The 56928-nt window shown below is 65.1% G+C and carries 53 protein-coding genes and 1 tRNA gene (2 of these 54 cut by a window edge); 24 read left to right on the top strand and 30 right to left on the bottom strand.

Annotated elements, in window-relative coordinates:
- Positions 1–758, top strand: the 3' portion of a protein-coding gene (locus FHS02_RS19615) for an MFS transporter (RefSeq protein WP_229422333.1). Its footprint begins 514 nt before the window's first position; 758 of the gene's 1272 nt are visible here — the last part of the coding sequence; its start codon lies beyond the left edge, outside the window; it ends in the stop codon at positions 756–758.
- A 51-nt stretch (positions 759–809) separates the two neighbouring features.
- Positions 810–1247 carry a universal stress protein gene (locus tag FHS02_RS19610; protein ID WP_137316006.1) on the top strand — a complete coding sequence of 146 codons (438 nt, stop codon included), beginning with the start codon at positions 810–812 and terminating at the stop codon, positions 1245–1247.
- An 18-nt stretch (positions 1248–1265) separates the two neighbouring features.
- On the opposite strand, the gene mltA is transcribed toward FHS02_RS19610, so the two are convergent.
- Together mltA and apaG are read right to left on the bottom strand one after the other, a co-directional pair.
- Positions 1266–2516 carry a murein transglycosylase A gene (gene mltA, locus FHS02_RS19605; RefSeq protein WP_137316005.1) on the bottom strand — a complete coding sequence of 417 codons (1251 nt, stop codon included), beginning with the start codon at positions 2514–2516 and terminating at the stop codon, positions 1266–1268.
- 253 nt (positions 2517–2769) lie between these two features.
- Positions 2770–3144 carry a Co2+/Mg2+ efflux facilitator ApaG/CorD gene (gene apaG / locus FHS02_RS19600; protein ID WP_131147812.1) on the bottom strand — a complete coding sequence of 125 codons (375 nt, stop codon included), beginning with the start codon at positions 3142–3144 and terminating at the stop codon, positions 2770–2772.
- A 194-nt stretch (positions 3145–3338) separates the two neighbouring features.
- Between apaG and rpe the strand changes: the two genes are divergently transcribed.
- The 7 genes from rpe (at position 3339) to trpC (ending at position 9573) form a co-directional block, all read left to right on the top strand.
- Positions 3339–4004 (top strand): ribulose-phosphate 3-epimerase, encoded by a 666-nt coding sequence (gene rpe / locus FHS02_RS19595; RefSeq protein ID WP_137316004.1) that lies wholly within the window; start codon positions 3339–3341, stop codon positions 4002–4004.
- A 2-nt stretch (positions 4005–4006) separates the two neighbouring features.
- On the top strand, positions 4007–4741 hold the full coding sequence (locus tag FHS02_RS19590; protein ID WP_371861432.1) for a phosphoglycolate phosphatase: 735 nt from the start codon (positions 4007–4009) through the stop codon (positions 4739–4741).
- A gap of 237 nt (positions 4742–4978) precedes the next feature.
- Positions 4979–6475: an anthranilate synthase component I gene (trpE, locus tag FHS02_RS19585; RefSeq protein ID WP_137316002.1), complete on the top strand. Its 1497-nt coding sequence runs from the start codon at positions 4979–4981 to the stop codon at positions 6473–6475.
- 1 nt (position 6476) lies between these two features.
- Positions 6477–7061 (top strand): anthranilate synthase component II, encoded by a 585-nt coding sequence (locus FHS02_RS19580; protein ID WP_137316001.1) that lies wholly within the window; start codon positions 6477–6479, stop codon positions 7059–7061.
- Between the two features lie 2 nt (positions 7062–7063).
- Positions 7064–8101, top strand: a complete 1038-nt coding sequence (gene trpD, locus FHS02_RS19575; protein ID WP_137316000.1) for an anthranilate phosphoribosyltransferase — start codon at positions 7064–7066, stop codon at positions 8099–8101.
- Positions 8102–8108: 7 nt separating this feature from the next.
- Entirely contained in the window at positions 8109–8753 is a 645-nt protein-coding gene (locus FHS02_RS19570; protein WP_137315999.1) for a LysE family translocator, read from the top strand.
- A gap of 19 nt (positions 8754–8772) precedes the next feature.
- A complete protein-coding gene (gene trpC, locus FHS02_RS19565; protein WP_137315998.1) occupies positions 8773–9573 on the top strand; it encodes an indole-3-glycerol phosphate synthase TrpC in 801 nt (266 codons plus the stop codon).
- Between the two features lie 130 nt (positions 9574–9703).
- Here trpC and FHS02_RS19560 read toward each other — a convergent pair whose 3' ends face one another.
- The 8 genes from FHS02_RS19560 to dkgB form a co-directional block, all read right to left on the bottom strand.
- Positions 9704–10870, bottom strand: a complete 1167-nt coding sequence (locus tag FHS02_RS19560; RefSeq protein WP_137315997.1) for a GGDEF domain-containing protein — start codon at positions 10868–10870, stop codon at positions 9704–9706.
- Position 10871: 1 nt separating this feature from the next.
- Entirely contained in the window at positions 10872–12728 is a 1857-nt protein-coding gene (locus tag FHS02_RS19555) for a M61 family metallopeptidase (RefSeq protein ID WP_137315996.1), read from the bottom strand.
- Positions 12725–13339 carry a nucleotidyltransferase family protein gene (locus FHS02_RS19550; RefSeq protein ID WP_137315995.1) on the bottom strand — a complete coding sequence of 205 codons (615 nt, stop codon included), beginning with the start codon at positions 13337–13339 and terminating at the stop codon, positions 12725–12727. Before FHS02_RS19550 ends, FHS02_RS19555 begins: the two co-directional genes overlap by 4 nt.
- A gap of 5 nt (positions 13340–13344) precedes the next feature.
- Positions 13345–15576 (bottom strand): xanthine dehydrogenase family protein molybdopterin-binding subunit, encoded by a 2232-nt coding sequence (locus FHS02_RS19545; protein ID WP_137315994.1) that lies wholly within the window; start codon positions 15574–15576, stop codon positions 13345–13347.
- A gap of 9 nt (positions 15577–15585) precedes the next feature.
- A complete protein-coding gene (locus tag FHS02_RS19540; RefSeq protein ID WP_137315993.1) occupies positions 15586–16044 on the bottom strand; it encodes a (2Fe-2S)-binding protein in 459 nt (152 codons plus the stop codon).
- Positions 16045–16161: 117 nt separating this feature from the next.
- A complete protein-coding gene (locus FHS02_RS19535; RefSeq protein WP_137315992.1) occupies positions 16162–16884 on the bottom strand; it encodes a DsbC family protein in 723 nt (240 codons plus the stop codon).
- A gap of 53 nt (positions 16885–16937) precedes the next feature.
- A complete protein-coding gene (locus FHS02_RS19530; RefSeq protein WP_137315991.1) occupies positions 16938–18152 on the bottom strand; it encodes an FAD-dependent monooxygenase in 1215 nt (404 codons plus the stop codon).
- A 72-nt stretch (positions 18153–18224) separates the two neighbouring features.
- On the bottom strand, positions 18225–19034 hold the full coding sequence (gene dkgB, locus FHS02_RS19525) for a 2,5-didehydrogluconate reductase DkgB (protein WP_137315990.1): 810 nt from the start codon (positions 19032–19034) through the stop codon (positions 18225–18227).
- A gap of 170 nt (positions 19035–19204) precedes the next feature.
- Between dkgB and FHS02_RS19520 the strand changes: the two genes are divergently transcribed.
- Positions 19205–19280, top strand: a tRNA-Phe gene (locus FHS02_RS19520).
- Positions 19281–19502: 222 nt separating this feature from the next.
- On the opposite strand, the gene FHS02_RS19515 is transcribed toward FHS02_RS19520, so the two are convergent.
- The 6 genes from FHS02_RS19515 to FHS02_RS19490 all read right to left on the bottom strand — a co-directional run bounded on the left by FHS02_RS19515 (position 19503) and on the right by FHS02_RS19490 (position 25615).
- Entirely contained in the window at positions 19503–19904 is a 402-nt protein-coding gene (locus FHS02_RS19515; protein WP_221403900.1) for a hypothetical protein, read from the bottom strand.
- Positions 19905–19990: 86 nt separating this feature from the next.
- On the bottom strand, positions 19991–20716 hold the full coding sequence (locus tag FHS02_RS19510) for an ABC transporter ATP-binding protein (RefSeq protein ID WP_217496855.1): 726 nt from the start codon (positions 20714–20716) through the stop codon (positions 19991–19993).
- The gene (locus FHS02_RS19505) at positions 20709–21911 is read right to left on the bottom strand and encodes an ABC transporter permease (protein WP_137315988.1); all 1203 of its coding nucleotides are present in this window, start codon (positions 21909–21911) and stop codon (positions 20709–20711) included. The genes FHS02_RS19510 and FHS02_RS19505 overlap by 8 nt, the downstream gene beginning before the upstream one ends.
- 4 nt (positions 21912–21915) lie before the next feature.
- Positions 21916–23127, bottom strand: coding sequence for an efflux RND transporter periplasmic adaptor subunit (locus FHS02_RS19500; protein ID WP_137315987.1), 1212 nt, complete (start codon positions 23125–23127; stop codon positions 21916–21918).
- 157 nt (positions 23128–23284) lie between these two features.
- Positions 23285–25087, bottom strand: a complete 1803-nt coding sequence (locus tag FHS02_RS19495; protein WP_137315986.1) for a TolB family protein — start codon at positions 25085–25087, stop codon at positions 23285–23287.
- A gap of 87 nt (positions 25088–25174) precedes the next feature.
- Positions 25175–25615 (bottom strand): hypothetical protein, encoded by a 441-nt coding sequence (locus FHS02_RS19490; protein ID WP_137315985.1) that lies wholly within the window; start codon positions 25613–25615, stop codon positions 25175–25177.
- 227 nt (positions 25616–25842) lie between these two features.
- On the opposite strand from FHS02_RS19490, the gene FHS02_RS19485 reads away from it, so the two are divergent.
- The 4 genes from FHS02_RS19485 to FHS02_RS19470 all read left to right on the top strand — a co-directional run bounded on the left by FHS02_RS19485 (position 25843) and on the right by FHS02_RS19470 (position 27661).
- Positions 25843–26208, top strand: a complete 366-nt coding sequence (locus tag FHS02_RS19485) for an MmcQ/YjbR family DNA-binding protein (protein ID WP_137315984.1) — start codon at positions 25843–25845, stop codon at positions 26206–26208.
- Between the two features lie 76 nt (positions 26209–26284).
- Positions 26285–26980 carry an SDR family NAD(P)-dependent oxidoreductase gene (locus tag FHS02_RS19480; RefSeq protein ID WP_217496995.1) on the top strand — a complete coding sequence of 232 codons (696 nt, stop codon included), beginning with the start codon at positions 26285–26287 and terminating at the stop codon, positions 26978–26980.
- The gene (locus tag FHS02_RS31970; RefSeq protein ID WP_307722170.1) at positions 26958–27191 is read left to right on the top strand and encodes a T6SS effector amidase Tae4 family protein; all 234 of its coding nucleotides are present in this window, start codon (positions 26958–26960) and stop codon (positions 27189–27191) included. Before FHS02_RS19480 ends, FHS02_RS31970 begins: the two co-directional genes overlap by 23 nt.
- Positions 27188–27661 carry a type VI secretion system amidase immunity protein Tai4 gene (locus tag FHS02_RS19470; protein WP_137315982.1) on the top strand — a complete coding sequence of 158 codons (474 nt, stop codon included), beginning with the start codon at positions 27188–27190 and terminating at the stop codon, positions 27659–27661. The genes FHS02_RS31970 and FHS02_RS19470 overlap by 4 nt, the downstream gene beginning before the upstream one ends.
- Before the next feature lie 42 nt (positions 27662–27703).
- On the opposite strand, the gene FHS02_RS19465 is transcribed toward FHS02_RS19470, so the two are convergent.
- The 3 genes from FHS02_RS19465 to FHS02_RS19455 form a co-directional block, all read right to left on the bottom strand.
- Complete coding sequence (locus FHS02_RS19465) at positions 27704–28597, bottom strand: hypothetical protein (RefSeq protein WP_137315981.1); 894 nt, start codon at positions 28595–28597, stop codon at positions 27704–27706.
- A 73-nt stretch (positions 28598–28670) separates the two neighbouring features.
- A complete protein-coding gene (locus tag FHS02_RS19460) occupies positions 28671–29258 on the bottom strand; it encodes a TerD family protein (RefSeq protein WP_137315980.1) in 588 nt (195 codons plus the stop codon).
- Positions 29259–29329: 71 nt separating this feature from the next.
- Positions 29330–30463: a toxic anion resistance protein gene (locus tag FHS02_RS19455; protein ID WP_137315979.1), complete on the bottom strand. Its 1134-nt coding sequence runs from the start codon at positions 30461–30463 to the stop codon at positions 29330–29332.
- Positions 30464–30842: 379 nt separating this feature from the next.
- Here FHS02_RS19455 and gdhA point away from each other — a divergent pair, with 379 nt between their 5' ends.
- Positions 30843–32186, top strand: coding sequence for an NADP-specific glutamate dehydrogenase (gene gdhA / locus FHS02_RS19450; RefSeq protein WP_137315978.1), 1344 nt, complete (start codon positions 30843–30845; stop codon positions 32184–32186).
- 69 nt (positions 32187–32255) lie between these two features.
- Here the strand turns inward: gdhA and FHS02_RS19445 are convergent, their stop codons facing one another.
- Positions 32256–33626 (bottom strand): MFS transporter, encoded by a 1371-nt coding sequence (locus FHS02_RS19445; RefSeq protein WP_137315977.1) that lies wholly within the window; start codon positions 33624–33626, stop codon positions 32256–32258.
- An 88-nt stretch (positions 33627–33714) separates the two neighbouring features.
- Entirely contained in the window at positions 33715–34248 is a 534-nt protein-coding gene (locus FHS02_RS19440; RefSeq protein WP_137315976.1) for a 2,4'-dihydroxyacetophenone dioxygenase family protein, read from the bottom strand.
- Between the two features lie 137 nt (positions 34249–34385).
- Here FHS02_RS19440 and FHS02_RS19435 point away from each other — a divergent pair, with 137 nt between their 5' ends.
- Positions 34386–35333, top strand: coding sequence for a LysR family transcriptional regulator (locus FHS02_RS19435; protein ID WP_175424907.1), 948 nt, complete (start codon positions 34386–34388; stop codon positions 35331–35333).
- 16 nt (positions 35334–35349) lie between these two features.
- On the opposite strand, the gene FHS02_RS19430 is transcribed toward FHS02_RS19435, so the two are convergent.
- Complete coding sequence (locus FHS02_RS19430; protein ID WP_137315974.1) at positions 35350–35781, bottom strand: hypothetical protein; 432 nt, start codon at positions 35779–35781, stop codon at positions 35350–35352.
- 293 nt (positions 35782–36074) lie between these two features.
- Between FHS02_RS19430 and FHS02_RS19425 the strand changes: the two genes are divergently transcribed.
- Both FHS02_RS19425 and modA read left to right on the top strand, forming a co-directional pair.
- A complete protein-coding gene (locus tag FHS02_RS19425; RefSeq protein WP_137315973.1) occupies positions 36075–36584 on the top strand; it encodes a host attachment protein in 510 nt (169 codons plus the stop codon).
- A 267-nt stretch (positions 36585–36851) separates the two neighbouring features.
- The gene (gene modA, locus FHS02_RS19420) at positions 36852–37586 is read left to right on the top strand and encodes a molybdate ABC transporter substrate-binding protein (protein ID WP_137315972.1); all 735 of its coding nucleotides are present in this window, start codon (positions 36852–36854) and stop codon (positions 37584–37586) included.
- Between the two features lie 7 nt (positions 37587–37593).
- Here the strand turns inward: modA and FHS02_RS19415 are convergent, their stop codons facing one another.
- A complete protein-coding gene (locus FHS02_RS19415) occupies positions 37594–39588 on the bottom strand; it encodes an LTA synthase family protein (protein WP_229422332.1) in 1995 nt (664 codons plus the stop codon).
- Positions 39589–39805: 217 nt separating this feature from the next.
- On the opposite strand from FHS02_RS19415, the gene FHS02_RS19410 reads away from it, so the two are divergent.
- A complete protein-coding gene (locus tag FHS02_RS19410; protein WP_137315971.1) occupies positions 39806–43246 on the top strand; it encodes a hybrid sensor histidine kinase/response regulator in 3441 nt (1146 codons plus the stop codon).
- Complete coding sequence (locus tag FHS02_RS19405; protein WP_137315970.1) at positions 43227–44150, top strand: response regulator transcription factor; 924 nt, start codon at positions 43227–43229, stop codon at positions 44148–44150. Before FHS02_RS19410 ends, FHS02_RS19405 begins: the two co-directional genes overlap by 20 nt.
- Before the next feature lie 300 nt (positions 44151–44450).
- On the opposite strand, the gene urtE is transcribed toward FHS02_RS19405, so the two are convergent.
- From urtE to FHS02_RS19370, 7 genes are all read right to left on the bottom strand, one after another.
- Positions 44451–45149, bottom strand: coding sequence for an urea ABC transporter ATP-binding subunit UrtE (urtE, locus tag FHS02_RS19400; RefSeq protein WP_137315969.1), 699 nt, complete (start codon positions 45147–45149; stop codon positions 44451–44453).
- A gap of 19 nt (positions 45150–45168) precedes the next feature.
- A complete protein-coding gene (urtD, locus tag FHS02_RS19395) occupies positions 45169–45948 on the bottom strand; it encodes an urea ABC transporter ATP-binding protein UrtD (RefSeq protein ID WP_137315968.1) in 780 nt (259 codons plus the stop codon).
- Entirely contained in the window at positions 45945–47090 is a 1146-nt protein-coding gene (gene urtC / locus FHS02_RS19390; protein WP_137315967.1) for an urea ABC transporter permease subunit UrtC, read from the bottom strand. Before urtC ends, urtD begins: the two co-directional genes overlap by 4 nt.
- A complete protein-coding gene (gene urtB / locus FHS02_RS19385) occupies positions 47087–48697 on the bottom strand; it encodes an urea ABC transporter permease subunit UrtB (protein WP_137315966.1) in 1611 nt (536 codons plus the stop codon). Before urtB ends, urtC begins: the two co-directional genes overlap by 4 nt.
- Positions 48698–48904: 207 nt before the next feature.
- Entirely contained in the window at positions 48905–50152 is a 1248-nt protein-coding gene (urtA, locus tag FHS02_RS19380) for an urea ABC transporter substrate-binding protein (protein WP_137315965.1), read from the bottom strand.
- Positions 50153–50180: 28 nt separating this feature from the next.
- Positions 50181–51299 carry a porin gene (locus FHS02_RS19375; protein WP_137315964.1) on the bottom strand — a complete coding sequence of 373 codons (1119 nt, stop codon included), beginning with the start codon at positions 51297–51299 and terminating at the stop codon, positions 50181–50183.
- A 122-nt stretch (positions 51300–51421) separates the two neighbouring features.
- Positions 51422–52372, bottom strand: coding sequence for a MerR family transcriptional regulator (locus FHS02_RS19370; protein WP_137315963.1), 951 nt, complete (start codon positions 52370–52372; stop codon positions 51422–51424).
- 143 nt (positions 52373–52515) lie between these two features.
- On the opposite strand from FHS02_RS19370, the gene FHS02_RS19365 reads away from it, so the two are divergent.
- From FHS02_RS19365 to FHS02_RS19350, 4 genes are all read left to right on the top strand, one after another.
- A complete protein-coding gene (locus FHS02_RS19365) occupies positions 52516–52971 on the top strand; it encodes a fasciclin domain-containing protein (RefSeq protein ID WP_137315962.1) in 456 nt (151 codons plus the stop codon).
- A gap of 168 nt (positions 52972–53139) precedes the next feature.
- A complete protein-coding gene (locus FHS02_RS19360; RefSeq protein ID WP_371861488.1) occupies positions 53140–54114 on the top strand; it encodes an IS1595 family transposase in 975 nt (324 codons plus the stop codon).
- 169 nt (positions 54115–54283) lie between these two features.
- A complete protein-coding gene (locus FHS02_RS19355) occupies positions 54284–56782 on the top strand; it encodes a TonB-dependent receptor (RefSeq protein ID WP_217496854.1) in 2499 nt (832 codons plus the stop codon).
- A gap of 5 nt (positions 56783–56787) precedes the next feature.
- Positions 56788–56928, top strand: partial view of a YdcF family protein gene (locus FHS02_RS19350; protein WP_217496853.1) — the start only. Its footprint extends 1023 nt past the window's final position; the window shows 141 of its 1164 coding nt (coding positions 1–141); the start codon lies at positions 56788–56790; its stop codon lies beyond the right edge, outside the window.

Genomic DNA, 56928 nt, shown 5'->3' with positions numbered 1-56928 from the left:
CCGGCATCCTGATCCAGTGGCTGACGGCGCCGGTGGCAATCATCGCCAACGCGGCCACCTTCTTCATCTCGGTATGGAATGTCGGCCGCGTGAAGATGCGGGAAGCGATACCGCCGCGCAGCGAGCGCCACCCGCTGCACGATGTGCGCGCCGGCTTCGCTTTCATCTGGCGCCAGCCGCTGCTGCGCGCGCTGGCCTGGGTGGCCGGCGCCTGGCACATCCTGTTCTACGGCTATTCCGCGCTGCTCGTGCTGTTCGCCACCCGCGAGCTGGGCATGAACCCCGGCACGCTCGGCATGGCGCAGATGCTGGGCGGGATGGGCGTCTTCGTCAGTTCCCTGCTGCTGAGGCCGCTGAACCGGCGCTATGGCGCGGGCATCACGATCATGATCGGCACGGCAGCGATGGCGCTCGGCTTCGTGCTGATGCCACTGATCCCCCGCGACCTGTTCGGCGATGCCCGCTACAGCGCGGCAGCCTATGCGGCCCTGGTCTTCTTCTTCGACCTGGGCGCGATGCTGTTCTTCATTCCTTACCAGGCACTGCGCCAGAGCGTGACCCCGGATGAGATGCTGGGCCGGATGATCTCGACGATGCGCTTCCTCACGGTGGCGGTCGCACCGCTGGGCGCCCTGGTTGCCGGCTACGCGGGCGACCACCTCGGCGTGCGCCCGGCGCTGTACTGCATCGCCGTGGGTGGCGTGCTGCTGGCCGCCGGAGCGATAGCATCGCGCCCGCTCCGAAGCGTGCGCCCCTGACACGGCGGTGCCCCTACACTTAAGCATTGCCAACTTTGCAAGGGGACTGTCATGTTCAAGAACATCCTGTTACCCACCGATGGATCCGAGCTGGCGGTAAAAGCCACCGAGCTCGCGATCCGCTTCGCCCAGGTGCATGGGGCACGCATCATTTCCATCTGCGTTGCCCAGCCGTTCCCGTTCGTGCCGGCGTCCGAAAACGCGGTCGTGCCGGATGCGGCCGTGTTTGAAACCCAGATCGCCGCCACGGCCAAGGCGAACATCAACAAAGTGGAAACGGCGTGCGCCACCGCGGGCGTGCCGTTCGAGGGCGTCGTCGTCGATTCCCATACGCCCTACAAGGAAATCGTCGCCGCTGCGGAAAAATACAACTGCGACATCATCCTGATGGCTTCGCACGGCCGCACCGGCCTGAACAAGCTGTTCCTCGGCAGCGAAACCCAGAAGGTGCTGGCGCACACCGAGCTGCCGGTACTGGTCCTGCGGTAAAGACAGTCTTCGGGCGAATCAGCGGGTCGGGCGTGGCAACAGCACCCACACCTGGCCGCGCTGCTTCATCCGGCCCGCATTCTCGGCCGCCTCGGTGCCGAAGCCAAAGAAGAAGTCGACCCGGATCGCACCACGGATCGCGCCGCCCGTATCCTGCGCCATCACAAGCCGTTGCAACGGAATCTCGCTGGCGGCCTGCGTGGTGGACAGGTACAACGGCACGCCGGACGGGATCTGCGTGGTATCCACCGCCACCGAACGCTGCGGCGTCAGCGGCACACCCAGCGATCCCTTCGGGCCCACGTTCGGGTCCGGCAGCTTTTCCTCCCTGAAGAACACGTAGCTGGGATTTACGTTCAACAGCTCCTGCCGGCGCGTCGGATGCCCGGCGATCCACGCCTTGATACCCTGCGCCGAGGCCTGTTCGGACGTCAGTTCGCCCTGTTCGATCAGCCATTTGCCGATCGATTTATATGGATGGCCGTTCTGGTCCGCATAAGCCACGCGCACCGTCTCGCCGCTGTCGAGCTGCACCCGGCCGGAACCCTGCACCTCGAGGAAGAACGCTTCCACCGGGTCGTCGACCCAGAGCAGTTCCTTGCCGCTGAAATCGGCACGGGCGATTTCCTGCCGGCTGGCATACGGCACCACCTTCCTGCCCTGCAGGCGGCCGCGCAGCCGCTTGCCCTTCAGTTCCGGGTAGACGCCGGTAAGGTCGATCGTCAGCATGTCGTCCGGGACTTTATAGAGCGGCGTCTGGTACGGGCCGCCCTGCTTGCGGGCGCCACGCAGCAGCGGCTCGTAGTAGCCGGTGACCAGGCCGCTGTCCGATCCGTCCGGCGCGATCACGCGGTGCGGCACCAGGAAAGTCTCGAAGAACAGTCGCACGGCGCGTTCGTCGCTGGCGTTGACGGTGCGTGCGATCGAGCACGCTTCTTTCCAGTCCGCGCGCTTGCCGATCACGCCGCACGACGACTGGAAGGCGGGCCAGGCGGCGCGAAGGTCGTCGCGCGACCAGCCCGGCAGGTCGGCAAACGTGCCGGGCACGAAGGCTGTTTTCGATGGCGGCAACGGCGGCTGGGCCGGCTCCGGTTGCGGCGCGGGCTGCGGCGCCGGCTGTGGAATTGGCTGTGGAATTGGCTGAGGCAGCGGTGCGGGTTGCTGCTGCGGCGGAGGTGGCGTTACGCAAGCTGAGAGCAGGACTGCCGATACGGCGACGCAGCTCAGCGCCTTGGCATTACGGGGTAGACTACGGGGTGCAAAAAACATGGAGGCGATATGTGGATTCTGATGGTCGAGGCATTGGTCGCGCTGTTCCTGCTGGTGTTCATCGTCTGGTGGACGATGCCTGGCAAGAAGAATACGCCGCCGGCCAGGCGGCCGGACCAGCCTGAATGATGCGATTGTAGATCAGTGAAGCCGGTTCGATGCGGCCGGTTCAATGCAGCGGGTTCAATGCAGCGGGTTCAATGCAGCGGGTTCAATGCAGCGGGTTCAATGCAGCCGGGTCAATGCAGCCGGGTCAATGCAGCGTATGCGGCAGCGACAGCACGAACTCCGGAATCTTCACTTCGAACTGGTGGCCGTCCTCGGCCACGCAGAAGTACTCGCCCACCATCGAGCCCTGCGGCGTCTGCAGCGCCGTGCCGCTGGTGTATTCGAACTGCTCGCCCGGCTGCAGCAGAGGCTGATGCCCCACCACGCCCAGCCCGCGCACTTCCTGCTTGTGGTTGTTGGCATCGGTGATGATCCAGTGGCGCGAGATCAGCTGCGCGGCGACCGTTCCGGTGTTCTTGATCGTGATCGAGTAGGTAAACACGAAGTTGGTGCGCTCGGGATCGGACTGCTCGGGCAGGAACTGCGTCCTGACGGACACAGCGAATTCATATTGGGCCATCGGGTTTCCTTGATTGCGCCGCATTCGCGGCGCTTTCCGTAAATGGTGAAAAAAATTCAAATGTAGCGTTTCGCTAATATAGTTTCACATTGCACCGCAAATCCCGCACACATGCAAGGTGCACTCCGCAGAATACGGGACGGCAGCGTAAAATAGCGGCTGATTTTTGCCTACTTCTACTAGCCACGCCTGCCATGACCACTTTCCGCATCGCCCCCAGCATCCTGTCCGCCGACTTCGCCCGCCTGGGCGAGGAAGTGAAAAACGTCGTCGCCGCCGGTGCCGACATCATCCACTTCGACGTGATGGACAATCACTATGTGCCGAACCTCACGATCGGCCCGCTGGTCTGCCAGGCGATCCGCCCGCACGTGCAGGTGCCGATCGACGTGCACCTGATGGTCAAGCCCGTCGACCGCATCATTCCCGACTTCGCCAAGGCCGGCGCGAACATCATCACCTTCCACCCGGAAGCTTCCGAGCACATCGACCGCTCGCTGCAGCTGATCCGCGACCATGGCTGCAAGGCCGGCCTGGTGTTCAACCCGGCCACCCCGCTGTCCTACCTGGAGCACGTGATGGACAAGGTCGACATGATCCTGATCATGTCCGTCAACCCGGGTTTCGGCGGCCAGTCGTTCATCCCGCAGGCACTGAAGAAGATCGCCGAAGCGCGCCGCCTGATCGACGAATCGGGCCGCGACATCCTGCTGGAAGTCGATGGCGGCATCAAGATCGACAACATCGCCGCCGCCGCGAAAGCCGGTGCGGACACGTTCGTGGCCGGCTCGGCGATCTTCGGCCAGCCCGACTACAAGGCGGTCATCGACGCGATGCGCACCCAGCTGGCGACGGTATGACCATGACGGCGGCAGCTCACCCCCTGGCCGGCGTGCGCGCCGCCATCATCGACCTGGACGGCACGATGCTCGACACCGTGCCGGACTTCCACGTGGCCATCAACCGCATGCGCGAGGAGCTGGGCCTGGAGGCCATTACGGCCGAGCAGATCAAGAACATGGTCGGCAAGGGCTCCGAGAACCTGATCCGCAGCGTGCTGTCGCTCGACCATGACGACGCCACCGTCGAGCAGCATTTCGCCGCGGCGATGGATGCCTACCAGCGGCACTACCTGGCGATCAACGGCCACCACAGTACCCTGTATCCGGACGTGGCCGCCGGCCTGACGGAGCTGAAGGATGCCGGCATCCGCCTGGCCTGCGTGACCAACAAGCCGCTGGCGTTCGCCTTGCCGCTGCTGAAGCTGAAGGAACTCGACGGCTACTTCGAGGTGATCTACGGCGGCGACTCGTTCGACAGGAAAAAGCCCGATCCGCTGCCGCTGATGAAAGCCTGCGAATATTTCGGCCTGCCGCCGCACCAGGTGGTGGCGATCGGCGACTCGTCGAACGATGCGCAGGCGGCCCGCGCGGCCGGTTGCCCGGTGCTGACGGTGCCGTATGGCTACAACCACGGGGAGTCTATACACGACACGGATTCCGATGGTATAGTGGAAACGCTGCTGCATGCTGCACAGTTAATCAACGCGCACAACCAGCCGAATCAATCTCAGCCGAATCAATCGGCTGCAACTTAAAACCGAACGCTCGTCAAACGATGTTTCTCAACAAAAGACACAACGTTACTCACCAGGGATCGATCGAGGCCTGGCTGTGGCGACGCTGGCAATCCTGGGCAAACTAAGCCACGTTGATTGCTGCCGTCGGAGACTTCGCGCGACTATCCATCCTTTCGCTCTCTCCCGGCAGGTTTTTTGAACCTCACCGCCACCATCATGCCCAAAATGGGTTCGCGTGGCGGGTTGGAGAGAACCATGACCGAACTCGAATTCAAATCGCTGGCCACGCAAGGCTACAACCGTATCCCCCTGATCGCGGAAGCGTTCGCCGACCTGGAAACGCCGCTGTCGCTGTACCTGAAGCTGGCGCAGAGCCAGAACAACGGCAAGAACACCTTCCTGCTGGAGTCCGTGGTCGGCGGCGAGCGCTTCGGCCGCTACTCGTTCATCGGCCTGCCGGCGAAGACGCTGCTGCGCACCGTCGGCAACCGCACCGAGATCGTCAAGGGCGGGGAAGTCGTCGAGACCCATGACGGCAATCCCCTCGAATTCATCGAGCAGTACCAGGCCCGCTTCAAGGTCGCGCTGCGCCCGGGCATGCCCCGCTTCGTCGGCGGCCTGGCCGGCTACTTCGGCTACGACACGGTGCGCCACATCGAGAAGAAGCTCGCCAACACCGCGCAAAAGGACGACCTGGGCCTGCCGGACATCCAGCTGATGGTCACCGAGGAGCTGGCCGTCATCGACAACCTCTCCGGCAAGCTGTACCTGATCGTGTACGCCGATACCACGCAGCCGGAATCGTTCTCGAAGGCGCGCGTGCGGCTGAAGGAACTGAAGGCGCTGCTGCGCCGCGGCGTCGATGCGCCCGTCACGTCGTCGTCCGTGCGCACCGAGGCGATCCGCGATTTCGACAAGGAGTCGTACCTGGCGGCCGTGGCCAAGGCGAAGGAATACGTAATGGCCGGCGACCTGATGCAGGTGCAGATCGGCCAGCGCATCCGCAAGCCGTACGTGGATTCGCCGCTCACGCTGTACCGCGCACTGCGTTCGCTGAACCCGTCGCCGTACATGTACTTCTATAACTTCGGCGACATGCAGATCGTCGGCGCGTCGCCGGAAATCCTGGTGCGCAACGAAACGCTTCCGGACGGCGAAAAGAAGGTCACGCTGCGTCCGATCGCCGGCACCCGCCCGCGCGGCGCCACGCCTGAAAAGGATGCGCAGCTGGCCGAGGAACTGCTGGCCGATCCGAAGGAGATCGCCGAGCACGTGATGCTGATCGACCTGGCCCGCAACGACCTGGGCCGCATTTCCGAGATCGGCAGCGTGAAGGTCACCGACAAGATGGTGATCGAAAAGTATTCGCACGTGCAGCACATCGTCTCCAACGTCGAGGGCAAGCTGAAATCCGGCATGTCGAACCTGGACGTGCTGCGCGCCACCTTCCCGGCCGGCACGCTGACCGGTGCGCCGAAAGTGCGCGCGATGGAAGTGATCGACGAACTGGAAATCTCCAAGCGCGGCATCTACGGCGGCGCGTGCGGCTACCTGTCGTTCGGCGGCGAGATGGACGTGGCGATCGCGATCCGCACCGGCGTGATCAAGGACGGCATGCTGTACGTGCAGGCCGCGGCCGGCATCGTGGCCGACTCGGTACCGGAAATGGAATGGCTGGAAACGGAAAACAAGGCGCGTGCCGTGCTGCGCGCCGCCGAACAAGTGCAAGACGGCCTGGATGGGGAGTTCTGACATGCTGCTGATGATCGACAATTACGACTCTTTCACCTACAACATCGTGCAGTACTTCGGCGAGCTCGGTGAGGATGTGCGGGTCTTCCGCAACGACGAGATCACGATCGAGGAGATCGAGGCGTTGAATCCGGACCGCATCTGCGTCTCGCCTGGCCCGAAGGATCCGGCGCAGGCCGGCATCTCGGTGGAAGTGCTGAAGCACTTCGCCGGCAAGAAGCCGATCCTCGGCGTGTGCCTGGGCCACCAGGCCATCGGCGAAGCCTTCGGCGGCAAGATCATCCGTGCCAAGGAAGTCATGCACGGCAAGACGTCGCCGATCGCGCACACCGGAGTGGGCGTATTCAAGGACCTGCCGAGCCCCTTCACGGTGATCCGCTACCACTCGCTGGCGATCGAACGTGGGTCGCTGCCGGCCTGCCTGGAAGTGACGGCGTGGACCGACGACGGCGAAATCATGGGCGTGCGGCACAAGGACTTCGACATCGAAGGCGTGCAGTTCCACCCCGAATCGATCCTCTCCGAACATGGCCATGCCATGCTGAAGAACTTCCTCGATCGCACGTCGTCGAGCGCAAAGGAATGACCATGCCGATCACCCACCAGGAAGCCCTGATCCGCTGCATCGAACACCGCGAGATCTTCCACGACGAAATGCTGCACCTGTTCCGCCAGATCATGAGCGGAGAAATGTCGCCCGTGATGGTGGCCGCGCTGACGATGGGCCTGCGCGTGAAGAAGGAAACCATCGGCGAGATCACCGCCGCCGCGCAGGTAATGCGCGAGTTTTCCACCAAGGTGCCGATGGCGGACACCACCAACCTGCTCGACATCGTCGGCACCGGCGGCGACGGCGCGCATACCTTCAACATCAGCAGCGCGGCCATGTTCGTGGCCGCCGCGGCCGGTGCGCGCATTGCCAAGCATGGCGGGCGCAGCGTGTCGTCCTCGTCCGGCAGCGCCGACCTGATCGAATCGCTGGGCGCCAACATCAACCTGACGCCGGAGCAGATCGCGCAATCGATCGCGCAGACGGGCATCGGCTTCATGTTCGCACCGAACCACCACGCGGCGATGAAGCACGTGGCGCCGGTGCGCCGCGAACTGGGCGTGCGTTCGATCTTCAACATCCTCGGCCCGCTCACCAATCCGGCCGGCGCGCCGAACATCCTGATGGGCGTGTTCCACCCGGATCTCGTCGGCATCCAGGTGCGCGTGCTGCAGCGGCTCGGCGCGGAACACGCGATCGTCGTGTACGGCCGCGACAACATGGATGAAGTATCGCTGGGCGCCGGCACGCTGGTCGGCGAACTGGTCGACGGCGAAATCCGCGAATACGAGATCCATCCGGAAGATTTCGGCCTGCAGATGGTTGCCAGCCGCAACCTGAAGGTGGCCAATGCCGCCGAATCCAAGGCCAAGGTGCTGGGCGTGCTGTCCGGCGAAACCGGCGCCGCCACCGACATCGTCGCGCTCAATGCCGGCACCGCGCTGTATGCCGCCGGTGTTGCGCCATCGATCGAGGTGGGCCTGATCAAGGCGCGCCAGGCGATCGAGTCGGGCGCCGCACTGGCCAGGCTGAAGCAGTTCGTCGAAGTCACGCAGGCGCTCGGCGCCGACAATTGAGCACGCCATGTTCGGCATCCACGACCTGACGCTGTTCATCGTTTCCGGGCTGCTGCTGAACATCATGCCCGGTCCGGATTCACTGCTGATCATGGCGCGCAGTGCCACGCAGGGCTGGCGCGCCGGCGTGGCCGCTTCGCTCGGCATCGGTGCCGGCACGATGGTGCACGTGCTGGCCGCGGCACTCGGCCTTTCCGCGCTGCTGGCCACTTCCGCCACCGCGTTCACGGTAGTGAAGTGGGTCGGTGCCGCGTACATCGTGTGGTGCGGCATCCAGATGCTGCGGGCCAAGCTGAAAGGCTCGGCCGACGAAGCGGAAACAGCCGCGGCACCGCCTCCCCTTCCGCTCGGCCGCATCTTCGCCCAGGGCTTCCTCACCAATGTGCTGAACCCGAAAGTGGCACTGTTCTTCCTCGCCTTCGTGCCGCAGTTCATCGATGCCGATGCATCGAACAAGCCGCTGGCCTTCATCATCCTGGGCTGCATCTTCAACTTCAACGCCATGTTGTGGTGTAACGGCTTGGCGCTGTTTACCGCATTCGCCAGTTCGAAGCTGAAGGTTCAGCCACGCGTGGCGCTGTGGCTGAACCGCGTTACCGGCGGCCTGTTCCTGGCGCTGGGCGCCCGCCTCGCCCTCGCCGACCGACATTAATTAGCAAAAGCGGTAAACCATGTCCGACATCCTGAACAAGATCCTGGCCGTCAAGGCCGACGAAGTGGCCGCGGCCAAGAAATACCGCAGCCTTGCCAGCCTGCGCGAGGAAGTGGAAGCGGACCGCGAGTCGCGTGCCGCCATTCGCGGCTTCGAAGCCAGCCTGCGCGCCAAGATCGCCGCCGGCCAGGCCGGCGTGATCGCCGAAGTGAAGAAAGCTTCGCCATCGAAAGGCGTGCTGCGCGCCGATTTCCAGCCTGCCGCGATCGCCCGAAGCTATGCCGCGGGCGGCGCTGCCTGCCTGTCGGTGCTGACGGACGAGGAGTTCTTCCAGGGCTCTGTCGAGTACCTGAAGCAGGCACGCGCCGCGTGCGCACTGCCGGTGATCCGCAAGGATTTCCTGGTCGACCTGTACCAGGTCTATGAAGCGCGGGCGATGGGCGCCGACTGCATCCTGCTGATCGTGGCCGGCCTCGATCACGGCCTGATGGCGGAGATGGAAGCCTGCGCCCACGAACTCGGCATGGACGTGCTGGTGGAATCGCACGACGGCGACGAACTGACCGCCGCGCTGAAGCTGAAGACCAACCTCATCGGCATCAACAACCGCAACCTGCGCACCTTCGACGTATCGCTGGATGCGACCATCGATCTGCTGCCGCGGATTCCCGCCGAACGGATGGTCGTCACCGAATCGGGCATCCTGAACGGCGCCGACGTGCGGCGCATGCGCGAGGCCAACGTGCATGCGTTCCTCGTTGGCGAAGCGTTCATGCGCGCGGAAGATCCGGGCGCCGAGCTGAGCCGCCTGTTCGCCTGATCTTTAAAAAATTTCCAAAAATCGGGGTCTGACCCCGGATCTGAGCAATATTTCCTGAAACCGGGGTCTGCCGGAGCGCCGTACCGCCCCGGTTTGGGAAACAGTTCTCTGGCAGCAACTGTAGTAAGGCCTACGCGGCTTCCCGCCACGTTTCGATCCGGTCCCGCCCATTTTCCTTCGCGCGATACAGCGCTTCGTCCGCGCGGCACAGCAGCGCATCGAGCGACTCGTCCGGATCGGTCTGCACGGCCACGCCGATGCTGGCGGTGCATGACGGCAGTTCGCCGGCGCACGCTTCGCGCAGCAGCCGCTGCACGCGCTGGGCCACGGCGATGGCGCGCTTGCCGTCCGTATCCGGCAGCAGCACGATGAATTCCTCGCCGCCGAAGCGGGCCAGCGCGTCGGATTCGCGCAATGCCGAGCCGATCATCTGCGCCACGCTGACGAGCACCCGGTCGCCTTCGGCGTGGCCGAAGCGGTCGTTGATCTTCTTGAAGTAATCGAGGTCCACCGACAGCAGGGCCAGGGTGCGGGATTGCTGGCGCATGCGCGCCATGCGCGCCACCTCTCGCGCATAGGCTTCGCCGAAGCCACGCCGGTTCAGCACGCCCGTCAGCGGATCGCTGGCCGACCGGCGCTCGAGAAGGAGGCGCAGCCTCTCGTAGGCCACCATCAGGAAACCGACCGCCAGCAACGGCGGCTGCAGCGCGGTCACGGCCAGGTAGAAGCTCTGGAACAGGCCGGGCTGGTTCACATCCACCAATGCCTCCCCGTGCGTCAGCGCCGCCACGCCGCGCACGGCGACCAGCACGGTGTTCACCACGATCATCGAGCCGAAGAACAGCGTGGCCAGCTTGCGCCGGCCGTTGCGCACCAGCAGGAACAGCAGTGTCACATTGATCAGCGTTATCGGCATGGACATCCAGGCCACCCGCGCCGCGTAATCCGGGTCGACCAGCAGGTAATACAGCATGCCCGCCAGCGCAAAGCCGCATGCGCCGCCCAGCGTGCGCCACCCCGGCGCGTGGCCATAGAAACGCTGCAGGCCGGTCATGCACAGGCCGTTGCCGAACACGAACAGCACGTTCGCCACCGGCAGCACCAGCGCGTCGGGCAGCGTGCCGCGAAATGCAAAGCAGAAGGCCGATAACACCTGCACCGCCAGCGCGGCGCCCCAATGGCTGAGGCCCCGCAACTCGGCGGGAAAGCCGCGCCGGGCGCCAAACAGCACCGCGCTCATGACGGCGCACATCAGCGCCGCCATCAGTACGACGCTGAACGGATCCAGCAGCTTCACGTCAGCGCAGCATCGTCGGGCGCGCTAACGCACTCTTGCGCGCCGAATCGATCGCCAGCACGATGCCCGGCACGCGGTCGCCCTGCAGGCGCACCGTGAACGTCATCAGTTCATCGCGGCGGAACGCGTGCACCTGCACCGTGTCGCCGGCGCTGTAGCGGGACAGCAGTGCCTCCACGTTGGCGGGATTGCCCGTGACGCGCAGGCCGTCGACCGCCACCAGCAGGTCGCCGGCGGACATGCCGGCGCGGTGCGCGGCGCCGCCCTCGTGGACGGCGGACAGCTTTGCATCGGCGCCATCGCGGCCGATGTTGACGTCCAGGCTGGGCTTGGCCGGCTTGCGCTCGTCCGTGTACTTCACGCCGAACGGCGCCAGCAGCTTTGCCAGCGGCACGTCCTCGGTGCCGCGGATGTACTTGTCGAAGTAGCTCTTCAGCCGCATGCCGCTGATCTCGTCGAACAGCGCTTCCACTTCGCCCGGCGTCACGCCGCGGCGGCCGTGCGGGTAGAAGTCGCGGCCGTAGCGCTGCCACAGCGCCAGCATGATGTCGTCCAGCGAGCGCTTGCCGCCCGACTTCTGGCGGATCGCCAGGTCCAGGCCGAGGCCCACCAGCGAACCCTTGGCGTAATAGCTGACGATCGCATTGGGCGCGTTTTCGTCCTGCCGGTAGTACTTGCTCCAGGCGTCGAAGCTGGACTCGGCCACGCTCTGCTTCGTGCGGCCGGCACCGCGCAGCACGCCGCCCACGGTCTTGCCCAGCATCTTGAAGTACGTGGCTTCGCCGATCATGCCGGCGCGGACCAGGAACAGGTCGTCGTAATAGCTGGTGAAGCCTTCGAAGAGCCACAGCAGCGGCGTGTAGTTTTCCACCTGCAGGTCGTAGGGCGCGAACACGGCCGGCTTGATGCGCTTCACATTCCAGGTGTGGAAGTACTCGTGGCTGCACAGGCCGAGGAACTTGATGTAGCCTTCGCTGCGTTCCTTGCCCTGGGCAGCGGTGGTCGGCAGGTCGGCGCGGGCGCAGATCAGTGCCGTCGATGCGCGGTGTTCCAGGCCGCCGTAGCCGTCGCCGACGGCCAGCGTCATGAACACGTAGCGGTCCATCGGCGCGTGCCTGGTCTTCGGCTCGAAGAAGGCGATCTGGGTTTCGCAGATCGCCTTCAGGTCGGCGCACAGCCGCGCCATGTCCAGGTTCGGTACGCGGCCGGTGATCACCACGTCGTGCGGCACGCCATGGGCCGTGAACGTGGCCAGGGCGAAGTCGCCCATCTCCACCGGGCTGTCGATCAGCTCGTCGTAGTCGGCCGCCACGTAGGTGCCGAAGCCGTAGCGCTTCGCCTTCAGCTCGGGCAGCGCCGTGGCCACGCGCCAGCCGCGCGCCGCCTCGTCCGCCGGCCGCACGATATCGACCACGTGCGGCACCTCTTCCTGGCCGGCCACGCGCAGGAACACGCTGGTGCCGTTGAAGAAGCCATGCGTCTGGTCCAGGTGCGCGGCGCGCACGGAAAGATCCCATGCATACACGTCGTATTGCACGGTCAGCGGCCCCTCGACAGGCGGTGCCTGCCAGGAGTGCTTGTCCAGTTTCGCCAGCGCTACCGGCTGGCCATTGGCCTCGGCACGGATCTGCACGATGTTGCGGGAGAACTCGCGGATCATGTAGCTGCCCGGAATCCAGGCCGGCAATGCCAGCAACTGCCCATCGGGGGCCGGCTGCTGCACGGTCAGCGTTACCTGGAACAGGTGGGCGGCAAGATCCTTGGCAACGATGGCGTAGGCCACGGCGGGCACCGCGGCGCGCGGCGGCTTCGCTTGCCTGGTCGGCGTTTTCTCTTTGATCGGCGTTTTGTTTTTCATTGCAGGAGATCGGGCGGAGTATCGATGTCGAGCAGGATGCCCGGATCATCCACCGCCACTTCGTTGACGATATTATCCTTCACGATACCGCGCGCGCCCCGGTCGCCGGTCAGCGCGAGCAGTTGCGGCAGGTGCCGGCGGCTGAATGCCACCGGGTTGCCGCGCTGCGTTCCATGTTCATTGCCGTGCACGGGCACCGCAATGTCGGCCCCCGCTTCCACCGCCCCCGCCAGCGCGGCGATCGTGGCGGGCCGCACGCGGGGCATGTCGCCCAGCGCCACCACCCAGCCGGATGCATCCGCCGCATGGCGAAGCCCGTGCACGAGCGACGCGGCCATGCCGCTGTCCGCCTCCTCGCACAGCGCCACCTCGCAGCCGAGCGCCGCCAGTTGCGCGCCCAGTTGAGCGCCCTCCGCATCGTCGCGCACAACGGCCACCACGCGCGGCAGCGCCGCCAGCAGGTGCCGCGCACTGCGGACGACGACCGGTTCGCCGTCGATCGGCTGCAGCAGCTTGTTGCGCTGCCCCAGCGGATCGAAACGCCTGCCGCGGCCGGCCGCCAGCAGGATGCCGGCGATGGCGCTGCCCGGCAAGATGGCGCTGGCTGTCATCGGGACTACGCCACTTGCGGCGCGGCGGCCGATGCCAGGTCGAACGGCAGCTTGCGCAGCCGCTTGCCCGTGATGCGGAACACGGCGTTGGCGAACGCCGGCGCCAGCGGCGGCAGGCCCGGTTCGCCCATGCCGGTCGGCGGCTCGGTCGACGGCACGATATGCACCTCGACCTGCGGCATGTCCGTCATGCGCGCCACGGTGTAGTCGCTGAGCTGGCCCTGTTCGACGATACCATCCTTCAGCGTGATGGCGGCGCCCGGCAGCGTGGTGCCGACGGCCATCAGCACCGCGCCCTGCACCTGCGCTTCGATGGTCAGGGGGTTGACCGCCTGGTTGCAGTGCACGGCCGCCGTCACCTTGTGCAGCTTCGGCGTGCCGTTTTCCACCGACGCCGTGACCACGTAGGCCACGACGGTGCCGAACGATTCATGCACCGCCACGCCGTAGGCCTGCCCTTCGGGCAGCTTCACGGTGCTGTAGCCGGACTTGCCGACCGCCAGGTCGAGCGCCAGGTGGTGGCGCTTGTGCTCCGCCGGGATCAGCTTCCTGCGGTAGGCCACCGGGTCCACGCCGGCCGCCACGGCCGCCTCGTCGATCAGCGTCTCCATCACGAACGCGGTGTGGGTCGAGCCCACCGAACGCCACCACAACACCGGCACATTTGCCTGCGCGTTGTGGACGGACAGGTGCATCGGCACCCGGTATGGCTCGCCCATGCCCTCGACCATCGTGGCATCCACGCCGTTCTTCACCATGAAGGGCTCGAACGCCGTGCCGCTGATGATCGACTGGCCGACGATCACGTGGTCCCAGCCGACGATATTGCCCCTGGCGTCGAGCCCCAGTTCGGCGCGATGCACGTGCGACGGGCGGTAGTAGCCGCCCTTGATGTCGTCCTCGCGGCTCCAGATCACCTTCACGGGGCCGGACTTGCCGGCCTTCGCCCAGGCCTTGGCCACGTTCACCGCTTCGACGATGTAGTCCGACGACGGCACCGCGCGCCGGCCGAAACCGCCGCCCGCCATCATCGTGTGCAGGGTCACCTGCTCCGGCTTCAGGCCGGCCGTCTTCGCGGCCGCGGCCTGGTCCATCGTCTGGAACTGGCTGCCGGCCCAGATCGTGCATGCGTCGCGCTGCAAATCGACCACGCAGTTCAGCGGCTCCATCGGCGCGTGCGCCAGGTAGGGGAATTCATAGACGGCCGAAATCTTCTTCGGCGCGGCGGCCAGCTTCGACGTATCGGCCTGTTTCGCCACCGCGCCGGGTTTTGCCGCCAGTGTGCGGAAAGCCGTGAACTGCTGTTCGGTGCTCACCTTTTCCACGCCATCGGTATCCCAGTCGATCGCCAGCGCATCGCGGCCCTGCTTTGCCTGCCAGTAGCCTTCGGCGATGACGGCCACGCCGGTGCCGCCGCGGTCCACCTCGACCGGCACCACGGCGAGCACGCCCTTGATCTTCTTCGCGGCGGTAGCGTCGAATTTCGCCACTTTCGCGCCGAACACCGGCGGGCGCGCCACCACGGCCACCTTGGTGCCGGCCGGCTTGAAGTCCATGCCGAACTGCTGGCTGCCGTTCGATTTCGCGCGCGCGTCCAGGCGCGGCATCGGCTTGCCGATGAAGCGGAATTTTTCGGTGTTCTTCAGCACCACGTGTTCCGGCACCGGCTGCTTCATCGCCGCCTCGGCCATCTGGCCGTACGTCGCCTTCTTGCCGCCGGGAGCGGTGAGCACGCCCTTCGAGGCCTTCACCTGGTTGACCGGCACCTTCCACTGTTCCGCCGCGGCGGCAACCAGCATGGCGCGCGCCTTCGCGCCGATTTCCCGGTATTGCACCCACGAGTGGGCCACGGAACCGGAGCCGCCGGTGATCTGGATGCCCATCGCGGGATCCTTGTAGGCGTCACCTGCCGGCGCCAGCGCGCCGCGGATCTGCGACCAGTCGGCATCGAGTTCCTCGGCGATCAGCATCGGCAGCGCGGTCTGCACGCCCTGGCCGAATTCCAGGCGGTTCACCTGCACGGTGACCGTGTTGTCCGGCGCGATGCGCAGGAACGCGTTCGGCTGCTGCGCGGGCTTCGGCTCCGCCGCGCGGGCCATCCGGCCGCCACCGGTAAAGGTAAAGCCGAGCACGAGGCCGGCGCCCGCCCCTTTCATGAAGCCGCGGCGCGATACACCCGGTTGGTCGCCGGCGGCCGCTGCCGCCATGTCACTGCCATTGAGCCATTCTTTACGCATGTGATCTCCTTAGGCGAGGGTTTTCGCCGCATCCTTGATGGCGAGGCGGATGCGCTGGTAGGTGCCGCAGCGGCAGATGTTGCCGGCCATGGCGCCATCGATATCGGCGTCGCTGGGCTTCCGGTTCGTTTTCAGCAGCGCGGTGGCGCTCATCACCTGGCCGCTCTGGCAGTAGCCGCATTGCGGCACGTCGTGCTTCACCCACGCGTCCTGCACGGCCTTGCCCACCTTGTCGTGCTCCATGGCTTCGATCGTGGTGATCTTCTGGCCCACGGCGGCGGAAATCGGCGTCACGCAGGAGCGGATCGGCTGGCCGCCCAGGTGCACGGTACAGGCGCCGCACAGCGCGGCGCCACAGCCGAATTTCGTACCGGTCATGTTCAGGTTGTCGCGCAGCGCCCACAGGATCGGCGTCGACGGATCGGCGTCGACCTGCGTGTCGCGCCCGTTGATGTTCAGGGTGACCATGGATAACTCCCAGTTCTGGATTCTTATGATGGAAAAACGGCGCGCTTCGTGGGCGCGCCGCGGTGATGCAACGTATTGGAGCGCTGCATTGCATTGCTCATTGCAGTGCTTGCAGTGTTACTTGATCGAGGCGAATTTCGCTTCCATCGCCGCCACGTCGATGGCGCCCGGGATGCGGCTGCCGTCGGCGAAGAAGATCGCCGGGGTCCCTTCCAGGCCCAGCTTGTTCCCCAGCGCCAGCACCTTGTCGTTCGGTGCGGTGCAGCCTGCCGGCGCGGCCGGCGCCTGCTTGTTGTTCAGCATCCATTCGTCCCAGGCGCGGTTGCGGTCGGCCGCGCACCAGATGTTGCGCGACTTGACCGTCGAATCGGGCGACAGGATGTTGTACATGAACGTGTAGACCGTGATGTTGTCCACCTTCGCCAGCGTCTCGCGGCGGAATTTCTTGCAGTAGCCGCAGTTCGGGTCTTCGAAGATGGCCACTACGCGCTTGCCGTTGCCCTTCACGGTCTTCAGCGCCAGCTCCAGCGGCAGCTCGGAGAACTTGATGCGGTTGACTTCGTCGATGCGCGCCTGCGTCACGTCTTCCCTGGTCTTCAGGTTGAAGATGTGGCCGGCAAACAGATAGGTGCCGGTCTTGTCGGTATAGCGGATCTCGTTGCCGATGCGGATTTCATACAGGCCCGAATACGGCGTGGCGCGGATGGCATCGATCTTGACGTCGGGGCCCAGCTTGGGTTCGACATTCTTGCGGATGGTGGCTTCGACGCCGTCGTCGGCGCCCGCGCACGACATCAGCAGCGCCGATACCAGCACGAGGCTGGTCTTGATGAACTTCATAGATTCTCCGGGGTGAAACAGGAACACGGCGCGGGATCGCCGCGCCGTCGCAATCAGTGCCGGCCCAGCGCGTGCGACATCAGCGAACGCTTGACGAAAGGCAATTTATCCAGCAAGTTTAGCCCGAAATTGCGGACCGCGCGCACCGGTTCGAGATTCGCGCCGAACAGGCGTTGCAGGCCGTCGGTGGTTGCCTGCATCAGCAGCACTTCCTCCTTGCGAGAACGGGCGTAGCGGGCGAGCACCCGCTCGTCGCCGATCGAACGGTGTTCCTCGCGCCCGGCAACGGCGCGCACCAGGTCGCGCACGTCACCAAACCCCAGGTTCATGCCGTGGCCTGCCAGCGGATGCACCACGTGGGCGGCATCGCCGATCAATGCCACGCGCTGCGATACGAGCGAGTGAGGCCGCACCAGCGCCAGCGGGAACGCGCGCACCGCTTCGGGCAGCACGGGTGTCAGCTTGCCCAGCTTGTCGGCGGCGAAATCGGCCAGCCGGTCGGCCAGCGCCTGCGCGCCTTCGCTGCACAGCTGGTCGGCCAGCATGTCCGGCGCGGACCAGACCAGCGACACGCGGTTGCCCGGCAGCGGCAGCAGCGCGACGATGCCGCGGTCGCACGTAAACCACTGGAACGCATTACCGTGGTGCGGCAGCTCCGTGTCGAAATTGGCGACCACGCCCTTCTGCCCGTACGGCTTGTAATCGAGGCCGATGTCGCACTGGCCGCGCACCCAGGACTGGGCGCCGTCCGCCCCGACGACCAGCGAAGCCTTGACGCTGGTGCCGTCCGCCAGCTGCACCGTGGCGTGGTCCTCGTCGCATTTCAGCGCCACCGCGCGGCCGGCCACGACGTGCACGTTCTGCGCGAAGCGCAGCGCCGTGTCCAGCGCCTCGTTCAGGTTGCGGTCCTCGACGATCCAGGCCAGCGTATCCGCATGGGCACCATAGGCATCGAAGTTCAGGTGGCCGGGCTGTTCGCCGTCGCCCTTGATGACCATGCCGTCGACCGGCGCGATGCGCACCTGGTCCATCGCGCCCCACACTTTCAGGTTCGACAGCAGCTCGTGCGCCGTGTGGTTCAGAGCATAGACCCGCACGTCCCAGCTGGGCTCGAGCCCATCCGGCTTCGCCGCGGCGGGTGGACCGAGCAGGGTGACGCTTTGCCCGACCTGGGCAAATGCCAGCGCGGCCGCCTTGGCGATCGCGCCGTTGCCGACGATGCAGACCGCCGTCGGCACATGATGCTTGGAAGAGGATGGCGTGTTCATCTTGCCATTATAACGATCGGTGGCTGACGGGGCGCGCGGCGGTGCCGACGGCCGGCGCGGACCGCCAGCGGCTCAGTCCCACACGGGCGCGATGCCTTCCGGATCGGCGATCCGGCCGTTTGCCTCCAGCGCCGCGATGGCGGCCATGTCCTCGTCCGACAGCGCAATGCGGGCCGCGGCGAGGTTCGCTTCCAGGTTGGTCCGTTTCGTCGACGATGGAATCACGGCAAAGCCCTGCCGCAGGGACCAGGCCAGCGCGACCTGCGCCGGAGTCGCACCGTGCCGCCCGGCGATGGCCGCGATCACGGGGTCCGTCATCACCTTGCCGTAGGCGAGCGGCATGTAGGCCGTCAGGTGGATGCCGTGCTCGCGCGCGAACCGCACCACCGCGCGGTTCTGCAGGAACGGGTGGATCTCGACCTGGTTGGTGGCGATTTCCCCGGCGCCGATGGCGCCGATCGCCTGTTGCATGTGGCGGATCGTGAAGTTCGAGATACCGATCCGGCGCGCCAGCCCGGCGCGCTTCGCCGCCAGCAGCGCATGCATGGTCTCGGCGACCGGCACCGCGTCCTGCGGCGATGGCCAATGGATCAGCGCCAGGTCGACCTGCTCCAGGCGCAGCTTGTCCAGGCTTTCGCGCAGGCTGGCGGCCAGCCTGTCGCCCGCCAGGTTCGCCGTCCAGACCTTGGTCGTCACGAACAGTTCGGCGCGGGGGACGCCGCTCTGGGCGATCGCACTGCCCACGTCGGCCTCGTTACCGTAGATTTGCGCCGTGTCGACGTGGCGGTAGCCCAGCTCCAGCCCGGCGCGGACGGAATCGACGACCACCTGCCCTTGCAGGCGGAACGTGCCGAGGCCGAGTGCGGGGATGTGTTCTTGCATGGTGTTCTCCTTGGGTTCGATGAACAGCATGATGCCGCTGTTTTTTGTTGAGAAAAAGCAGCTCTTCGGCAATTCATCCTTGATTCGGCAGCAAATATTGATCGTGGCGCTTGCGGAACCTTGCAAACCCTATTGCAACTCTGCAGCGAGCTGCTATAATGCGGCCTCTTGGCCTGGTAGCTCAGTTGGTAGAGCAGAGGATTGAAAATCCTTGTGTCGGTGGTTCGATTCCGCCCCGGGCCACCAAGAATTCAGCAGCAACGCAAAACGCCACCTTCGGGTGGCGTTTTTGTTGCGTCATTCTTTTTCCTGCCTGCCCGCGGCCATGAACCTGCGTTCCTTGCGTGACAGATTCCGCTCGCAGAGAGCGTGACGACGGAGTTCCAGCGCCCGGCTTCGATGACATCCCGGAAGTCAGTGTCTTGCCGATGCGCTCGAGCGTGCCCTCGGCCGCACCACCCGACAGCGCTAGGCCCAAAGCATGCCTGTGCAATAGAACAGGCCTTTCAACAAAAGGTTCACCGCCACCCCGACTGCGAACGCATGCCAGTTCGACCGCAGTTCAGCACCATTTGACGTAGCCTCCGAGAAGTCACCATACCGGGTAAGCCTGAGAACTGCCAGTAGCAGTACGAACTGAGGAATCCCAATACCCAACAGGGACGATATCAAGTCAGGTGGGGTGCGCGAAGCAACTACTACAAATGCGGCGCCGATACTTCCAAATATGACGAGCGCCTCGCTTGCTTCCTTTGGATGCCCTGCATCGCGCATGTTCTTGCGAACCAGGTACGCGGTGGCAAAGCCACCTCCCACGAAGGCTGCGAGTGCAATGCCGGTATTCTTGAATAGTGCCGTTCTAGCGTGCATCAAAACCTGTACATCCTTAAGAAATGAATTCAAATTGCGATACACCGCTGTGTCGGGTTCGTGCGCATCAGGCGCATTGCGCGTTTCTATCCCCGTGTTATATCGCTCTCGATATTGCCATCAACCAGCGTGATCGTCCGATCGCACTGTTCGGCCATGCGCGGATCGTGCGTCACCAGCAACACCGCGCAGCCGAACTCCTCGTTAAATTGGCGAAACAGCTGGAAGACTTCGGCGGCGGACCTGGTGTCGAGATTGCCTGTCGGTTCGTCGGCCAGCAACAGCGCCGGGCGGCTGACCAGCGCGCGGGCCACGGCCACGCGCTGCTGCTGGCCGCCGGAAAGCTGGTCGGGCTTGCGCTGGTCGAGCCCTTCAAGGCCAACCTGGGCCAGCAGGGTCCGGGCGTGTTCGACCTGTTCCCGCGTCGGCTTGCCCGTCGCCACCATCAGCGGCATGAGCACGTTCTCCAGCGCGGTAAAGGCCTGGATCAGATGGTGGAACTGGAAGACAAAGCCGATCGCGCTGCCGCGCAGCGCCGTGCGCCGGGCGTCGTCCATCTTCCTGGTAGGCTCGCCGAGCAGGACCAGCTCGCCCGCCGTCGGACGGTCCAGCAGGCCGAGCACATTGAGCAGCGTGCTCTTGCCCGAACCGGAAGCGCCCACCAGTGCCGCGAAGTCGCTGCGCTGCAGCCGCAGGTCGAGGCCGTGCAGCACTTCCACTTCGGTGGGCTTGCCGATGTTGTAGCTTTTCCGCAGGCCGTCCAGCCGCAATACTTCTTCGCGGCGATTGTGCTCAATCATGTGTTCAGACATGGCGTATCGCCTCCACCGGATCGAGCGCCGCGGCACGGCGCGCCGGCACGGCGGCCGACAGGATGCCGGTGACCGTTGCCAGGGCGGTCGCGGCCACCGGCAGCCATGGGTCGACGGGAATGTAGAACAGCTTGGGCCCGAAAATATTGAAAGCGCTCACCAGGCCATACCCGGCCAGCGCACCGAGCAGCGAACCGGCCAGGCCGAACAGCGCGCCCTGGACCAGGAAGACGCCCAGCATCTGTTGCCGCGTGGTTCCCATCGCGCGCAGGATGCCGATTTCACGGGTCCGCTGCACCACGCTCACCGACAGCACGCTGGCAATACCCAGCGCCACGCTCAAGGCCACGAAAGCGCTGATCATCTGCGTGGACAGGCTCTGCGAGCGCAAGGCGTTCATCAGCTGGCTGTTGGTTTCCATCCAGCTTTCCGCCTTCAGGCCCGTGAGTCGGGCAATCCGCTGGGCGATGGACTGCGCATCGAAGATCTCATCCACCGTCACGTCGATCATCGTCGCGGCCCCGGGCAGGTTGAGCAGCGACTGCGCCTGCTTCATGTCCAGGTACACATAGCGCGCATCCAGCTCGCGCACGCCCAGTTCGAAGATGCCGGCGACGTTCACCACGCTCTCCCGGCCCTGCCCTCCGTCCAGGCGCAGCTTGTCGCCCACCCGCATGCCGAGGTCGGTCGCCAGCTGCTTGCCGATCACGGTGTCGCCCGCGCCGATGCGAAACACGCCGGCGACGATGTCTTCCTGGACCGGAATGATGCGCAGGTAGCGCTGCGCGTCGATGCCGACCAGCGCCACCGACTGGAGCGCCGCGCCACGGCGTGCGAACGCCGGCCCCGAGATCAGCGGCGACACGGCCGCGATACCCGGCATCGTGTCGAGCACGTCGCGCACCTGCTGCCAGTTATTGATCGACCGCAGGCGCTGGGCGCGCTTGCTCTCGAGCAGCAGCTGCGTGGTCCCCGGCGCCGGCGGCAAGATGCGGTTGTACTCTTCGGGAGGCTGTACCTTGATGTGGGCCTGGGTGCCCAGCGTGCGGTTGATGATGTTGGCCTGCAGTCCGGTAATCAGCGCCGTGAGGAAGACGATCACGGCAACGCCCACGGCGATGCCGACCAGGATCAGCGTGCTCTGCACCCTGCCCTCGCGCAGGAACCTGGTGGCAATGGTCCACTCGATCCACATCGCGTCAGTCCAGCTTGACCGGAAGTTCCTTGCGCGTGGCAGGGTCGGCGGTCAGGGCAGTCGGCACGACGCGCACCCGGTCGCCCGGTTCCAGCGTGGCCTGCGCGTCGGCCAGCACGCGGTCGCCGCCCCGCAACCCGGCCGTGACTTCCGTCTGGGTCAGGCCCCGCAGGCCGAGCCGTACCTGGCGGCGCACGGCGCGGCCGTCGCTGACCAGCCATACCGTGGCTTGATTGCCGTCCGCCGCGGCCAGTGCGTCGTTGGGCACGATGATGGCACGGTCGCGCCGCCCGGTTTCCACGTTGACGGAAACGGTCATGCCCTCGCGCAGGAAACCGGGGACGGGATTGACCGCGAGGCGAACATCGATAGTGCCGCGCTGCGGATCGACGCTGGGGGCGATGAAGCTGACCCTGGCAGGGAACGGGCGCCCGGGGTTGGCGTCGGCAATGCACGTGGCCGCCTGGCCGACGGCAAGCACTTCCAGGTTTTTTTCGTCCAGCGGCACCACTACTTCCGTGTCGCCGGTGCGGGCGATTTCAAACAGGACCCGCCCGGGCTGTACCAGGTCGCCCGGCTCGGCGTTGCGGATCAGCACGGTGCCGGCGACTTCGGCGCGGATGGTGGTTTTAGCCAGCTGGGCCCTGGCGCTGGCGACCCGGGCGCGCGCCGCTGTCTCGCCGGGATTGCCGGCCACCAGCGAGCGGACGGTCAGTTGCGCCTGCTCGACCGCCGTGCGGGCGACGGTCTCCGCCTGTATCGCCTGTTCCATCGTCTCGCGAGTGATCATCTGCTGCCGGAAGAGATCGCGGCGACGCGTGGCTTCGCGGCTGGCTTGTGCCAGTCTCGCCTGGGCCTCGCGCAGGCTGGCCTGCGCCTGTGGACGGGTCGATTGCTGCAGCTGTGCCAGCGAGGCTTCCGCCTCGCGCACCGATGCCGCGAGATCGTCGGCGCGCAGTACCGCCAGCACATCGCCGGGCCGCACCATATCGCCCTCCCGCACGCGCCGCTCGACGACCACGCCGGTGACCGCACTGCCGACCTGTGCGCGGGACAAGGCCGCCACGCGGCCGGTCGCCACGACTGTCTGCACCAGCGGCTGCACGGCGACCTGGTAGCCGGCCAGGGCCGGACCTCGCATGTTCTGCACCAGCGCCCATGCCAGGGCCCCAATGGCCAGGCCGGCGATGGTGACAGAAAGGAGCTTGCGTTTCATGGGGCGAGGTGGCTGTGCTGGGAGCCGTATGTTAGCTCATTGCTTTGCAGCAGCAGGGGCTAATTTCAGCGCCGGCGAAACGTCCGCTACGCCGGACGCATACCCGCTGCCGTTCACCCGATCGGCAGGCCCGGCTTGCATAGCCAGGGCTCCGATCTCAAGGATGGGCCGGTCTCTCGGAAGGCACACGTGACCATTTCGGCGTGCCTTCTTCATACTGGTTGTTGGTCAGCCTGCGCCGGTCGCTGCCGTCTGCGCGCATGACGTAGATTTCGCCATAAGGTTGGGGATTGTAGGGATGCAGCACGGCTTCGTCACGAAAACCATGGGTGCCGCTGGCGAAGGCGATCCATTCCCCATCCGGCGACCAGCTATTGTGGGCATCGTTGCCCGGAATATTGGTAAGGCGTCTCAGCCCGGTCCCATCCGGGCGCACGGTATAGATTTCGTAATCGCCATCGCGGTTGCTGGTAAAACTGATGAGGTCGCCCTTCGGCGACCACGAGGGGAAGTTATCCTTGACGACGGTGCCGGGAATATGGCGCACAGCGCGGCTGGCCACATCGATAATCAGCAAGCCATCCCGTCCCTCGCCATTGCCGGCACCCCGGAAAACGATCTGGCTGCCGTCCGGTGACCAGCTCGGCAATCCGTAGTTCCCCGATCCATCGGTCAAGATGGTCAAACCGCTGCCATCGATATTAATGAGTGCGATATCGGCCAGCGCCCGTCCTTGCGTGCCCTGGAAAAAATTGCCAAGACCGAAGGCAATCCGGGTCCCGGAAGGCGATACTTCCGGCGCAAGCGCACTGCGCTTTTCATCGTGGAACAGGGTGCGCTGGCTGCTGCCATCGGCGGCAACGCTGATGATGTCGTTGTGCAGGATGCCGGCGGTCTTGTCGTTCAACACAATCTGCTCACCAGAGGGCAACCACGAGGGAAACACGCCGGTGCGTACCAGCTTGAAGGCCGGGTCCAGGCTTTTCCACCGCTGGGATGGCGGCCAGCGGGCGTCCGCTTCGCGGTGAAATACCATTCGCCTGCCATCGGCTGACCAGCTCGGGCTGCTGACCTCGCCGCGCAGCACGGTCTCGCCGGTCGCGAGCGACAGACCGCCTTCCGGGCCTCCGCGTACAAATGCGAGTTTTTTGTCTTCCAGCCAGTGCGGCGAAGTTTTTTCGCCAGGACCTTCGGTCAATCCTGTGCGCGCACCGCTGGCGATGTCGATCGACATGAGCTGGGTGACGCCACGCAAGCGCTTGGGATGGACGATCTTGTTGACGTTGGCGATATCGCATGCGTAGAAGACGACCGACTTGCCGTCGCGCGACCAGCTTGGACTGCCTTCGAATTCACCGGTCTTGCCGATGCGGCGCAGTCCGCTTCCATCCGCCCGCACCACATAGATCGACGTGGAATGCAGGATACTGAAACTGAGCCGCGGATTGGCTGAATCGCGGTCCGAGGAAAATGCCAGCCATCGGCCATCCGGCGACCAGGACGGACGGAAGTCACCGCCAGCGTGCCGGGTAACATTGGTGAGCCCGCGTGTCCCGAGATCCAGTACCCAGATATCGGGCTGGCCTCCACGGTCCGATACAAAGGCCAGCTTGCCGCCGTCGGGCGACAGTACCGACTGGTCGTCGAAGGCCGGGCCGCCAACCAGCAACTCGCGAGCACTGCCGTCGATGCGCATGCGGTGAATGTCGGCCGATCCTCCGCGCTCGGAAGTGAAGGTGACCCACTTGCCATCGCGCGAGAGCGCGGCGTTATAGTTGTTCCAGGATTCCGACAGCAGGGGGCGAACGCCGCTGCCATCGCCGCGCGCGATGAACAGGTCGGTCCGAGACGGGCCGAAGCTGGCAAAGCCGACCGTGTAGGCTCCCGGCAGCGGATTTTCGGCGGCAGGCAGCGGCACCATGAACGTCAGCGACAGGCACGCGAACAATAGCCGTTTCATGGGATCCCCCGGCGAACATCGACATTCGACGGATCCGACTGTAGCACATGGCAATGAAACCTTGGCTACCTCGAAAGGGCTCGCCCCTCAGTCTTTCTTCTCCCTGAATTCGCCATCGATCACGCCGTCATCGGTGTCTTTGGAGGGCTTCTGGCCTGTGAAGTTGAAGACCGACGACAACATCCGATCGAATATGGCGCGCCTCAGCCAGGGGAATCCGATAACAAAAGCGGTGGCGAAACCCGTAAACAACGCGGGCACGGTTTCGCCTCGAGAAAGGAAAATCACCAGGCTCAGTCCGAGCAGGCCAACGATGAGCGGTCGACGGGCGGGCTTGGGCAACAGGCCAACGATGCGCAGCTTGCCTTTGCTCATCCAGGGGAACCTGGCAAAGAGAACGCCTAGAAGCAGCCCGGCCAGGAACCGCCCCGTGCCGAGAAGATCGGCCAGGACCCCGATGACGAGGAAACCGGTGTAGGTCATCGCGCCGGCCAACGCCACCAGCAGCAATAACACGACAGCGATCATCAGCTTTGGCTTGCGGATCGCCGCTCTGACGAGAAAACGTAGGATTTTGTACTCCTGAAAGTGGGCGCCGGAAGGCGATGGCGGATTTTAACAACACTTACCCGTGTCAGCCGCTCGTTCAGCCAGCGGCGTGCGATGCAGTCGACGGCGGCAGCGATCCGGTGGCGGCCCCCCGGTTAAGATAACGACGAGATATCACATCGATCGAATGCCTCCCGCGGCCCGCCATGAATGTCGAAGAACTGAAAAAACTGTGTCGAGGCCTCGCTGGCGCGATGGAAACGCTTCATGGGGAGCCGAGCAACATCCTGACTTACTCCCTCGACGGGAAGAACTTTGCTTACTTCAAGACGAGCGAGCCGGAGAAGTGGCGGTTCAGCATCCGCGTCTCGTCCGACCGTTTTGTCGAGCTGACCGGCATCCCGGGTGTCAAACCGGCCCGTTATATGGGACGTTTCCATTGGGTCACCATCACGCAGGTCAGCCATTTTCCTGCAGCCTATCTGGCCGAACTGGTCGAATGGTCGTACCGGAAGGCACTGGGCTCCCTCAGCAAGTCGAAACAGGCTGCCATCGGCGCACACTCGGCCTGACGCTGCGTCATGGTCGTGCGGCACGGCGTATCATGGCCCCCTTCACGCGCTGTCAAAGACGGGACATTCCATCATGATGAACAGTCTCCCCCACCAGTTCAACGCACTGGTCATCGGCGCCTCGGGCACGATCGGCGCGGCCTTCGTCGACCTGCTGAAGCATTCGCCGCACTGCGCATCGGTGCATGGCCTGCATCGCCACTCGACGCCGCCGATCGACTTTGCCGACGAACACAGTGTCGCCGAGGCGGCGCGCGTGCTTGGGACCGAAGCGCGCTTCCACCTGATCATCAATGCGGCGGGGATATTGCACAGCGAGGAGTTCATGCCGGAAAAGCGGCTGGCCGATCTCCATAACCGGCAAATGCAGGCAACTTTCCAGGCCAACACCTTTGGTCCCGCAATGGTGATGCGCCATTTCGTGCCGCTGCTCGCCAGCGAGCGCGCCATCATGGCCATGCTGTCGGCGAAAGTGGGCAGCATCGGCGACAACCGGCTGGGTGGCTGGTACAGCTACCGCGCTTCCAAGGCCGCGCTCAACATGCTCGTCAAGACAGCCGCCATCGAAGCCGCACGCAGCCAGAAAAACAGCGTGCTGGTTGCCCTGCATCCGGGTACCGTCAACTCGCGCCTGTCGCAGCCGTTTCGCGGCGAGGTCATCGGCCGACCGGCCGAGGATGCCGCTGCCGACATGCTGCGCGTACTCGATGCGCTGACGCCTGCCGACAGCGGATCCTTCAGATCCTATAGTGGAGTGGAACTGCCCTGGTAGGGGCAAACCCGAGGTCGTGAAATATCCTGCTGCCGACGGTGGCCCTCTGAAAGGCAAGAAAGGCGTGATCCTGTTCGAAGTGTCAGGCTGGTCGGACGCGCAAGGTCATGCGACTCTCTTCGACGGCAGATCCTGCTACGATCACTGTTACTTCAACGAGCCCGAAGCAAAGTTCCGCACGGATCGTGCGAATTTCTGGCGCTTGCGATGAAATCGATTCCGTTCCGTCTGACCCTGACGATGTGTACTTTGCTGTCATTGACGTCTCACGCCGCCGACCTGAAAGAGAACTCTCCGGAGGCCGGGGCCCGGACCCATGCCCAGAACTACAAGGACATGGTACTGGCAACCTGCATGGCACAGGCTTATCGGAATGACGCGGGCGCGGCCAAGGATACGGGAAGCAGCATCGGCGCGCTGCGTGACTGGACGTATTTCGACCTCGAGAAAAGTCCCGATGCCATCAAGTCACTGGTGGACAGGTATCTGGCGCGAGACTATTCCAACCCACTCGTCGAGCCGGAAATTCATGAAGTCAGGTTCGATTTCCTGAAGTGCATGGACCTGTATCACAGCAAAGCGCTCGCGGACCTGGTCGAACGCATGGTCATCCACCCCAAGCGCACTTACAGGCAGGGAAATCATCTCCGTGCCCGTGCAGCAAGCTCGCCCGACAAGTAAGCGCAGGTAACAGGACCTTCCAGCCACCTTCGGGTGGCGTTTTCATTTGAGGGGACCGCCCTGCGCCTGCGCCATCTCCAGCGCGGGCAACGTCACCGTCAGGAAGGACGACACCTGGCCGATCAGGTCGGCGGCCTGCTGGCGTACCTGCCCCATCTGCAGCATCGACAGCTCAGCCTGGCGCATGGCCTGCTGGATCAGCGTGCGGCGCTGCATGAGCGCATCGCGCAACGTTGTATCCGCCGCGCCACCGGCAAGCTGACTCACGACGGCAAGTACAGCCCAGTGCAGGGTGAGGTTCCGTGCCGACTCGTCCAGGTTGCGCATGGCGACTTCGCTGTCCGCCATCAGTTGCAGGAGCTGCGTTCGCGATGCCGCGAGCGCGGGTTTGAACCGGGCAGGCGATGCCGGGCGGCGAAACAGCTTGCCGAGCACGCCGGGCGTCGCCCGGGTACTTTCAAGCGCGTCATCCAGCAGCGCGGGCACCGCCATCCGGGCGAACTTCAGGACCAGCTCGGTAATCGGCTGGAGCAGCGCAGCCTGCTCCATCAACGGCCGCTCCGCCCACTCCGTGACCAGTGACAGCCTGACCGGCAGGATGTGGCGGAACAAGGCGGCGAGGCGCTGCTCCGAGTGCTCGAACAATGCAGGAAAGTCGGACCGGGCAGCGGCCAGTGCATCGCGCACCGCCGGATGGTCCTCGCTGTCGAACAGCGCCCTGGCCACGGCACTTCCGGGCGGGCCCGGAGGCGCCGGCGGTGGCGAAAAATCGTCGAACGACAATGCCTTGGGTGGACCCTGGCTGGCGGGCGCCGCCGCGCCATCTTCCGTGTCGCCGAAGTCGAACGCCTGCGGCACGACTGGACGGCGGGCCGGGTCGGCGGGAGGTTCCGCCTCCTCGTCGAAATCGAATGCCTTCGGTATCTGGTGTGTCATCGGTCACTCGGCATCGGGAACCATCAGCGCGTTGCCCGGCACAAGGCGGTGCGGCAGGAAGGCGCGCCCGTCCTCAGACGGTGCCGCCGAGCTTGCGGATGAAGGTCGCCAGGTTCAGCTTGAAGCCGGCGCCAACGGCCTGGAAGCGCCATTCGCCATCCTTGCGGTACAGCGAGCCGAACTGAAGTGCGGTCTTGTCCGAGTAGTCCTCGTCCAGGTCGTATTGCGCGAGGATTTCGCCGGTCTCGTCGTTGTACACCTTCACGTAGGCGTCATTGACGCGGCCGAAGGTCTGCTTGCGCGCCTCCCCGTCGTGGATGGTGACCACGATCGGCATCTCCACGACCTCGGCCTCGACCCTGGCCAGGTCGACGGTGATGACTTCGTCGTCCCCATCCCTGTCACCCGTGCGGTTGTCGCCGGAGTGCACCACGGCGCCATCCGGGGAGGTGGTGTGGTTGTAGTAAACGAAGTGCGCGTTGCTGAGCATGACCGGGTGGTCGTCCGCGTTCTTCCTGCACAGGAATACCGATGAGTCGAGATCGAACGGCTGGCCGTCGGCGGCATTGACCTTCCAGCCGAGGCCGATACGAACACGCTTCAAGCCAGGAGCGGATTTTTCGAGGTTGATGCGATGGCCGGTTGCAAGCGTCGTCGACATGAGTTTCCTTTGGTGGTGAAAATGCTATTTTCGCTGGAATGCATCCGTGGATCAATCGGCGGCGGCCATGCTCAGGCGGCAGGCGACGATGCCGTCGCCGAGAACCGCGCAATCAGCTCGCGCTCCAGCTCCTGCAGTTTCGGCAGCTCATCCTTGCGGCGTTGCTGGCCTTCGTTCGAGATCTGCTCGAGCTTGTCGAATGCCGACACCAGCTGCGTCTGGACGTGCTGGGCGGTTTCCAGGCTGACCAGGGAACGCTGCTTGGCGCGGGCAACCGTCTCCGTATTCTCCAGCAGCATGTCGGCCTGGGCACGGAAGGCCGCGTCGGTCGCGTCGTAGGCGGCATTGGCGACCGCCGCGCTCTGCTTGGCCTCCAGTTGCAGCAGGTACAGCGAAAACACGTTGCGCCACGCCGGAATCGACACGTTGACGATATCCGTGAAGGTATCCGTCAGCGCGCGGGCGTTATCCTGCGACAGCCGGATCTGGGGCACCATCTGGGTCGCCATCAGCATGGCGCGGCGCAAATCGTCGATGCGCTTTTCGAGACGTTCGAGACGGCGCTTGAGCTCGGTAGCCTGCTGTGCCTCGAACGCATTCGCGGGCGCGGGCTGCTGCGCAACCGCCTGCCGAAGCTTCACCGCCCAGTCTTCGCCCTTCCTGACGTCAGTATCCAGGCCCTGGTAGTACGTTTCCAGGCCCTTGTACATCTCGTCGAAATCCTGGATGCGCCCCCGGTGCACGTTGGCATGGCGCGTCATCTCGGCAACCAGGGTATCCATGCGCGATTCGACGACCTGGTACTGCGACAACATCTTTTCCTTGACCGAGCCGAACATGTTCGTGAGGCGCGACATCATGCCGCCGGAACGCAGCTTGGCCGGATCGAGCCCTTTGGAAGTGGCGATCAGTTCATTCAGCTGCGTGCCGAACACATCCGCATCCGACGCACGGACGGTGCCGAGCAGCTTCGCGGACACCTTCGCCACACCGGCGCCGGTAGAGCCGCCCAGGCCCTCGATGGCCTTGTCATCGATGCTGGAGATATCGACAGGGACCAGCGGGGCTGCGCTCGCCTCCGGACGCGATACCGGCAGGTTGTCCGCCGTGCCGGAAGTTGCCAGTGGCGGGAAGACGGGTGCGGTTGCCACGGGCGCCACGGAGGCTGCGTTCGCTTCCTCGTCGGAGGAGAACAGCGGTTTCATAAGATTCCTTCAGGGTTGAAGTGACAATACAAACAGCTTACACCGGACAATCCCGCGGGGCGAGCATCGTCGCGCCGCCATGCCCGGTGCCGATGCCGCAACGGGGACCGCACCCTGCCCGTCCTGCGCGCCAGGATGCCGTTCAGTATAACCAGACGACACATGGCCGTTCGGCCGAACACCCTTCACTTCCAGCAATCCACATTACGATTGCAGGCATCCGACCCACTAAAATTTCGCCGGGCCCGATTTTGCCGAAGCTTCTTTATTTGTTATGATCGGATTGCTATGCACACAAATGGTGCGCAAATGCACCATTTATGTGCCATCTTTCCACCGTCACTCCCGCAGCGACGCCTTTCGTTCTTTGGGATCACCAATGAAATACGCCTCCGTACACCAGTTCTTGCACCACGTTGCCGACCGCAATCCCGGCCAGCCTGAGTTCCTGCAGGCCGTTACCGAAGTGATGGAAAGCCTCTGGCCATTCATCGAAGCGCACCCGAAATATGCCGAGCAGGGCTTGCTGGACCGCCTCGTCGAGCCCGAGCGTGTCGTGATGTTCCGCGTTTCCTGGGTCGACGACCACGGCCAGGTGCAGGTGAATCGCGGCTACCGCATCCAGCACAGCATGGCCATCGGTCCTTACAAGGGCGGCCTGCGCTTTCACCCGTCGGTCAACCTGTCCGTGCTGAAGTTCCTGGCGTTCGAGCAGACGTTCAAGAACGCGCTGACGACGCTGCCGATGGGTGGCGGCAAGGGCGGTTCGGACTTCGATCCGAAAGGCAAGAGCCCGGGCGAAGTGATGCGCTTCTGCCAGGCGTTCGTGAGCGAACTGTTCCGCCACGTGGGTTCGGACACCGACGTGCCTGCCGGCGACATCGGCGTGGGCGGCCGCGAGGTCGGCTACATGGCCGGCATGATGAAAAAGCTCAGCAACCGTGCCGACTGCGTGTTCACCGGCAAGGGCCTGAGCTTCGGCGGCTCCCTGATCCGCCCGGAAGCGACCGGCTACGGCACCGTCTATTTCGCCGACGAGATGCTGAAAACCCGTGGCCGCTCTTTCGAAGGCTTGCGGGTCAGCGTGTCCGGATCGGGCAATGTCGCGCAATACGCGGTGGAAAAGGCCATGGAACTGGGCGCCAGGGTCGTCACCGTCTCGGATTCCAGCGGCACCGTGATCGACATGGATGGCTTCACGCCGGAAAAGCTGGCCGTGCTGATGGAGGTGAAGAATCATCTGTATGGCCGCGTCAGCGACTATGCCGAACGCACCGGCAGCCGGTTCGAAGCGGGCGTGCGGCCATGGCACATCCCGGTGGACGTAGCCCTGCCCTGCGCGACGCAGAACGAACTGGATGCGGACGATGCCGCCACCCTGATCAGGAATGGCGTGCTGTGCGTGGCGGAAGGCGCCAACATGCCGTCCACCATCGAAGCGGCGAAAGCCTTCGAGGCCGCCGGCGTGCTGTATGCGCCGGGCAAGGCCAGCAACGCCGGCGGCGTCGCCACGTCCGGCCTGGAGATGAGCCAGAACGCCGAGCGCCTCAGCTGGCCGCGCGAGGAAGTGGACGCCCGCCTGCTGCAGATCATGCAGGGCATCCATGCGGCCTGCCTGAAGTACGGCGCGCGGCCGGATGGCAGCGTCAGCTACGTGGATGGCGCGAACATCGCCGGCTTCGTCAAGGTGGCCGATGCGATGCTGGCGCAGGGCGTGATCTGACCGCCACTGCCTGATCGCGACTGCCTGAGCACACGACGCCGCCCGCGGGCGGCGTTTTTGCATCCCCGTTCAGCCCGTGCGCTTCTCGCGCAGCGACTTTGCCGGAATGCCCACCAGCAGCACGATCGCGCCCAGCACCATCATTGCCGCCACAAAATACAAGCCACCGTCGACGCTGCCCGTCGTGGTCTTGAACCAGCCGATCACGAACGGGCTGACGAAGCCACCGACCAGGCCGAGCGAATTGATCAGCGCGATCCCGCCAGCCGCGGCAGGTCCGGACAGATAGGCCGCAGGCATCGCCCAGAACAGCGGCATCGTCGCGAGGATGCCGATGGCCGCGAATGACAGGGCAACCAGTGCCAGCGTCAGGTTTCCGGGAACCAGTGTCGAGACCACCAGCGCGGCGCCACCGAGGAAAGCCGCGCCGGCCGCATGCCATCGCCGCTCCCGGGTCCGGTCCGAGCTCTTGCCCAGCACGACCATGCCGATCGCACCGATGATGTACGGGATGGCCGTGAGCAAGCCGATGCGCAGCGGATCGCTGACGCCGAAGCTCTTCACGATGGCCGGCAGCCAGAACGTGATCACGTAGGTACCGGCGATAAACGTGAAGTACGCGAACGCGAGAATGTAGATTTTCGGATCGCGCATGGCGTCGCGCAGCGAGCCATGGTGCGCCGGGCCCAATGCCTGCCGGTCTTGCTGGAGAGTGCTCTCGATCACTTCCTTGTCGCGCGCCGACAGCCAGGAGGCGTCGCGTGGCCGGTCTTGCAACACGAACCAGGCCAGTACGCCGAGCAGCACGGCCGGCAACCCTTCGAGCAGGAACATCCACTGCCAGCCGGCCCAGCCGTTGACGCCGGCCATGTCGTTCATGATCCAGCCCGACAGCGGCCCGCCGATGATGCCCGCCACCGCCATGCCGGACATGAACAGCGCAATGATCCTGGCGCGCATGCCGGAAGGATACCAATAGGTGAAGTAAAGAATGATCCCCGGGAAGAAACCCGCTTCGAACAGGCCGAGCAGGAACCTGGCGATATACAGCTGGGTCGGCGTGGTGATGAACATCATGCCGGCGGAAGTGAGACCCCACAGCACCATGATGCGCAACAGCGTCTTGCGGGCGCCGATCTTTTCCAGCAGCAGGTTGCTGGGCACCTCGAACAGCGCATAGCCGAAAAAGAAGATGCCGGCGCCCAGGCCGTAGACGGCATCGCTGAAGCCCAGGTCGGCCTTCATCTGCAGTTGCGCGAAACCGATGTTGATACGGTCGAGGTAAGCCGCGACGTAGCAGATGAACAGGAAGGGGATCAGGCGCAGGTTGACCTTGCGGTAAACGGCGGCCTGTTCGGTGCACGGTTGCCTGGACTGTTCATCGGGTTGGGCCGTGGTGCCCGCGAGGGCGCCGGCGATGCCGCTGGTGTCGGTACTCATGTTGCTGCTCCTTTTGATTGTTCTGGCCCGCCGGACGGCGGGCTGTCTCCTGTTTCGGGCTAGCGCTGCTGGAACCGGGGTGCTGCCGTTACCGGATGAAGCGCCGGACGTAATCGGTACCGAGGCCGACCGCCTCGTAGTGCTTCACCGCGGCTTCGAGCTTGGTGAACACATCTTCATAGCCGACCGGCCTGCCTTCCTCGTCGAGGTAGGTGTAAGCCCCCGTCACGTGGAACAGCGTCATCATTTCGCTGACGTCTTCCGGCACGTACAGCGTGTGGATCTCGCCGGGAATCTCGTGGGCATACGAGCCCTCGATCGCGGTCCAGTCATGCTCGAGGTAATACCAGCGGCCCTTCAGCACGTGGGCATGCACCGGGCCGTCATGGCGGTGGCGCGACAGCACGCCGCTTTTGCGCACGCGCAGCACATTGACGAAATAGCCCTGCGTCACGTTCAGGATCAGCGGGCGAAACCACACGTTCGGGGCCTGCGGCACCCATTCGCGTTCGTCCTCCGGCACGGCATCCGGCACGACGAGGTCGTTGATGGCGAAGCGCGGTATCGGCTGGGGGAAGCCGACCAGGTTTTTCGGGTGGGTACGTTCGGTGGACTTGGACACGCTGGATCTCCTTGTTTTGTCGCTGGGAAGGTGCGTTGTACGCACGGTGATGTCCTATCTTGCGGCGCGCGGGGGTACGCCCGCAATGCGATAATCGTCAATGGGTTATGACGAAAATTCACAGCAGCGGAGAGCCGGTGACGATTCAGTTGAGCGAGTTGGAGGTGTTCCTGGCGGCGGTCGAGACGGGCAGCTTTTCAGCGGCCGGGCGCCGCCTCGCGCTGTCGCCGTCGGCAGTGAGCAAGCTGGTTTCGCGGCTGGAGGACCGGCTCGACGTGCGGCTGTTCCATCGCACGCCGCGCATGCTGACGCCTACCGACACAGGCCGGGTGTTGTACGAGGAAGGACAGGAGATTTTCGCGGCCCTGAGCAGCGCCGAAAACGCCGTGCTGTCCTGCTCGGGCACGGTCAGCGGCACGCTGCGCGTGCATTCGATGGTCAGCTTCGCCAAGCACCAGCTGGCGCCAGTGATCGGCGAGTTCCTGGCCCGCTACCCGAAGCTGCGCGTGGAGTTTCACCTGACCAATGAGCCGGTTGATTTCGTCGAGCAGCGCATCGACGTGTCGATCCAGGGCGGCCCGCTGCCCGATTCCTCGCTGGTGGCGCGGCGCCTGCTCGACAGCCCGTGGATCGTGTGCGCTGCCCCCGCCTACCTGGCGCGCCATGGCACGCCACAAACGCCGGACGACCTGGCACGGCACAACTGCATCAACTTCAGCCACCGCGCCGACTGGAACCTGTGGCCGGTGATGCAGGAGGACGGGCCCCGCATGGTCACGGCAAAGGGTAACCTCGGCGCGAACCAGGGCGACATGCTGCTGGCACTGGCGCGGCAAGGGCTCGGGCTGGTTCGCCTGGCCCGCTTCCATGTGGGCGACGACCTCGCCGCGGGGCTCCTGGTACCGGTGCTGACGGCATTCCAGCCGCCAGGGCAGGAACCGCTTTACCTGGCCTGGCAAAGCCGCAAGCACCTCAGCCCGCGCGTGCGGGTGTTCCTCGAATACATGCAGGAAAAGTTTTCCACGGGCGCCCAGCCGGATGAGCGGGTCGCCACGCAGCGGCCTGCCGCCCAGCCGGCCGGCTGAGCGGCCGCAGGCAGCGTCAGGGCTGCTGCCCGCCCCCGGTCAGCGACGTGCCGTGGCCGGACGACGTACCCGTGCCGGTGCGGGTATCGGCGGCGCTGGCCGCCTCGCCCAACCCGGTGCCGCCGGCCGCCGCCGAATCGGTCGCGGGGCTCATCCGGTCGGCGGACACCGTGCCGCCCGGCGTGCCCGGCATGCCGGTCGCGTCGACACCGTCATCGCGCAAGCCCTTGCCGCCGGGGCCGGAATTACCGGACTGCTTCGCCGCCGCCGATGCATCGGTACCGCCGGCGGCGCCCACCACTTGGGCACCCGGCGCCGCCGGTGCAGGCTGCGCAGGCACCGGCCGGGCGCCCTGCTCGGCCAGCGTATCCTGGTTCGTTGCCCGTTGCGAATTGCCGGCGTCCTGGCCGCCGCCGTTCTGCAAGTCTTTCTGTTCGTTTGCCATCATGGCCTCCTGTGATCTGGAATCGGCACATTGTGCGCAAGTCGCGCGCCGGCGCGCGCACGGTTCGCGCACCGGCAGCCCGGCTGTTTGGCGTGCGGTCGGCGCCCCGCCGCGTTGGTGCGCCGGGGTTCCGGCGCCGAGGCTATACTGGCCTCGCCATGACCGGCATGCGGATGGCAGCCGGCGTTCCTGGCCCGCGCGGCGGGCATGCGGACTTCATGGCACTGCGCTTGTTTCCGGCGGTGCCCCATCGCCGAAACATACTATTCACGATCACATACCGAGACAGGAATAGCATGAAACCAACCTGGATTATCACGGCCAATGCGGGCCGGGCAAGGATCTTCGAGGAATCCGCGCTGACCGAACCTCTGCAGGAGATCGAAGACATGGTCAGCCCCGGCGCCAGGCAGAGCATCTCCGATGTCATGACCGACCAGGCCGGCCCGACGGCCGCCGCCAAGAGCAGCCACAACATCGGCAGCGGCAACCAGGCGCCCGGCATCCCGCACAATGCCAATTCCGGTGCGCCGAACAAGCAGTACCAGCCAGCTGTCACGCCAAACGAGGCCGAGGCGGTGAAATTCGCCAAGGATATTTCCTCCTACCTGAGCAAGGCCCACCAGGAGGGCCGCTTTGCCCAACTGGTCATTTCCGCGTCGCCACAGTTCCTGGGCACGCTGCGCACGGTCATCGATCCGCAGCTGAAAGACTTGATCAAGACCGAGTTCAACAAGGACTACACCCACTTCAACGGCCCGCAACTACGCGAGCAGCTGCAGGCACTGAAAGACAAGCAGGAATAAGCCAGGCGTCGTTGCTGCGCACCGGGGCACCATTCAATCGGTGCCCCGGTGCGCTCGCGCCTCCGTACCCTATCGCGCCGCCCGGCGCGCACCGGCCCCGCACCAGCTCGCGGCAAAGCCGTCAAGCCAGGCAATCCCCCCACACGCCGACCCGACCCATGATTGCCCGACTACGCCACCTGGCTATCGGGAGTCGTGACAACGGGTCGCTGGCGGCAGCGCTATATACTCATGTATATTGCGCTTTCCACACCATCTGGAGCGACGATGCGAAAGAAAATCCTTGCCGCGGTATTCACGGCGGCTATCCCGATGCTGGCCAGCGCAGCCGACATTACCGTTTCCGCGGCCGCCAGCCTGACCAACGCATTCAAGGAACTGGCGCAGGCGTTCGAGGCGGCCCACCCGGGCAATCGCGTGCTGCTGAACTTTGCCGCGTCCGACCCGCTGGTACAGCAGATCGCCAAGGGGGCGCCGGTGGACGTGTTCGCATCCGCCGACCAGGAAGCCATGGACAAGGCCGAGAACCGGAAACTGATCGCGCCCGGCACGCGGCGCGATTTCGTCAGCAATACGGTGGTGCTGGTCGTGCCGGCGGGCAGCCGGATCGCCTCGCTGGCGGACCTGCGCGGCGCGCAGCGGCTGACCACCGGCAATCCGGCCAGCGTACCGATCGGCCGCTACACGCAAGAGGCGCTGGCGAAGGCGGGGCTGTGGCCGGGCCTGGAAGCGAAATTCGTCTTCGGCACCTCGGTGCGGCAGAGCCTCGACTATGTGGCGCGCGGCGAAGCAGATGCGGGCTTCGTCTATGCCACCGACGTGATGGCGCAAAAAGGCAAGGTGAAAGCCGTGGCCACGATTCCAACCGCGACGCCGGTGCGCTATCCGATTGCCGTCATCGCCAATGCCCCGCAGCCGGCACTGGCGCGCCAGTTCGCCGACTACGCCGCGTCCGGTGCCGGCCAGCAGATCCTTGCGAAATACGGCTTCGGCAAGCCATGACACACGGCTATCTGCCGGGCGGCAGCCGGTACAGGCCTTCCCGGTACAGCAGCGACGGCAGCATCACGTGCGCCATCGCGCGCTCCACCTGCGCCGCCGTGGGCTTGCCGGCCGCATCGTTGTCGAATTCGCCCGTCGCCATGTCGTAGCGTCCCAGCAGCGGGCTGCCGGATGGCCGCAGGATCGTGGCGGTGCTGCCTTCCAGGTAGGCAAAGTAATTATCGAACTGCAGCAGCGCCCTGCCCGGCGACGTGCTGTCGCGCACGAGGTCGCGCCCGATCATCGGGTGTTCGCTGGCCACGCCCATCAGCGACAGCAGCGTCGGGCCCAGGTCGATCTGGCTGGCCATCGTGGCGATGCGTTTCGGCGCGATGTCGGCACCGAGGATCAGGCCGGGGATGTGGAATTTCTTCACCGGCACCAGCGCATTGCCGTACACCCGGTTGTCATGGTCGGCCACGATCAGGAACACGGTGTCCTTCCAGTAGTCCTCCCGCTTGGCCGCCGCGATGAACTTGCCGAGCGCGAAGTCGGCGTACTTGACGGCGTTGTTCACCGTCTGCTTGTCCGCATCGTGCAGCGCGATTTTCCCGTCCGGGAATTCGAACGGTTCATGGTTCGACGACGTGAAGATCAGGCTGAAGAACGGCTTGCCTTCCTTGTGCAGGGCTTTCAGCCGTTCCAGCGACTTGTCGAACAGGTCTTCGTCCGAGGCGCCCCAGCTGCCGGTGAATGCCGGCTTCATCTGCTTGCGGTCGACGATCTTCTGGACGCCGTTACCGGTGAAGAAACTGCGCATGTTGTCGAAGTGGGCCTCGCCGCCATACACGAATTCGGTGTGGTAGCCCTGCTGCCCCAGCCCGGCTGCCAGTGTGTAGAAGTTGGTCTGCGACAGCGACAGCTTGACGACGCTGCGCGCCGGCGTGGGCGCATAGCCCGACACCACGGCCTCGATGCCGCGCACCGACCGGGTGCCGGTCGCATACAGCTGCTCGAACCACCAGCCCTCGTTCTTCAGTTTTTCCAGCTCCGGCGTCAGCGGCAGTCCACCCAGCGACTGCACGAAGGTCGCGCCCAGGCTTTCCTCCAGCACGATCACCAGGTTCAGCGGCCGGTCGCGGCGGATCGCCGGTTCCTGGTGGTGCAGCGTGGGCATGGCCGGGTCGGTGAAGCGCACGTCGCGCAGCCACGGCACCTTCTTCACCTCGGCCAGCACGCGCGCCCGGTCCATGTCGCCATAGATTTCCGACGAGGTCTTTTCTTCCATCATCGAGGCCACGCCTTCGAGCATCGACCAGGGCGAATTGATGATCAGCGAATTGACCATCGCATCGCTGGTCAGCGCGAACAGGGCCGCGTTGGCCGGGCGGTGGGCGGTCGTCGAGCGGATCTGCATGACGACGGCCAGGCAGATCAGCGGCCATGTCAGCAGCACCTTCCAGGCCGGCCACATCGTCACCCGCGCCGCCCCGGCGCGCAGCAGCCGGTGGATGGCCACGCCCAGCAGCATCGTGCCGGCCATGCCGAGGATCACCGCGATGCGGAAGCCGTTCCACAAGGTCGACAGCACTTCGACCGGGTCGGACAGGTATTCGACGAACAGGCGGTTCGGCCGCACGTCGTACTGCATCACGAACTGCGGCGTGGAAAATTCCATGAAAACCACGAAGACCAGTGCGGCCGTTGCCCACGCCAGCGTCAGCCCGCGCCACAGCGTGGCCAGCCGGCGGTAGGCCAGCAGTGGCGCCAGCAGCAGCGGCACGGCCAGCAGGTAGCCGAGCAGGATCAGGTCCGCCCGCACACCCTGCAGCAGCATCTGCCCGGGGATGCCTTCGGCCGAGACACGCTGCCATTGCCATGCCATCAGGCCGATGCGCGACAGCGACAGCACGCCCAGGCCGATCAGCAGCATGCGCAGCAGGATGGCGTAAGGACCGGCCCAGGAAGCCCGCTGCAGCGGGCGGATGGCCAGCTCATGGAGGATAGGATTCTTTCTCAACATTGTCTTTTCCTACAAGAACTTTTTAACGGCGATCGGCCATTCTACGCGTATGGCCGAGCAGCTTTCAACTGAAAAGTTCGCCGGATCCCACAATGGTTGAGCGGGCAAAGTTCTTGCATATCAGATAGATAAAGCAGATGGCAGCGCCAATGCAGCACGGGCGACAACCGCCCGCATACCCCCTATTGCCCCAAGTTGGGGCATCGAAGCCGCCACGATGACGACCGCCGCACCAAAACAAAGCGTTCCCGCCGAGAGCGAGCCGCCCCAGCGCATCATCAAGATCCGCCGGGACTACAACACGTGGGTCGCCGATGAAACAATCGAGGATTACGCGCTGCGCTACACGCCGCGCTCCTTCCGCAAATGGTCGGTCTTCCGCGTGTCGAATACCGCCTTCGGCGCGATCTCGTTCCTCGTGCTGGAAGCGATCGGCGGCACCATCGCCGTCAACTACGGCTTCGTCAACGCGTTCTGGGCCATCCTCACCGTCGGCCTGATCATTTTCCTGACCGGGCTGCCGATCAGTTACTACGCGGCCCGCCACGGCGTGGACATGGACCTGCTGACGCGCGGCGCCGGCTTCGGCTACATCGGCTCGACCATTTCATCGTTCGTGTATGCGTCGTTCACGTTCATCCTGTTCGCGCTGGAAGCGGCGATCATGGCGTATGCGCTGGAGCTGTATTTCCACCTGCCGCTCTATCTCGGCTACCTCGTCAGCGCGCTGGTGGTGATCCCGCTGGTGACGCATGGCGTCACGCTGATCAGCCGCATCCAGATGATCAGCCAGCCCATCTGGCTGGTCCTGCTGGCGCTGCCGTTCATCGCCATCCTCCACAAGCAGCCGGAGCTCGTCGGCGAGCTGGCGCATTTCACCGGCCAGTCGCCGGACAATGGCGGCTTCAACATGCTGCTGTTCGGCGCCGCCACCGCCGTCGGCGTGGCCCTGATCACGCAGATCGGCGAACAGGTCGACTTCCTGCGTTTCATGCCGGAGCAGACGAAGGAAAACCGCCTGCGCTGGCACCTGGGCGTGCTGGTGGCGGGGCCGGGCTGGATCGTGCTCGGCATGCTCAAGATGCTGGGCGGCGCGCTGCTCGCGCTGCTGGCGATCAAGGGCGGCGCGTCGCTGGCCGAGGCGGTGAACCCGAACCAGATGTACCTTGCCGGCTTTTCCGAGGTATTTTCCAATCCCACCCTGGCCGTGCTGGCGACCGCGCTGTTCGTCGTCATCTCGCAGGTCAAGATCAACATGACCAACGCCTACGCCGGGTCGCTGGCCTGGTCGAATTTCTTCGCGCGCCTGACGCACAGCCATCCCGGCCGCGTGGTGTGGGCCGTGTTCAATGCGCTGATCGCCGTGCTGCTGATGGAGCTGGACGTGTTCCAGGCGCTGGACCAGGTGCTGGGCCTGTACTCGAACATCGCGATCGCGTGGATCACGGCCGTCGTGGCGGATCTCGTCATCAACAAGCCGCTGGGCCTGTCGCCGCCCGGCATCGAGTTCCGCCGCGCGTACCTGTATGACATCAACCCGGTCGGCGTCGGCGCGATGCTGCTGGCGTCCGTGCTGTCCGTCGCCGCGTTCACCGGCCTGTTCGGCGAGCAGCTGCAAGCCTTTTCGGCCTTCATCGCGCTGGGCACCGCCATGGTCGCGTCGCCGCTGATCGCCTGGGCCACGGGCGGCCGCTATTACCTGTCGCGCCCTGCCCACAACTGGAATCATGGCAATAACGACAGTGCGCACACCAAGGTGTGCTGCATCTGCGAGAAGGAATACGAAACGGAAGACATGGCGCACTGCCCCGCCTACCAGGGGCCGATCTGCTCGCTGTGCTGCTGTCTCGACGCCCGCTGCGACGATGCCTGCAAGCCGCACGCCCGCTTCGCGCACCAGTGGGAAGGGGCCATGAAAAAACTGCTGCCCGCGTCGATGTGGCCGTACATGACCAGCGGGCTCGGTCACTACCTGATGCTGATGATGGTGACGGTATTGTTCGTCGGCGCGCTGCTGGGCCTGCTGTACGTGCATGAGCAGAACGCGCTGGGCGAGGCGGCCGCCGCACTGCTGCCGGCGCTGAAGCTGGCCTACCTGAAGATCTTCGCGGCGCTGCTGCTGGTCAGCGGCATCGTCGCGTGGTGGCTGGTGCTCACCGGGGCCAGCCGGCGCGTGGCGCAGGAGGAATCGAACCGCCAGACCAGCCTGCTGCAACGCGAGATCGAGCTGCACGGCCGCACCGACGCCGCCCTGCAACTGGCCAAGAAACAGGCCGACGCGGCCAACCAGGCCAAGAGCCGCTACATCGCCGGCATCAGCCACGAGATCCGCACGCCGCTGAACAGCATCCTTGGGTATGCGCAATTGCTGGACAACGATCCGGCGATTCCCGCGCACCGCCAGCAGGCCATCCGCGTGATCCGCGGCAGCGGCGAACATCTGCTGTCGCTGATCGAGGGCACGCTGGACATCGCGCGCATCGAGGGGGGCAAGTTCAGCTTCGACATCCGCGAAGTGGATTTCCACGAATTCATCGGCCAGCTGGTGCGCATGTTCGAACAGCAGGCCACCGCCAAGGGCCTGGCGTTCCGCTACGAACCGGCCGGCGAACTGCCCCAGGTGGTGCGGGCGGACCGCAAGCGGCTGGGCCAGATCCTGATCAACATCCTCGGCAACGCCGTGAAGTTCACGCGGCATGGCACGGTCACGTTCCGCGTGCGCCATGCGCGCGACCTGGTCACCTTCGACATCGAGGACACCGGCGCCGGCATCCTGCCCGACGAGGCTGAGCGCATCTTCGAACCGTTCTCGCGCGGCAGCGCCGCCAACGGGCCGGGCGCCGCCCCCGGCACCGGCCTGGGCCTGCCGATCAGCAAGATGCTGACGCAGATGATGGGCGGCGAACTGACGCTCGACAGCACGCCCGGCGCCGGCAGCACGTTCCGCATCCTGCTCCGGCTGCCGCGCGTGCATGGCGCCACGCCGGCCGCCGTGCGCGGCCCGGCCCGCATCGGCTACGCGGGCCCGCGCAGGAAGATCCTTGTCGTCGACAACGAGCAGGTCGACCGCGAGCTGCTCGTCAACATCCTGGCACCGCTGGGTTTCGACACGGCGCAGGCGCAGTCCGGCCAGCAATGCCTCGACCATTACCGGGATGTCCAGCCGGACCTGATCCTGATGGACCTGGCGATGCCGGGCATCGACGGCTGGGAGGCCAGCCGCATCATCCGCCACGAGCACGGTGCGCCGGTACCGATCCTGATCGTGTCCGCCAATGCCTACGACAAGGCGCTGGACAATCCCGCCGGCATTCCCGCCGAGGATTTCATCGTCAAGCCCGTCAACGTGGCGGAACTGCTGGAGCGCATCGGCCGGCGGCTGGGGCTCGAATGGCTGACGCAGGCCCCACCGGCAGTGCCCGCACCCGTGGCACCGGCCCTGCGCTTCCCGCCGGCCGCGCAGCTCGATGCGCTGCGCGACCAGATCGCTGCCGGCTATGTGCGCGGCATCCGCGCACAGCTGGACGCGATCGGCGCGCTCGGCCCCGATTACGATGCCTTCGTCGCAGCGATGCGCGGCCATGCCGCCCGCTTCGACCTGGAGGCGATGTCACGATTCCTGGAACAGGGAGAACACCATGTCAAGCAAACCACCTGACCGGCATGCCAGTCACGTCGTCCTGATCGTCGACGACGTGCCGGAAAACCTGGCCGTGCTGCACGACGCGCTGGACGAAGCCGGTTTTACCGTCCTCGTCGCCAACAACGGTCCCGCCGCGCTGGAGCGCGCCCGGCAGCTGGTGCCGGACATCATCCTGCTCGATGCGATGATGCCCGGCATGGACGGCTTCGAAGTATGCCGCCACCTGCGTGCCAGCATCATCACGCGGGCCATCCCGGTCGTGTTCATGACGGGGCTCACGGAACCCGAACACGTGGTGGCGGCCTTCGACGCCGGCGGCACCGACTACGTGACCAAGCCGGTGCGGCAAAGCGAGGTCCTGGCAAGGATCGCCGCCCACCTGCAAACGGCACGGCTGATGAACCAGGCGCGCAGCGCGCTCGATGCGTTCGGCAACGCAATGCTGGCGGTCACGCCGCACAACGGCCGCATCGTCTGGCAAACGCCGCTGGCGCGGCAGTGGATGGGCCAGTATTTCGACACGGCGGATGCCACGCCGCCGGCACTCGGGGACTGGCTTGCCGGCGACAAGAGCATGCCGCTGACCATCATGCGCGGCGCCAGCCGGCTCGTGTTCACGGTGGCGGACCTGGGCAGCGAACAGTGGATGATCGTACTGCGCGAGGAATCCGATACGGCGCGGGTGCAGGCCCTGATGGCACTGCTGAAGCTGACGCAGCGCGAATCCGAAGTGCTGCACTGGGTCATGATGGGCAAGACCAACCGCGACATCGGCGACATCCTCGGCACCAGCCCGCGCACCGTCAACAAGCACCTCGAACACGTGTTCCACAAGCTGGGCGTGGAAACGCGCACCGCCGCCGCCGCGCTGGCGCTGAACCGGATGCGGGCCAGCGCGCCGGCGGTGGAGACGGTTTAGCGTTCGATGTTCATGTGGCGCTTGCATACCAGGGGTCTGTCCCCGGTAAGTGTTTGCCTTAGTACCAGCCGTTGACGTCACTAGGGGACTGACCCCGGTTTTTGGATGCGCCGCCGTATTGCATGCAAAAGGCTGGGGTCAGTCCCCTTGCAAAGCCAACAGCAGGCTTGGCGCCAACACTTACCGGGGACAGGGAGGAGCGATCCCTTGCATGGGATCGCCGCTACACAGGCGAGGAGCAGGCTCCTCGAAACCCCTGTTTCGCCCCCAGATACCCAGCGCCATATGTAACATCCAGCATCACACTGCCAGGTGCCGCCGCACGTGCTCCTCGCCCATCTCCGCCGCATCTCCGCTGGCCACCACTTCGCCGCGCGACATGACCACGAACTTGTCGGCCAGCTCGTGCGCGAAGTCGAAGTACTGCTCGCACAGCAGGATGCCCATGTCGCCCCGTTCGCGCAGCATGCGGATCACCCGCCCGATATCCTTGATGATCGACGGCTGGATGCCTTCGGTCGGTTCGTCGAGGATGATCAGGCCCGGCTTCTGCAGCATCGCCCGGGCGATCGCCAGCTGCTGCTGCTGGCCGCCGGATAAATCGCCGCCGCGCCGGTGCTTCATTTCCTTCAGCACCGGGAACAGTTCATACACCTCGCCGCTGATCGTGGCCGCCTCCCGCGAGGACAGCGTGGCCATGCCCATCGTCAGGTTTTCCTCGACCGTCAGCCGGGCGAAGATCTCCCGGCCCTGCGGCACATAGGCGATGCCCGCCCTGGCGCGCTGGTGCGGCTTCAGCTTGGTGATGTCGCGGCCGTTCCAGCTCACCTTGCCGCGCGCGACCGGCAGCACGCCCATCAGGCATTTCAGCAGCGTGGTCTTGCCCACGCCGTTGCGGCCCAGCAGCGCCATGCACTGGCCTTTTTCCACCGTCAGCGATACGCCGCGCAGCGTGTGCGACGAGCCGTAATACTGGTTGACATGTTCGACTTGCAGCATATGCGTTCCTGCCTTTCCTTTATCGTCCCAGATACACGTCGATCACCCGCTCGTCGGCCTGCACCTGGTCCATGCGGCCCTCGGCCAGCACCGAGCCTTCGTGCAGCACGGTCACTTTGCCCTGCTGGGCGATCTCGGTCACGAAACCCATGTCGTGTTCGACGACCATGATCGAATGCTTGCCGCGCAACTCGTTCAGCAGCTCGGCGGTGCGCGCCGTTTCGGCGTCGCTCATGCCGGCTACCGGCTCGTCGAGCAGGATCAGCTGCGGTTCCTGCATCAGCAGCATGCCGATTTCCAGCCACTGCTTCTGGCCGTGCGACAGCAGGCCGGCCAGCCGGTCTTCCTGGCCGTTCAGCCGGATCAGCCGCAGGATCGACGCGATCTTGTCTTCCTGCTCGGAAGTCAGCCGGGCGAACAGCGTGGGGCGCACACGCTTGTCCATCTTCATCGCCAGTTCCAGGTTCTCGAACACCGTGTGCTGCTCGAACACCGTGGGGCGCTGGAACTTGCGGCCGATGCCGGCATGGGCAATCTCGTATTCCGTCATCGTCGCCAGGTCGTAGTTCTGGCCGAAAAAGGCGGTGCCGGACGTCGGCCGTGTCTTGCCGGTGATGACGTCCATCATCGTCGTCTTGCCGGCACCGTTCGGGCCGATGATGCAGCGCAGCTCACCCACCGAGATGTCCAGATTGAGCTTGTTGATGGCGCGGAAGCCGTCGAACGACACGGTAATGTCGCTCAGGTACAGGATCGCGCCGTGGGTGGTGTCGAGTCCTTCTCGCTTCAAGGCGCTCATGCGGCCTCCTTCGATTTTTCTTCCACCGGCGCGTCGGCCGGCGTCTTGCGCCGCAGCGCTTTCAGGTCCTCGAACAATCCCAGGATGCCCTTGCGCATGAACAGCGTGACCAGGATGAACAGCAGGCCCAGGGCAAACAGCCACAGGTCGGGGAACGAGGCGGTAAACCAGCTCTTCAGACCGTTGACGGTGAACGCGCCGACGATCGGGCCGACCAGCGTGCCGCGCCCGCCGATCGCCACCCACACCACCATCTCGATCGAGTTCGCGGCCGACATTTCGGAAGGATTGATGATGCCCACCTGCGGCACGTACAGCGCGCCGGCGATCCCGCACAGTACGGCGGACAGCGTCCACACGAACAGCTTGAACCACAGAGGGTCGTAGCCGATGAACATCAGCCGCGATTCCGAGTCGCGCACGCCCTGCAGCACGCGGCCGAGGCGCGACGTGACGATCCACCTGCACAGCACCAGCGCACCGACCAGGAATGCCAGCGTGACGATGTACAGTACCGCCCGGGTGGCCGGCGCCGTGATGTCGAAGCCGAGGATGCGCTTGAAGTCGGTGAACCCGTTATTGCCGCCGAAGCCGGTATCGTTGCGGAAGAACAGCAGCATCGCCGCATACGTCAGCGCCTGCGTGATGATCGAGAAGTACACGCCCTTGATGCGCGAGCGGAACGCGAAGTAGCCGAACACGAAGGCCAGCACGCCCGGCACCAGCACCACCAGCAGCATGCAGTACCAGAAGTTGTCCGTCATCGCCCAGTACCACGGGTACTCCTTCCAGTCGAGGAAGACCATGAAGTCCGGCAGGTGGCTCTGGTAGACGCCGTCGCGGCCGATGGCGCGCATCAGGTACATGCCGTGCGCATAGCCGCCCAGCGCGAAGAACAGGCCATGGCCCAGCGACAGGATGCCGGTGTAGCCCCACACCAGGTCGAGCGCCAGCGCGGCCAGCGCGAAGCACATGAACTTGGCCACCAGTCCCAATACGTAGCTGGAGATGTGCAGTGCATGGCCGGCCGGGAACACGAGGTTCAGCAGGGGCAGCGCGGCGGCCACCATGGTGACCACGGCCAGCGCGGTCCAGGCACGTCTTGAAAACAATGATTTTCGTGAAGCGATGCGGGCGTTCATTCGACGCTCCTTCCCTTCAGCGCGAACATGCCTTGCGGCCGGCGCTGGATGAAGATGATGATGAAGACGAGGATCGCGATCTTGCCCAGCACGGCGCCAGCCACGGGTTCCAGGAATTTGTTGACTTCGCCCAGGCCCAGCGCGCCGATCACGGTGCCGGCCAGCTGGCCGACGCCGCCCAGCACCACCACCATGAACGAGTCGACGATATAGGCCTGGCCCAGGTCCGGCCCCACGTTGCCGATCTGGGACAGCGCCACGCCGCCCAGGCCGGCGATGCCGGACCCGAGGCCGAACGTCATCATGTCGATCCGGCTGGTGGGCACGCCCACGCAGTCGGCCATGCGGCGGTTCTGCATCACGGCGCGCACGAACAGGCCGAGGCGCGTTTTATTGAGGATCAGCCAGACGGCAGCCACGACGAGGGCGGCAAAGATGATGATCGCGATGCGGCTGTACGGCAGCACCAGCGAGCCCATGACGGTGACGCCGCCGGCCATCCACGAAGGATTGGCCACTTCCACGTTCTGCGCGCCGAACACGGTACGCACCGACTGCATCAGGATCAGGCTGATGCCCCAGGTGGCCAGCAGCGTTTCCAGCGGGCGGCCGTACAGCCAGCGGATGACGGTGCGCTCGAGCAGCACGCCGACGGCGAATGCCACGAAGAAGGCGCACGGCAGCGCGGCGACCAGGTACCAGTCGAGCGCACCGGGGAAATACTGGCGGAACACCGCCTGCACCAGGTAGGTGGTGTAGGCGCCGATCATCAGCAGCTCGCCGTGCGCCATGTTGATGATGCCCATCAGGCCGAACGTGATCGCCAGGCCCAGCGCCGCCAGCAGCAGCACGCTGCCCAGCGACAGGCCGTAGAACAGGTTGCCCACGAATTCGGCCCGCGACACGCGGCTGTCGATCTCGTTGAGCGTGTTGGCCGCGGCCAGGCGCAGGTCGCCGTCCGGCTCCGCGTAGCTGCCGTCGGCGTTCTTTTCCAGCATGGCCTGCAGTTGCGGGCGCAGCGACGCGGTGCCGGTATCGGCCAGCGCGAGCACGGCCGCCTTGCGCACGGCGGCATCGGGCGACTGCAGGTCGGCCACCGCCTTCGCCGATTGCAGCGTGGCCCTGATGCCCGCGTCGGTTTCCACGGCCAGCGCCTTGGTCACCAGCAGCAGCTGCTCCGGCGAGACACCGCGCTCCAGCAAGGCTTCGGCGGCGGCGCGGCGCTGTGCGACGTCCGGCGACAGCAGCGCCATGCCGGACAGCGCGCCATCCACCGCGCCGCGCAGGCGGTTGTTGACGACAACCCCGTCGACACCGTCCGGCAGCGGACCGGTGGCACCCGTGGCCGGGTTCCAGCCGCTGTCGTCGGTGACCACCAGCACGCCGCCGTCGGGCGTCGTGTACAGGCTGTCGTCCTTCAGCGCCTGCAGCACCTTGCGGGCATCGTCGTTGGCCAGCGCGGCGATGCGGGCGACAGCCTCGATGCGCGCATCGGGGTCGTCGCCCGCCAGGGGTTTCAGGAGGTTCGGGTCGATCGCTGCGTGCGCCGAGAGGGCTGCGAAGCCCAGTATCAGCGACGCGGCGAGGATTCGGAGGAGATGCGCCATATCGGGCTTCCGTAGTGAAGATTGCAAACGCGGACCAGCAGCGTTCGATAACAGCTGGTGTCGGACACCAAGGGTGTCGGACACCGGTTTCTGGCGGCCGGGCGGATCACCGGGGACAGTCCCCAAGCGAGTGAACCGGGGACAGTCCCCTCTGCCGCGGGCTGTTCCCGCATCCGTCTTATTCCAGCTGGTACTACCGTGGTGCCATCACAGCTTCTGCTTGCCCTCGTTACCCTGGATGAACGGGCTCCATGGCTGCGCGCGCACCGGTTCCTTGGTCTTCCACACAACCGAGAACTGGCCGTCGCTCTTGATCTCGCCGATCATCACCGGCTTGTGCAGGTGGTGGTTGGTCATGTCCATCGTCAGCGTGTAGCCCGAAGGCGCCTTGAACGTCTGGCCGGCCATCGCCGCGATCACCTTGTCGGTATCGGTGGATTTGGCTTTCTCGACGGCCTGCGCCCACATGTGGATGCCGACATAGGTTGCCTCCATCGGGTCGTTCGTCACCGCGGTCGCCGCGTTCGGCAATTTCTTCGCCGCCGCATAGGCCTTCCACTTCTTCACGAACGAGGCGTTGGTCGGGTTCTTCACGGATTCAAAGTAATTCCACGCGGCCAGGTGGCCCAGCAGCGGCTTGGTGTCCACGCCGCGCAGCTCTTCCTCGCCGACCGAGAATGCCACCACGGGCACGTCGGTCGCCTTCAGTCCCGCATTGCCCAGCTCCTTGTAGAACGGCACGTTGGAATCGCCATTGATGGTCGACACCACGGCCGTCTTGCCGCCGGCGGAAAACTTCTTGATGTTGGCGACGATGGTCTGGTAGTCGGCGTGGCCGAACGGCGTATAGACTTCCTGGATGTCGCTGTCCTTGACACCCTTCGATTTCAGGAAGGCGCGCAGGATCTTGTTGGTGGTGCGCGGGTACACGTAGTCGGTGCCCAGCAGCACGAAGCGCTTGGCGCCGCCGCCATCCTTGCTCATCAGGTATTCCACCGCGGGAATCGCCTGCTGGTTCGGCGCCGCACCCGTGTAGAACACGTTCTTTTCCAGTTCCTCGCCCTCGTACTGCACCGGGTAGAACAGCAGGCTGTTGGTCTCCTTGAATACCGGCAGCACGGATTTGCGCGAGACCGACGTCCAGCAGCCGAACACCGCGGCCACCTTGTCCTTGGAAACGAGCTGGCGTGCCTTCTCGGCGAACAGCGGCCAGTTCGACGCCGGGTCGACCACGACGGCTTCGAGCTTCTTGCCCATCACGCCGCCCTTGGCGTTGATCTCGTCGATCGTCATCAGGGCCACGTCCTTCAGCGACGTTTCGGAAATCGCCATGGTGCCGGACAGCGAATGCAGGATGCCGACCTTGATCGTGTCGGCGGCGTAGGCGGGCAGGCCGGCAGCGCACAGGGCGGCGGCAGCGGCAATGGAAGTGACGAAATGGCGGCGGGTTTGCATGGTAGTCCTCTTCATCAATGGGTTGATATCAATACTGGAGCTGGAGCGCGACAACGAAGCGCGACTGGTCGGAAGCACGGGTCATCTTTGTGCGCGAGTACACGGCGCCGAGCTGCGCGTTGTAGCCGTCGATGATCCAGTTCACGCCCACGTCTTCCTGGCGCGTGTCGATGCCGGTGTCGGCCTCGAATTTCTGATAGCGCACGTAGGGTTGCAGGCTGCCGAGGGCAATCGGGAAGATGTAGCCGCCGCCGGCGGACCAGGCCTTGCCCTGCTCGGCAAGCACGGCGTTGCCGGTGTCGTAGTCGTAGTAGGCCGCTTCGATGGACACGGCGCCGGCGGTACCGAGGCGCTTCTCCATCAGGAAGTCGACGTTCCAGGATTCATAGTCGCCGATGGCGGCCGTGGTCAGCACGCCGTCCTTTTGCTGGCGCCCGGCCAGGCCGATGGCGAGGATGTCCTTGCTGCCCAGGTAGGTACCGGTGCCGTAGTAACCCGGTTCGGCTTCCCAGAAGTCGTATTGCAGGCGGCCCGCGTACATCGGCTTATCCGATGCCTTGAGGCCGGCGGCCCTGGCCTGGTCGTCCGTCAGCGAGCCGATGCCGAAGGTATGGCCTTCGAACGCGCCGAACGAGTAGCCCAGCTTGCCGCCGGCCAGGTTGCCCCAGACGACGACGCCGTCATCCCGGCCCCGGAAGATGCCGCCGTTGTAGCCGTAACGGGATGCCACGCCGGCCCAGTAGCCGCCGCCCAGCGAGTAGTACGGACCCGCCATGTTGGCGCGGTCGCTCGGCGACAGCAGCCGGCCGGCCCACACGTTCAGTTCCGGCGAGATCGCGAACTGCGCCGCCGCGTCGAGCACGCGGATGCGGTCGCCGTCCCACTCGGTGTTGAACATGCCCTTGATGTTCTTGTTCAGCGAGGCGCCGAGGAAGATGCGCGCGCTGTCCAGGTTGAAGTCGTTGCTGTGCGAACCGTCCGGCGCGCCGTTCTCGATATTGGCGTAGCTGCCGCGCATGCCGAAGCCGACGCTGACCGACTTGTCCTCGCCAAACGGAATCGTGGCCCCGGCGTGGGCGCCGGAGGCGGCCAGCGAGGCGGCCAGCGACGTGGCGGCAAGCAGCGCTCGTGTACAGATCGGCTTCATTCGCATCCCTTTCGTTGTGTGATGTTGTAGACACATCATCACCAACCGGGGCGCGGAAGGACATACGTAAGGTGACGTAGTGGCGCGCAGCCGACACGCGCCCGGAGGTCAGGGCGGGACGATCACGGCCGGGGCGACAGGATCGGCAGCGGCAGTCCTTCGGCCGCCACCAGCCGCTCCATCGCCGTCTCGAGCACGCTGCGCGCCAGGCCGGCGGCATGGCCCAGTTCACGGTGCAATTGCGCATCCTCGGCGCTGCGGGAGGCGCATTGGGCGCTGTAGCGTTCGAAGCTGCCCACCATCAGCAGCAGGTCGGACAGGTGGCGCGGGCATTCGCAGGCGACGCGGTTGCCGGCCGCCGTGATCGTGGCCAGCGCGGCCGCATCGAAGCGTACCGCCGGCACCGGCTCGGCGGTACGGTCGATCGGTGGCAACTGCCGCCCCGACAGCGCCGCCCGGCACAGCTGCGCCAGCTCGCCCATCTCCGACGGCATGCGGGCCACCATGAAGTCCTGCGCGCGCAGCGCACGGATCGTGGCGCTGGCGCAGAAGCGGTACAGCACCACCACCGCCGCCGCACCGGCCGCCGCGCGCGCCGCCGCCACCAGCGGCACCATCGTCTCGTCCGGCTCGGGCAACTCCACCAGCAGCACGTCCACCGACGCGCCCTGCAGCGCCGCGAGGTCGCCATCCAGGCGCGCCGCGACACGCTGCACTTCCAGGCCATTGCCGGTGGCGGCGACCCGCCGCGCCAGCGTTTCGCCCACCAATGCCACGCGCAGCAATGCCATCAGCGCCGCGGGAGCACTCCCGCGCACGCCCGCCAGTTCTTCCAGCCGCTCCAGCGGCAAGGCCGCCAGCGTGCCGATCGGATGGCCATTGTCGACCAGCTGTTTCAGGAGTCCGAGGCGGCGGACCTGCCCGGCCGTGTACAGGCGCTGGCCGCGTTCGGACCGCTGGGTTTCCGATACGCCGTAGCGGCGCTCCCAGACGCGCAGCGTTTCCACGCTCAAGCCGGCCAGACGGGCGGCGACGCCGCTGCGATAGAGTGGTTGCTGAGAAGTATTATCCATTTTTTGAACCGACGTTGAACCATTAATATCGCATCATACCGCGTCAATCCATGGACATTCAATCGTGCAGAACTTAAATTGCACAATGTGTTGGCAATATAACGGTTCAACCATTGTTCGATCCACTTGAGAGGAAACTGAAAATGAAGAAAATCCTGTTCACGGCAGTCTTCGGCCTGGCCTTCGGGGCTGCGCAGGCGGCCAATATCGTCGATACCGCCAAGTCCGCCGGTACGTTCAATACCCTGGTGACGGCGGTGGAGGCTGCCGGCCTGACGGAAACGCTGAAGGGCCCTGGCCCGTTCACCGTGTTTGCGCCGACCGATGCGGCCTTTGCCAAGGTGCCGAAGGCCAAGCTGGACGCGCTGCTGAAAGACAAGGCCGCGCTGGCGAAGGTGCTGACGTACCACGTGGTGCCGGGCAAGGTGATGGCGGCCGACGTGAAGCCGGGCGCCGTGAAAACGGTCGAAGGCGCGAACCTGACCGTGACCGCCAGCAGCGGCAAGGTCATGGTCGACAAGGCCAATGTCGTGAAGACCGATATCGCGGCGGACAACGGCGTGATCCACGTGATCGACTCGGTGGTGATGCCGAAGTAAGCCAAGCCGACGGCTCCGGCCATCGTTCCCCAGCGGCACGCGCGCATGGCGTGCCGCTGGCTTGTGCCCGCGCTACGCGGGCTTTTGGCGATGTCACCCGAGCCCGTGGGATGAACTGAACCATTCGTCGCCATTTGTGTCTCATCCTCATTGACGATGGAGGCGGCGATGCATGACGGCGTTTTCAACAGCTTGCTGGAAAGATTGCGCGGCCAACTCGACGTGTTCTCCAGCGCTCAACTGGCGACACTGCGTGCCCTGCTCGAGTCGGCCTCGTCACTGGCAACCTGTCTTGAATTGATCGAAAAGTTCGGCCGGCCCTGCGATCGCTGTCCGCATTGCGCGGCTATCCGCATCCATCGTCACGGCAGCACTGGTGGACTGCAACGCTACCGCTGCCTGACGTGCCGCCGCACCTTCAGTGCGTTGACCGGTACACCGTTCGCTTTCCTGCGCCTGCGCGGTAAATGGCTGCTGTTCCTGCAGGCGATACTGGATTCGCGTACGGTTCGGGGTGCCGCCAACACCACGGGCATTCACCGCAACACCAGCTTTCGCTGGCGCCATCGTTTCATGGGGGGAGCACGGCACGACCGGCCACCCCGGCTGCAAGTCATTGTCGAGGCGGATGAAACCTATCTGCTCGAATCGCAGAAAGGCAGCCGGCACCTGGACCGGCCGGCGCGTCGGCGTGGCGGCAAGGCCAAACGGCGCGGTATCTCCAAGGAACTAGACTGCATCCTCGTGGCACGCGACCGTGATGGCAAAACCCGGGATTTCGTCTGCGGCCGAGGCCCGGTCACGGCGCGGCAGCTGGCGCACCACCTGACCCCAATACTGGCCGCCGATGTCTTGCTGGTGTCGGACAGCGCTGCCGCTTACACCACATTCGCGCGCCGTGCCGGCATCCTGCATGAAGCTGTCAATCTGAGGGCGGGAGTGCGCACCCGCGGCGCCATCCACCTGCAACATGTGAATGGCTATCACAGCCGCTTTCATGGCTGGCTGTCGCGCTTCAACGGCGTGGCGAGCAAGTACCTGCCGAACTACCTGGGCTGGCGTCATGGCCTCGACGGGCGGCGCTGGCCCGCGCCGGCAGACTGCCTGATTGCCGCGCTGCGCGGCAATTGCGCTCTTTTCTGATGACCTGGCGAAACTTCCACAGGCTCAGGTGACAGCGCCGGCTTTTTTGGCGCTGTCGGTGACGGATGCCATGGACAGGCTATCTTTTCACAAGCCATAAATACTGTTGTCACAATTACTTTCTATGCTCCGGGGTTGATGTTTTTTCCATACCCACCCGGAGTGAAACTTGATCAAGAAAAAAACAACCCTGGCAGTCACCTGTGCGATCGGTGCGCTGGCCGCGCTGGCCGTGCCGGCCTTCGCCCAGGTCGCAGCAGAGGAAGCCGGGCAGGCTGGCCAGCCTGCCGAAGCCACCGATTCCCAGGTGGTGGTGGTCACGGGTTCGGCCCGCCCGCAGCGCCGTTTCGACGTTTCGTATGCGGTCAATTCGCTGTCGCAGAGCGAGGTGCAGAAGCTGGCGCCGCTGAACATGGCCGACCTGCTGGGCAAGATGCCCGGCATCCAGGTGGAGGCGACCGGCGGCGAAGTGCAGAACGTGACGCGCGTGCGCGGCATCCCGACCGACGACGGCTATGCGCTGTTCCAGCAGGATGGCCTGCCGCTGATGACCGAAATTAACGGTTTCTTCTTCCGCGGCGACAGCATGAACCGCTACGACCTGATGACGAAGACCATCGAAGTCGTGCGCGGCGGCCCGGCGCCGATCTACGCGAGCCAGGCGGCCGCCATCGTCAACAGCACCACGGTCACCGGCACGGAAACCACCCGCGGCAAGGCCCAGGTCACCGTCGGCACCACGGGCCTGAAACGCCTCGATGCCTACCAGGCCGGCAAGATCGACGACCGCACCTTCTACGCGATCGGCGGCTTCATCCGCGAAGACGACGGCCACCGCGACAACGGTTTCCCGAACGACCGGGGCGGGCAGCTGCGCGCCAACATCAAGCGCGTGACCGATACCGGCACGTGGAAACTGAGCGCCAACTTCCTCAACGACCATAACGTGTTCTACCTGCCGATCCCGGTGGCGGATCCGCGCAATCCCGGCGTATCGCTCGATCCGTACATCGATTACTTCAAGGGCACGATGAACTCGCCGTCGCTGCGCAGCGTGCGCCAGCAGTACCTCGACGGCACCAGCACGCTGCAGACGAGCCAGCGCGACCTTGCCAACGGCCGCCACCTCCGCTTCGGCAACATCGGCCTGCAGTACGACGGCGAACTGGGTCCGTGGCAGGTCTCGGCCAAGGCCGGCTTCACGAAGGGCAAGCTCGATTTCGATGCGTTCTATTCGACGTCGAACCCGGCCGATGCCGGCACCTTCGCCAACGGCTTCCTCGCCGCCGCCAGGACGGCGTTCGGCGCGGTGGACCGCCTGGGCTACGCGTTTTCGGCTACCGGCCAGGCCTACGATCCCGCCACCGCCTCGGGCCTGGTGATGCAGGGACAATACCGCGCGCTGAAGTCGGACTTCCACTCGAACCAGGTCGATCTCAATGTCACGCGCAACTTCCAAACCGGGTTGGGAAGCCACGACCTGAAGGTGGGCTTCTACGGCAGCACCTATGGCGCCACCAGCCAGTCGGTCTACAACGACATGCTGATCGAGGTGCAGGGCCAGCCGCGCACGCTCGACCTGCTGGCCTATTCGGCATCCGGCACGGTGCTCGGCTCCGTCACGGACAACGGCGTGCTGCGCTACACGACGACGCTGAACGGCGGCGAGGTCGACGCCAGGATGGCGGCGCTGTACCTGAACGACACGTGGGAAATCTCCGACCGGCTGCGCCTCGACGCGGGCGTGCGCACCGAACGCTACAACTATGACGGCTACGCGCTGCTGACCAAGGCGGCCAACCTGGGCAACGCGGCCACGCTGGCCGACAACACCACGCGCGCCTTCACCGGCGAGCGCCAGGAGCACGTCTACAAGCCGCACACCACCAACTGGACGGTCGGCGCCAATTACGACTTTTCCACCCGCTTCGGCGGCTACCTGCGCGCTTCGCACCTCGAAGTGCCGCCGACGATGCAGGTGGCCGCATCCGTCGATCCGCTGGTGCTGACGACCAAGGCCAACCAGTACGAAGCCGGCTTCAAGACCACCTTCGGCCGCTCATACCTGTACATCACCGGCTTCTACACGCAGTTCGATCCGCTGAACGCTTCGTTCGTCGCGTTCAACCCGGTCACCGGGCGCAACGACCAGACCGTGCCGTTCTTCGGCAAGGCCGTCATCCGCGGCGCCGAAGCCGATGGCGCCTGGTACGTGACGGACCGCTTCGTCGTCAACGCATCGCTGACCATCCAGGAACCGGAATACCGCAACTTCGTCAGCGCCACCGGGGCCGATCCATCGCAGGTGGTCGGCAACCGGATCGTCCGCGAACCGAAGGTGTTCGGCAATGTGCGCCCGGGCTACAGCTTCCGGGTGGGCGACAACGCGATCGACGTGACCGGCAGCTATGCCTATACGGGCAAGCGCTTCGTCGACCTGTTCAACGCCACCGCGCTGCCGTCGTACCACTCGGTCGGCGCCGGCATCACCGTCACCCGCGGCGACTGGCAGTTCCAGCTCACCGGCGACAACCTGACGAACGAGAAAGGCCTCACGGAAGGCAATCCGCGTACCGACACGCTGGCCGGCCAGGGCAGCAACGTGGCGATCTATGGCCGCCCCGTGTTCGGGCGCAGTGCCCGTTTCATGGTGAGCAAGGCATGGTAAGGAAAATGATGAACCTGAAGCGACTGAAGCACCTCATCCTCGCGGCGGCGCTGGCTGCCGCCCTCCCCTCCCACGCCGCCCCGGTCAAGGACCAGTACTGGGCGCTGATGGCCAGCCAGCTGTTCCCGGCCGTGGCCAGCATCAAG

It is taken from the genome of Pseudoduganella umbonata, assembly GCF_014192225.1.
GTDB classification, from domain to species: domain Bacteria; phylum Pseudomonadota; class Gammaproteobacteria; order Burkholderiales; family Burkholderiaceae_D; genus Rugamonas; species Rugamonas umbonata.
The sequence above is the reverse complement of the archived record's forward strand: the minus strand, read 5'-3'. Positions and strand labels throughout refer to the sequence as shown.

Coding starts and splice junctions, on each gene's coding strand:
- FHS02_RS19610 (WP_137316006.1), top strand. CDS start 810: ATGTTCAAGAACATCCTGTTACCCACCGATGGATCCGAGCTGGCGGTA.
- mltA (WP_137316005.1), bottom strand. CDS start 2,516: ATGTTTTTTGCACCCCGTAGTCTACCCCGTAATGCCAAGGCGCTGAGC.
- apaG (WP_131147812.1), bottom strand. CDS start 3,144: ATGGCCCAATATGAATTCGCTGTGTCCGTCAGGACGCAGTTCCTGCCC.
- rpe (WP_137316004.1), top strand. CDS start 3,339: ATGACCACTTTCCGCATCGCCCCCAGCATCCTGTCCGCCGACTTCGCC.
- FHS02_RS19590 (WP_371861432.1), top strand. CDS start 4,007: ATGACGGCGGCAGCTCACCCCCTGGCCGGCGTGCGCGCCGCCATCATC.
- trpE (WP_137316002.1), top strand. CDS start 4,979: ATGACCGAACTCGAATTCAAATCGCTGGCCACGCAAGGCTACAACCGT.
- FHS02_RS19580 (WP_137316001.1), top strand. CDS start 6,477: ATGCTGCTGATGATCGACAATTACGACTCTTTCACCTACAACATCGTG.
- trpD (WP_137316000.1), top strand. CDS start 7,064: ATGCCGATCACCCACCAGGAAGCCCTGATCCGCTGCATCGAACACCGC.
- FHS02_RS19570 (WP_137315999.1), top strand. CDS start 8,109: ATGTTCGGCATCCACGACCTGACGCTGTTCATCGTTTCCGGGCTGCTG.
- trpC (WP_137315998.1), top strand. CDS start 8,773: ATGTCCGACATCCTGAACAAGATCCTGGCCGTCAAGGCCGACGAAGTG.
- FHS02_RS19555 (WP_137315996.1), bottom strand. CDS start 12,728: ATGAAAAACAAAACGCCGATCAAAGAGAAAACGCCGACCAGGCAAGCG.
- FHS02_RS19550 (WP_137315995.1), bottom strand. CDS start 13,339: ATGACAGCCAGCGCCATCTTGCCGGGCAGCGCCATCGCCGGCATCCTG.
- FHS02_RS19545 (WP_137315994.1), bottom strand. CDS start 15,576: ATGCGTAAAGAATGGCTCAATGGCAGTGACATGGCGGCAGCGGCCGCC.
- FHS02_RS19540 (WP_137315993.1), bottom strand. CDS start 16,044: ATGGTCACCCTGAACATCAACGGGCGCGACACGCAGGTCGACGCCGAT.
- FHS02_RS19535 (WP_137315992.1), bottom strand. CDS start 16,884: ATGAAGTTCATCAAGACCAGCCTCGTGCTGGTATCGGCGCTGCTGATG.
- FHS02_RS19530 (WP_137315991.1), bottom strand. CDS start 18,152: ATGAACACGCCATCCTCTTCCAAGCATCATGTGCCGACGGCGGTCTGC.
- dkgB (WP_137315990.1), bottom strand. CDS start 19,034: ATGCAAGAACACATCCCCGCACTCGGCCTCGGCACGTTCCGCCTGCAA.
- FHS02_RS19515 (WP_221403900.1), bottom strand. CDS start 19,904: ATGCACGCTAGAACGGCACTATTCAAGAATACCGGCATTGCACTCGCA.
- FHS02_RS19510 (WP_217496855.1), bottom strand. CDS start 20,716: ATGTCTGAACACATGATTGAGCACAATCGCCGCGAAGAAGTATTGCGG.
- FHS02_RS19505 (WP_137315988.1), bottom strand. CDS start 21,911: ATGTGGATCGAGTGGACCATTGCCACCAGGTTCCTGCGCGAGGGCAGG.
- FHS02_RS19500 (WP_137315987.1), bottom strand. CDS start 23,127: ATGAAACGCAAGCTCCTTTCTGTCACCATCGCCGGCCTGGCCATTGGG.
- FHS02_RS19495 (WP_137315986.1), bottom strand. CDS start 25,087: ATGAAACGGCTATTGTTCGCGTGCCTGTCGCTGACGTTCATGGTGCCG.
- FHS02_RS19490 (WP_137315985.1), bottom strand. CDS start 25,615: ATGATCGCTGTCGTGTTATTGCTGCTGGTGGCGTTGGCCGGCGCGATG.
- FHS02_RS19485 (WP_137315984.1), top strand. CDS start 25,843: ATGAATGTCGAAGAACTGAAAAAACTGTGTCGAGGCCTCGCTGGCGCG.
- FHS02_RS19480 (WP_217496995.1), top strand. CDS start 26,285: ATGAACAGTCTCCCCCACCAGTTCAACGCACTGGTCATCGGCGCCTCG.
- FHS02_RS19470 (WP_137315982.1), top strand. CDS start 27,188: ATGAAATCGATTCCGTTCCGTCTGACCCTGACGATGTGTACTTTGCTG.
- FHS02_RS19465 (WP_137315981.1), bottom strand. CDS start 28,597: ATGACACACCAGATACCGAAGGCATTCGATTTCGACGAGGAGGCGGAA.
- FHS02_RS19460 (WP_137315980.1), bottom strand. CDS start 29,258: ATGTCGACGACGCTTGCAACCGGCCATCGCATCAACCTCGAAAAATCC.
- FHS02_RS19455 (WP_137315979.1), bottom strand. CDS start 30,463: ATGAAACCGCTGTTCTCCTCCGACGAGGAAGCGAACGCAGCCTCCGTG.
- gdhA (WP_137315978.1), top strand. CDS start 30,843: ATGAAATACGCCTCCGTACACCAGTTCTTGCACCACGTTGCCGACCGC.
- FHS02_RS19445 (WP_137315977.1), bottom strand. CDS start 33,626: ATGAGTACCGACACCAGCGGCATCGCCGGCGCCCTCGCGGGCACCACG.
- FHS02_RS19430 (WP_137315974.1), bottom strand. CDS start 35,781: ATGATGGCAAACGAACAGAAAGACTTGCAGAACGGCGGCGGCCAGGAC.
- FHS02_RS19425 (WP_137315973.1), top strand. CDS start 36,075: ATGAAACCAACCTGGATTATCACGGCCAATGCGGGCCGGGCAAGGATC.
- modA (WP_137315972.1), top strand. CDS start 36,852: ATGCGAAAGAAAATCCTTGCCGCGGTATTCACGGCGGCTATCCCGATG.
- FHS02_RS19415 (WP_229422332.1), bottom strand. CDS start 39,588: ATGTTGAGAAAGAATCCTATCCTCCATGAGCTGGCCATCCGCCCGCTG.
- FHS02_RS19410 (WP_137315971.1), top strand. CDS start 39,806: ATGACGACCGCCGCACCAAAACAAAGCGTTCCCGCCGAGAGCGAGCCG.
- FHS02_RS19405 (WP_137315970.1), top strand. CDS start 43,227: ATGTCAAGCAAACCACCTGACCGGCATGCCAGTCACGTCGTCCTGATC.
- urtE (WP_137315969.1), bottom strand. CDS start 45,149: ATGCTGCAAGTCGAACATGTCAACCAGTATTACGGCTCGTCGCACACG.
- urtD (WP_137315968.1), bottom strand. CDS start 45,948: ATGAGCGCCTTGAAGCGAGAAGGACTCGACACCACCCACGGCGCGATC.
- urtC (WP_137315967.1), bottom strand. CDS start 47,090: ATGAACGCCCGCATCGCTTCACGAAAATCATTGTTTTCAAGACGTGCC.
- urtB (WP_137315966.1), bottom strand. CDS start 48,697: ATGGCGCATCTCCTCCGAATCCTCGCCGCGTCGCTGATACTGGGCTTC.
- urtA (WP_137315965.1), bottom strand. CDS start 50,152: ATGCAAACCCGCCGCCATTTCGTCACTTCCATTGCCGCTGCCGCCGCC.
- FHS02_RS19375 (WP_137315964.1), bottom strand. CDS start 51,299: ATGAAGCCGATCTGTACACGAGCGCTGCTTGCCGCCACGTCGCTGGCC.
- FHS02_RS19370 (WP_137315963.1), bottom strand. CDS start 52,372: ATGGATAATACTTCTCAGCAACCACTCTATCGCAGCGGCGTCGCCGCC.
- FHS02_RS19365 (WP_137315962.1), top strand. CDS start 52,516: ATGAAGAAAATCCTGTTCACGGCAGTCTTCGGCCTGGCCTTCGGGGCT.
- FHS02_RS19360 (WP_371861488.1), top strand. CDS start 53,140: ATGCATGACGGCGTTTTCAACAGCTTGCTGGAAAGATTGCGCGGCCAA.